This window comes from Mycobacterium paraffinicum (assembly GCF_001907675.1).
GTDB lineage: Bacteria > Actinomycetota > Actinomycetes > Mycobacteriales > Mycobacteriaceae > Mycobacterium > Mycobacterium paraffinicum_A.
Genome location: NZ_MPNT01000002.1, coordinates 1 through 56,288, shown reverse-complemented (window position 1 = coordinate 56,288; position 56,288 = coordinate 1). Strand labels below are relative to the sequence as shown.

Below are 56,288 nucleotides of genomic sequence, written 5' to 3'. Positions count from 1 at the left end.
GAACCCGAAGTCGCTCAGGCGTCGGGTGGGAAAGACATGCACGTGCAGGTGGGGCACCTCGAGCCCGGCGATGATCACCCCGGCGCGCTCGGTCTTGAAGGCCTTGCATACGGCCTTACCGATGAGCTGACTCACGGCCATGATCCGGCCGAAGGTCTCGCCGTCGACGTCCTGCCACTGATCGATTTCGGCCCGCGGCACCACCAGCGTGTGGCCCTGGGTCATGGGCTCGATCGTCAAGAACGCGACGACGTCGTCGTCCTCATAGACGAAGCGGCCGGGGAGTTCACGGTTGATGATCTTGGTGAAGATCGACGCCATGGCCCCAGCATAGGGCCGCCGAAATTGCCGCCACGGTTGCGGTCGGCTTCACATCACGACCGCCACGGCAGTCTGGGCGATTAGTTTCACGCAACTGGTCTTTGGGCGCCGCGAACCACGCGGCCCCTGCGTCACTCTTCCTGGCCGAACTCCATGACATCGAGGTTCCAGTACCCGCGCATGTTGGTGATCAGTCCCGCCTCATTGACCTTATAGGTGAACACGCCGCGCACCTTGCTGGTGATACCGCCCTCAAACTTGCTCTGCAGCACCAGAATATGGGCGATCTCGTCTGGTGAGCTCGACGGGAACGTCTCTTCGCACGTGATGGTCAGCTGGTTCTTGGCGATGTTGTTGTCGAAGAACTCGCCGACGGCTGCCTTGCCGCGCACGCCGGTGCCGTCGGGGTTGGTGACGGACTTGCCGATCGGGTCCTCGATGACGACGTCGTCGGTCATCAGCGCCAGCCAGCCGTCCCGGTCTTTGCCCTGCGCGCAGCGCCACGACGACTGCGACGCGGTTAATGCCGGGGATTGAGCGGTTTGGGTCATGGTTATCTCTCCTGTCACTAGATTGCACACGCGGCGCGTGCGCCTTCCTCGGTTGCCTTGCGGATCAGTCCCAGCCCGGTGCAGTCACCGGCGGCAAGCACCTGGGTGCCGGGCAGAGCGGTGACCAGCGCGTCGAACAGAGTGGTGTCGGCTTCCACCGTGCCGGCCAGCACAACGCTGTCGGCCTGCAGCCGCCGGTTGGTGCCCCCCGCGGGCGTGAACACCACAGCGTCGGTGGTGATCCGTTCCACGGTTGCCCGGACGTGCACGGTGACGCCGAGCCGGTCGAGGCGATCCATGTGTTCGGTCTTGCGCTTATTGCCCACTTCAGGCGCGATGTTCTTGCCGGGTTGGAGTACCGATACCAGCCGACCCCGGCTCGCCAGGAATTCGGCCAGCTCAAGGGCGACCAGGTCGCCGCCGATGATGGCGACTCGGCGCCCGACCGGCATCCAGGCGCGGCTGGCCAACCGAACCGCGGCGGGTCGCAGGAGCCGTTGCCGCCAGCCGCCGAGCGCGGCAGCCGCGAGCCGCTGCCAGCTCGGTGCACCGAATTGGGCTTGGCCGCCAAGCAATTCGCGCAATGCGGCTCCGGTGTACACGTGCGGCAGGTCGGACCCCGGAATTGCCGGCACTTCAACACGGCCCCCGGTGGCCACGACCACGGCATCGGGGCCGGCATCGACGACGTCCTGAGCCGAAACCGCCCGGCCCAGGCGGACTTCCGCGTCGCTGAGGCTGACCTCCTCGCGCAGGTAGTGTAGGAACGGCTGGTTCTCCGGATGTAGGACCGCGGCCCAACGCAGCGCCCCGCCCAGCACGGCGCCGCGTTCGAAAAGGGTGACGCGGTGGCCGCGTTGGGCGGCAACCCGCGCGGCCTCCAGACCGGCCGGTCCGCCGCCGATGACCACCACGCGCTTGGCCCGCGCGGCGCGAGCCGCGGCCAATTCGCGTTCTTTGCCGGTACGCGGATTGACGGCACAGTCCACCGAGAAACGCTGTTCCATTGCGTCGATGCAGTTTTCACAAGAGATGCACTTGCGAACCCGGTGCGCCTGCCCCTCGCGCACCTTGCGCGGCAGGTCGGGGTCGGCCAACAGGGGACGTCCCATGGCGATGAAGTCGGCACGCCCGTCGGCCAGGATCCGTTCAGCACGGGCGGGGTCGTGGATGCGGCCGACGGCGATTACCGGCACGTCGACCACCTGCTTGACCGCGGCCGCGGCACCGACGTTGAGCTCGTCGCCGTCGTCGGCGCCGTTGACCATCCCGGTCACCAACCGGTCGATGACTCCGCCGCTGACGTGGAACGCGTCGACGCCGGCCGCCACGAATTCGGGTGCCAGCTGCGCCGTCTCGAAGATGGGCCGCCCACCCGCGACGCGTTCATAGCCCGAGATGCGCAACGTGATCGGCAGGGCGTCACCGATCTCCGAGCGGATCGCGGCCAGCGCCTCGATTACTACCCGCGCCCGGCCGCGCGCCGAATCCCCGCGATAGTCGTCGGTGCGCCGGTTGCGTTGCGGGGCAAGGAAGGAGCCCAACAGCATGTAGCCGTGCGCGGCGTGCAGCTCGATGCCGTCGTAGCCGGCCTCGACGGCCCTCCGCGCCGCGGCCTTGAACAGATCGAACACGCCGCACAGCTGTTGCTTGCTGATCTCGACCGACGGGCGCCCGGTGAGGTAGGACGGAATCACCGACGGTCCCCACGACGTGACCCCGAAGATTTCGGGTCCCAGGCCGTCGGGGCCGGCATGCACGATCTGCGGCTGGATCTTGGCGCCGTGCTCGTGCACGACGTCCACCAGGGCCCGATGCGCGTCGACCGCCTCGTCGGTGGCCAGGTGCAGGCCGCCGGGCGTCTCGGGGTGTTGATGGTCAATTCCGGTGGCGCCCAGCGTGATCAGGCCCACGCCGCCCATGGCGCGGGCGGCGAAGTAGTCGCGGGTGCGCTCCGACGGTAGCCCGTCAGGCGTGCCGTACATGGTCTCCATCGGAGACATGACGACGCGGTTGCGCACCGTCATGGCGCCGATTCGGCCCGGCGCCATCAGGTGACCGAACCCGGTCACTCGCGACTCAGAGGGTGGGAATTTACCGGTCGGCGTCCGTGTACCGGATGACGCCACGAATGTTCTTGCCGTCCAGCATGTCCTGGTAGCCCTCGTTGATCTGCTCGAGGCGGTACTGGGTGGTCACCATGTCGTCCAGGTTCAGCTTGCCGGCCTGGTACATCGACAGCAGCTGCGGGATGTCGTACTGCGGGTTGCCGCCGCCGAAGATGGTGCCCTGCAGGTTCTTCTGCATTAGCGTCAGCATCGCCAGGTTCAGGTTGACGTTGGTGTCCAGCAGGCTGCCGATGGCGGTCAGCACGCAGGTGCCGCCCTTTTGGGTGATGTTGAGGTAGTTGTCGATATCGGCGCCGTGCAGTTCACCGACCGTGACCACGACCTTGTGGGCCATCAGGCCGTAGGTGACCTCCATGATGCCCATCAGCGCCGCGTTGATGTCGGGATAGACGTGGGTGGCACCGAATTTCAGCGCCTGGTCGCGCTTCCATTCGACCGGATCGATCGCGAAGATGTAGCGCGCACCGGCGTTGACGGCGCCCTGCAGGGCGGCCATGCCGACCCCGCCGACGCCGACGATGGCGACGTCCTGGCCCGGCCGGATGTCGGCGGTGCGGACCGCCGAACCGTAACCGGTGGTGACGCCGCAGCCGACCAGTGCGGCCACCTCAAACGGCACGGACTTGTCGATCTTCACCACGGAGCTGCGGTGCACCACCATGTACGGCGAGAAGGTGCCCAGCAGCGTCATGGGGAAGACGTTCTGGCCACGCGCCTGGATGCGGAACGTGCCGTCCGAGACGGCGGCACCGCCGAGTAGACCGGCACCCAGGTCGCACAGGTTGCGCATGCCGGCCTGACAGGTCGCGCATTGCCCGCAGGACGGGATGAACGACAGCACCACGTGGTCACCCGGGGCGATGTCCTCGACGCCCGGGCCGACCTCGGTGACGATGCCCGCACCCTCGTGCCCGCCGAGCACCGGGAAGCCGGCCATCGGAATTCCGCCGGTGACGAGGTGATGGTCGGAGTGGCACATGCCCGCCGCTTCCATCTGGATTTTGACCTCGTGCGCCTGCGGGTCGCCGATCTCGATCTCCTCGATGGACCAGGGCTGGTTGAACTCCCAGATCAGTGCGCCTTTTGTCTTCACGATGGTCCTGACCCCATTTCGCCTTTGAATCGATCAGCGCTGCCCGGCCCATTCTTGCCGGACAACTTGGTGACGGGCGCCACAAGGCACCCTTGTCGCGTCAGCATAGCGCGTGCAACAAATCAAATGCTTGGTTGGTCCGTCCTCGGTCCGCGGTCACCAGATGGGGACCGGTGCCTGGCCAAGCGGGTAGTAGCCGGGCAGCTTTTCGCCGGCGATGCTGCGCTCGATCCGCTTCTGCATGCCGGTGCTGAGGTCGCCCGACTCGATCAGGGTCGCGAACATCTTCGCGACGTGACCGAAGTCGAAGAAGTCGCGCTGCCACTCGATGAGGTTGTCGGCGTTCAGGCGAAACCAGCTGCCGCCGATGCCGTAGATCTCGTCCTGGGTGCCGTCCGACTTGTTGACGATCTGCTTCCAGAAGCCGACGATCTCGCCCTGCTTCTCGTCGATGAGCACCTTCTGGTACTCGTACACCCAGTTCTCCAGGCCCTCCATCTCCAGCCCGAGGGCGATGTCGCGGATCTCGTCGACGCCGACGCACATCACGTCTTCCTTGGGGCCGATGTTCCAGCCGTAGGTGGCGTCCTTGGCGTAGAAGTCGGCCAACGGCCGCCAGTCACCGGCCTTTTCGCAGTCCTTGTTGGCCTGCAGCCAGCGATCGACCCATGTCTCGAGTTCCTCACGTGACGCCTTAGACATTTTGAGTCAGTCTCCCTTATCTTCTTTGATGAACAGTGCATGCGTTGGGCACATCTCGACCGCGCGTTCGACTTCGTCGCGGGCGTCCTCGGGCGGTTCGGGATCAAGGATTTCGACCTTGCCCCGCTTGGGCACCCGGAAGTAGTCCGGCGCCTCCAGTTCGCACATCGCATGCCCCTGGCAGAGATCCAGATCCGCTTCGATTCGAAAACCCATGAGCGGTCAGGCTTTCCGCTTGCGGTAGTGCACCTTCGCCGGACGGGCGAGCTGGACCACCATCTTCGAGTGGTCGTTGTGGTAGCTGTCGGCCGGCTGTGCCATCTCGAACTCATACTCGCGCAACAGGACCGAGAAGATCGCCTTGATCTGCATCTGGGCGAAGGCGGCGCCGACGCAGCGGTGTCGCCCGGCGCCGAACGGGATCCAGGTCCATCGGTTGACGATGTCGGCCTGCTCGGGCTTGTTGTAGCGGTCGGGCTTGAACGCGTCCGGGTCGGGGAAGTCCTCGGGGATCCGGTTCGATATGGCCGGGGACGCCGCGACGAAGTCGCCCTTGTGAATCGGATAGCCCTGCACCTCGAACTCGCCCTGCGCGACGCGCATCAAGATGATCAGCGGCGGGTGCAGCCGCAGCGTCTCCTTGACCACGTTGTCCAGCTTCGGGATCGACCGCAGCGCATGGAAACTCACCTCTTGCCCGTCGGCGTACAGCTCCTCGAGCTCGGCGAGCACCTCGGCGTAGACTTCCGCGTGGCGGATCAGCTCGATCAGCGTCCACGCGGACGTTCCGGAACTGGTGTGGTGCCCGGCGAACATCAGCGAGATGAACATGCCGGTGACCTCATCGGCCGAGAAACGCGGTTTGCCCTCCTCGTCCTTGATCGAGACCAGCACGTCGAGCATGTCGCGGTCGGACTTGTCCTTCGGCGGATTGGCCAGCCGCTGGTCCATGATCTCCTGCACCAGCGCGACGAGCTTGACGCGCGCCTCGTCGCGGAGCTTGAAACTCTCGATCGGCAGGTACGGATCGACGTAGCACAGCGGATCGGTGCCGCGCTCCAGCATGTGGTAGTACTCCGCGAACCGGTGGTCGAGCTGCTCGCGGAACTTCAGCCCGATCAGGCAGGCCGTCGAGGTGTAGATGGTCAGCTCGGCGAAGAAGTCGAGCAGCTCGATCTCGCCCTCCTCGCCCCAGCCGGCGATCATCTTCTTGACTTCGCCCTCGATGGTGGCGGCGTGGCCCTTCATCTGCTCGCCGCGCAGCGCCGAGTTGTGCAGCATCTCCTTGCGCCGCTCGGGGCTGGCATCGAACACCACGCCCTTGCCGAAGATGGGGGTCATGAACGGGTAGGCCTCGGCCTGGTCCAGGTCCTCGTCGGCGGAGCGGAAGAAGAATTCGTTGGCCTCCGCGCCGGACAACAGGATGACGTGTTTGTCGACCAGCTGGAACCAGCCGACGTCGCCGCATTCCTCCCGGACCCGCTTCATCAAACCGATTGGGTCCGTGCGGAATTCCTCGAGGTGACCGTGTTCCTCCTCGCCGCCGGAAACCCGCGGCACGACGGCGGTGTTCGCCGTAGTTGCGTCAGCCATGTCCTGGCATCCCTTCTTCGCCGAGCGCGAGCTTCTGGCGATCCGTCTTGTCGGCCAGCGGGGCTTCGGGCTGAAGCTCCATGTTGGCGATGAAGCCACCGCGCGGGGTCTCGGCGACGAATGTGATGGCACGCGCCAGGTCCGCCGGCCGCAGGAAGTAGTCGTGGCGGGCCTGGCCCCACTTGGCCCAGTCCTCCAGGGCGGGTCCGATCTTTTCGGCCGGCAGGCTCCAGCCCATCGACGTCTTCGTCGGTCCCGGGTGCACGATCGAAGCCCGCACCCCGGTGCCCTCGAGCTCCATCTGGAAGTTGGTGACCATGGCCACGAGCGCGGCCTTGGCCGCGCCGTAGGCGCCCATGTGCGGCCGCTGGCGCAGGGCCACGTCGGAGCCGACGAAGATCAAATCCCCGCGCTGCCGCTCCAGCATGCCTGGCAGCACCGCGGCGGCCAGCCGGTTGGCGCCGACGAGGTGGATCTGCAGTTGTGACTCGAACTCGTCTGTGGTGATCTCGGCGAGCTTGCCGAAGTAGGTGTCGCCCGCGCCGGCCACCAACACCTCGATGTCGCCGAGCGCATCGACGGCCTGCGCGACAAAGGATTTCACCGAGTTGGGGTCGGTGACGTCCAGATGGAATCCGACCGCCTCGCCGCCGTCGGCGTTGATCTTGCCGACGATGTCGTTGAGCTTCTCCACCCGGCGGGCGCCGAGGGCGACCGGGAAGCCGTGCGCCGCGAGCTCGATGGCGGTGGCCTCACCGATGCCGGAAGAGGCGCCGGCCACGATCGCCGGCCGTCGTTCGGGCAAGGGGTCAAAGCGGGGCATTCAGCAGACCTCCACGGTCATCGGTAGGTGAGCGAATCCGCGGACATTGCTGGAGTGGACGCGGACGGCGTTGGCCTCGTCCACCTCATATCCGCGGATTCGCTTGAACAACTCGGTGAGCGCGACCCGCGCCTCCATCCGTGCCAGATGGGCGCCGAGGCAGAAGTGTGCGCCGCTGCCGAAACTCAAGAGCTTGGGCCCGATTTCGCGTCCGACCAGATAGTCGTCGGGGTTGTCGAAGACCCGCTCGTCGCGATGCCCAGAACCGGGCAACAGCAGCAGGACGTCGCCTTCGGGGATGGTGGTGTCGTAGAGGGTGAGCTCCCCGGACACGGTGCGGGCCAGGATTTGGCTGGAGGTGTCGTAGCGCAGGGTCTCCTCGACCCACTGCGGCACCAGCGAAAGGTCGGCATAGACCGGGCTCAGTTGGTCCGGATTCCTGTGCCCCCAAAAGGCCGCATTGGCAAGCAGTTTGGTGGTGGTCTCGTTTCCCGCGATGACCATCAGAAACATGAAGCCGAGCACTTCGTCGTCGGTGAGGCGGTCGCCGTCGATCTCGGCCTCCAGCAGTGCCGAGGTCAGGTCGTCCGTCAGCTTCTTGCGCCGCTCGGCCACCATGCCCTGGTAGTAGACGATCAGGTTGATGGAGGCCTCGACCGCCTCTGGCGGCACGTCGGTGACGCCCTCGTCGCGGTGCATCACGCCGTCGGCCCAGGCGCGAACCTGAACTCGATCCGGTTCGGGGACGCCCATCAGCTCCGAGATGACGTCCATCGGCAGCTTCCCGGCGAACTCGTCGACGTAGTCGACCGTGCCGCCCTTCGCCCTTTCCAGCATGGCGTCGAGGTGCTGTGTGGCGATCTCGGTGACGCGCGGCTCGAGTTCCCGAATCCTCCTGGGCGTGAAGCCTTTTGACACCAGGGTCCGCAGCCGCAGATGCGCGGGGTCGTCCATCGCCAGGAACGACATCGTCTTGGACGCGTGTGGGCCGCGGGATGCCGGATCCAACGAGACACCGTACTTGTTGGACAGCGTCGTGCTGTTGCGGAATCCGTGCAGCACGTCTTGGTGCCGCGACAGCGCCCAGAACTTCAGGTCCTCGTTGCGATACAGCGGGGCCTCATCGCGAAGCCGCTTGTAGTACGGGTACGGATCTTCGTGGAAGTCGTAGTCGTAGGGATCGAGGACCAGCTCGTGGTCGCCAACATGAACGGTCATTCGGTGCTCGTCTCCTGGCTCGTCTCTCCGGCGCCGGTGAGGATCAGCCGCACCACGTAGGCCAGCCGGTCGGCGATCTCGCGATAGGTGAATTCGCCGCTGCCGGCTTGCACGAGCGCCCCGAAGAAGGACATCTCCAGGGCCGAAACGGCGGTGGGGTCGGCGTCGGGACCCATCGCGGACGTGATGCGGCGGTGGATCTCCGCACCGATCCGGTCGCGAGCGGCGGCCACCGCCGGCTCGGCGCCGCCGCTGAGCAACGCCGTCGTGCACGCGGCGCTCACCTCGGGTTCGTCGGCGACCACCAGGGCCAGGTGGCGCAACACCTGTTCGACGCGGTTGGGCATCGGGTCGTTGACGTCGGTGAAGTAGGGGACCTGCCGCACCAGATCCAGGTAGACCTCGGCGATCAGGTGGTTCTTCGACGAGAAGTACGTGTACGCGGTGGCGGGGGCCACTTTGGCGCGGGCGGCGACCGCGCGCACCGTGAGGTCCGCGTACGACTTCTCCCGCAGCGTCTCGATGCCGGCCGCGAGCACCTTGCGGAACGTCTCCTCCTGGCGGCGGTTGCGCGCGGGTGGACCGCTCTGGTGCTCGGCCTGAGACGTGATCGTCACCAGTGCATCGCTGGACACATGTCCAAGCTATCGGACCGACGAGACCGGAGGCAAGCCCGATTGGCAAAGATGCTCGTTAATGTGCAATTTTCCGCCACGCGGCGCCCCGGAGCGAGATCGGCTCTTGCACCGCAGATGGCCCGGCGGCTATGGTTCGATCGGACGATATCGGACAACTGTCCATTCGATTCGCGTGCGCGATTGGCCGCACAGACGGGAGCGGGAGATGGCCTTGCTGGCCGACGGCGTGAGTGCACTTTTCATCGACGGCAAGATGGCGCCCGGCAGCGCCGGCACTTTCCCGACGATCAATCCGGCGACCGAGGAAGTTCTGGGAGCGGCCGCTGACGCCGACGCCGACGACATGGGCCGCGCCATTGATGCCGCCCGGCACGCGTTCGACGAGACGGACTGGTCGCGCGACACCGAACTGCGCGTGCGGTGCGTGCGGCAGCTGCGCGAGGCGATGCAGCAGCACCTCGAAGAGCTGCGCGAACTGACCATCGCCGAAGTCGGCGCGCCCCGGATGCTCACCTCGATCGCCCAGCTCGAAGTCCCGGTCAACGACCTGGCATTCGCGGCCGACACCGCCGAATCCTACGAGTACAACCAGGATCTCGGCGAGGCGTCACCGATGGGTATCCGCACCCGACGCACGATCGCCCGAGAGGCCGTCGGCGTCGTCGGCGCCATCACCCCGTGGAACTTCCCCCACCAGATCAACCTCGCCAAGATCGGCCCCGCGCTGGCGGCTGGAAACACCGTCGTCCTGAAGCCGGCGCCCGACACCCCGTGGTGTGCCGCCGTGCTCGGTGAACTCATCGCCGAGCACACCGACTTCCCACCCGGTGTGATCAACATCGTGACGTCCAGCGACCACGGCGTTGGCGCTCTGCTGGCCAAAGACCCTCGGGTGGACATGGTTTCGTTCACCGGGTCGACCGCCACGGGCCGCAGCGTGATGGCCGACGGCGCCGCGACCATCAAGAAGGTGTTCCTCGAGCTCGGCGGCAAGTCGGCGTTCATCGTGCTGGACGACGCCGACTTGAGCGGTGCGGTGGGTGTGGCCGGTTTCTCGGTGTGCATGCACGCCGGGCAGGGGTGCGCCATCACCACCCGGTTGGTGGTGCCGCGCGCGAAGTATGACGAGGCCGTCGCCATCGCGGCCGCCACGATGGGCGGCATCAAGGCGGGCGACCCCACCGATCCCGGAACAATCTGCGGCCCAGTGATTTCGGCGCGCCAGCGGGACCGGATACAGGGTTACCTCGACTCCGCTATCGCCGAGGGCGGGACGTTTGCCTGCGGTGGCGGCCGGCCGGCCGACCGCGAAGTCGGTTTCTTCATCGAGCCGACGGTGATCGCCGGACTGGGCAATGACGCCCGCTGCGCGCGCGAGGAGATCTTCGGTCCCGTCCTGACGGTGATCCCGCACGACGGCGACGACGACGCCGTGCGCATTGCCAACGACTCGCCATACGGGTTGTCGGGCACCGTGTTCGGCGCCGACCCGGATCGGGCGGCGCGGGTGGCCGCGCGGGTCCGCGCTGGCACGATCAATGTCAATGGCGGTGTGTGGTATTCGGCCGACGCACCCTTTGGCGGTTACAAGCAGTCCGGAAACGGTCGCGAGATGGGCTTGGCCGGCTTCGAGGAATACCTGGAAATCAAGACCATCGCGACGGCGATCTGACAAGAGGAGCTAAAGAGCATGCGGTTTGAGAACAAGGTCGGCATCGTCACCGGGTCCGGCGGCGGCATCGGCCAGGCCTACGCCGAGGCGCTCGCCCGCGAAGGTGCGGCCGTGGTCGTAGCCGACATCAACCTGCAGGGCGCCGAGAAGGTGGCCGACGGGATCAAGGGCGAGGGCGGTACGGCGCTGGCCCTACCCGTCGACGTGTCGGATCCGGCGTCGGCCAAGGCGATGGCCGACCGCACCCTGGCCGAGTTCGGCGGTATCGATTACCTGGTGAACAACGCGGCGATATTCGGGGGCATGAAGCTGGATTTCCTGCTGACCGTCGACCCCGAGTACTACAAGAAATTCATGAGCGTGAACCTCGACGGCGCGCTGTGGTGCACCCGCGCGGTGTACAAGAAGATGGCCAAGCGTGGCGGCGGGGCGATCGTCAACCAGTCCTCCACGGCTGCGTGGCTGTACGCGAACTTCTACGGCCTGGCCAAGGTCGGCGTGAACGGTCTGACGCAACAGCTTTCGCGCGAGCTCGGCGGCCAGAACATCCGCATCAACGCGATCGCGCCCGGCCCCATCGACACCGAGGCCAACCGGACCACCACCCCGCAGGAGATGGTCGCCGACATCGTCAAGGGCCTTCCCTTATCGCGGATGGGGACTCCCGAGGACCTGGTCGGGATTTGCCTGTTCCTGCTCTCCGACGAGGCCTCGTGGATCACGGGGCAGATCTTCAACGTCGACGGCGGCCAGATCATCCGGTCATGAACCAACACGTGAAACTGGGGTATATCGGGCTGGGCAACATAGGCACGCCAATGGCCAAGAAAATGGCCGAATGGCCCGGCGGTGTAATGGTTTACGATATCCGCACCGAGGCCATGACGCCGTTGGCCGAAAAGGGTGCGTTGCTGGCGGACAGCGTCGCCGATGTGGCAAGTGCCGACATTGTTCACGTCACCGTGCTGAACGACGCGCAGGTGCGCGAGGTCGCCGCAGAGCTCGCGTTACACGCCAAGGCGGGCACCGTCATCGCGATTCACTCGACCATCAGCGATACCACCGCCGAAGAGCTTGCGCGCGAATACAAACCGCGTGACATCCATGTCATCGACGCACCGGTGAGTGGCGGAACAGGGGCCGCGCGCAAGGGCCTGCTCGCCACCATGGTGGGAGCCGAGGACGATGTTTTCTTGCGGATCAAGGAGCCGTTCTCGCATTGGGCGGAGCTGGTCGTGCATGCTGGTCCGCCGGGAGCGGGCACCCGCATGAAGCTGGCCCGCAACATGCTGACTTTCACGGAGTTCGCCGCCGTCGGCGAGGTCTGGAAGCTGGCTGATGCTGCGGGATTGAACCTGCAGGACCTTGGCAATGTCGTGCGCCACACCGACAAGCTGACCGGCGGCGCTGGGTCGATCATGTTCCGTGACGACGCCAAAGACCTTGAGCCGGGGCACTTCCTGCACGACCCATTCATTCATACCCGCACTCTCGGGGAGAAGGACCTAAGCTTAGCGCTGGCGCTGGCCGAGGCGTTGGGGGTCGATTTGCCCATGGCTAAGCTAGCACTCGAGCGGCTGGCCCCCGGTCTCGGGGTGCCGCACGAACAGGAAGAGGCGTGATGGACGAACTGCGCCGCAATGGCCTCGAAAAGATGAACGAGGTGTACGGCTGGGAGATGCCCAACATCGAGGGCGACGCGTATTTCGACCTGACCGTCGACCACCTCTTCGGCAGCATCTGGACCCGGCCCGGGTTGTCGATGCGGGACAAGCGCATCATGACGCTGACGGCGGTCACCGCGGTCGGCAATCGCGACCTCGCCGAGATCCAGATCAACGCCGCTTTGCTCAACGGCGAGCTCACCGAGACCGAGCTGAAGGAGATGGCGGTATTCCTCACCCACTATCTCGGGTTCCCGCTGGGTTCGGCGCTCAACGGCGCCGTCGACGCCGTCGTCGGCAAGCGCAAGAGGGCCGCGGCCAAGGGGTCCGGGGAGGACAAGAAGGCCAACGTGGATGCCGCGTTGAAGATGCACTCCGGCGACAAGGACTGATCAGGTCAGTAAGGCCGCACGCCCTCGGGCATCACGTACTCGGAGATCGGCCCGGAGACGCCGTTGACCGACGTCCCGCCGTTGAGAATGCCCGGCGCCATCTCCAGCATGTTGTTCGGAAACCCGAACGTCGGCTTGGTCAGCGCGTCGAGCCGAGCCAGTTCGTCGGCGCTGAGGCCCACGTCGACGGCGCGGACGTTGTCGTTAAGTTGCGAGAGCCTGCGCGCCCCGATGATGACGGACGAGACGCCCGGCTGCGCGCGCACCCAGGCCAGCGCCACGCTGGCGACGTTCGTCCCGTGGGCCTTGGCGATGAGCTCGAGTTCGTCGACAACCGCGTAAGTCTTGTCGTCGAGGAAGGCGTCAACCATCGCTCCCCGACCGGAGTCCTGCCGGCCGGCATTGGCCCGGGTGTACTTGCCGCTGAGCGCGCCGCCCTTGAGCGGTGACCACGGTGTGATGCCGAGGCCGAATTCGGCCGCCATCGGAACCAGTTCCTGTTCGATGGAGCGCTCCAGCAGCGAGTACTCGACCTGCAGGCCGACGAAACTCGACCAGCCGCGGAATCGGGCGATGAGGTTGGCCTGGGCGATCTTCCAGGCCGGGGTGTCCGAGACGCCGATGTAGCGGACCTTGCCGGCGCGGACGAGATCGTCGAGCGCAGCCATGGTCTCGTCGATGGGTGTGTTGGCATCCCAGATGTGCAGCCAATACAGGTCGATGTAGTCGGTTTGCAGACGCCGCAACGAATTTTCGCAGGCGTTGATCAGCGACTTGCGGCCCGAGCCGCCGCCGTTGGGATCACCCGGATAGAGGTTGCCGCTGAACTTGGTGGCGATCACCAGGCGATCCCGGCGGACGGCGTCGCGCCCGATGTGGTCGCCGATGATCTTCTCGGAGTGGCTTCGGGTGTAGAAGTTGGCGGTATCGATGAAATTGCCACCGAGGTCGGTGTATCGATCGATGATCTGTTGGGACTCTTCGACGCTGGTGCCCCAGCCGAGGTCCTCACCGAACGTCATGGCCCCCAGGCACAGGGGGCTGACGCGCAAGCCGGAGCGTCCGAGTGTCACGTATTGGTCCAGAGGCATGGTGGCCGCTTTCTGGTAGATTGTTCGAGTATGTGTTTGTTCCGTTCTAAACTAGTTCATGGCTGAACGATCTGGCAAGTCGGTCCCGGCGGTCGACGCGGCCAAGATCTGGTCGTTGAACTACCGGGTGCTGGTGTCGGTCATCTCGTGCGCCGAGGCCGACATCTGCGCGCTAGGGCTCGAATCCAAGGAGCTGTTCCTGCTCGCGGAGATCGATGAGAACCCGTACCCGGCCGAACTGGCGGCGGCGTTGAGCATGCCCAAGGCGACGGTCACGGTCTACCTCAAACGGCTAGAGGCCGCGGGCTTCGTGCGGCGCGAGATCGACGCCACCGATCTGCGGCGCCATCGGCTTCTGCTCACCCCGGCCGGGCGCAAGGCCGCCGCGGACGGGCTGGCGCTGCTGTCCGCCGAGTTCGACAAGCGCCTCGGACGCCTCTCCGTCGCGCAGCGAAAAGACCTCAAGAATCTGCTCGAAAAGATCCTGTGAACGCGGGTGCCGTAGGCGTGTGGCGTTTGCCCCGGCTAGTCTGACGTGTCGTGCGAGTCCTGGTGATCGGTTCGGGTGCCCGAGAACATGCGCTGCTGCTGGCGCTTCGGAAAGACCCGCAGGTCACGGCGCTGTTTGTCGCGCCCGGCAACGCAGGCACCGCCCGGGTCGCCGAGCAGCACGACGTGGACGTCACCTCGGGTTCCGACGTCGTCGCTTTGGCGCGCGAGGTGCGGGCCGACCTGGTGGTCATCGGTCCGGAGGTCCCGCTGGTGTTGGGCGTGGCCGACGCCCTGCGAACCGCCGGCATCGTCTGCTTCGGGCCCAGTAAGGACGCCGCCCGCATCGAAGGGTCCAAGGCGTTCGCCAAGGAGGTCATGGCCGCAGCCGGCGTGCGCACCGCGGTCAGCGAAACCGTTGACAGCCCCGCCCATTTGGACACCGCCCTGGACCGGTTCGGGCCTCCGGCGGGCGACCCGGCCTGGGTGGTGAAGGACGACCGGCTGGCCGCGGGCAAGGGCGTGGTGGTGACCGCGGATCGCGGTGTCGCCCGGGCGCACGCCGCCGGGCTGCTCGAGGCGGGTCACCCGGTGCTGCTCGAGTCGTTCCTGGACGGGCCCGAGGTGTCGCTGTTCTGCGTCGTCGACGGTGAAACGGTGGTGCCGCTGTTGCCCGCGCAGGACTTCAAGCGTGTCGGCGACGGAGATACCGGCCCCAACACCGGCGGTATGGGCGCCTACGCACCGGTTCCGTGGCTTCCCGACGAGGTGTACCGCGACATCGTCGGCAACATCGTCGAACCCGTTGCGGCTGAGATGGTTCGGCGCGGCAGCCCGTTCTGCGGTTTGTTGTACGTCGGGTTGGCGATCACCGGCAAGGGACCGGCGGTGGTCGAATTCAACTGCCGCTTCGGCGACCCCGAAACCCAGGCCGTGCTGGCGTTGCTGGACTCACCGCTGGGCCAGCTGCTGTACGCCGCCGGTACCGGCAAGCTGGCCGACTTCGGCGAGTTGCGCTGGCACCAGGGTGCGGCCGTCACGGTGGTGCTGGCCGCGGAGAACTATCCCGGCCGTCCCCGCGTCGGGGACGTGATCGCCGGCGCCGAGGCCGAGGGAGTGTTGCACGCGGGCACGGCGCGCCGCGACGACGGGGAGGTCGTGTCGTCGGGAGGTCGGGTGCTGTCGGTGGTGGGTACCGGCGCCGACCTCGCCGCCGCGCGGGCGCAGGCATACCAATTGATCGGGTCGATCCGGTTGCCCGGCAGCCACTTTCGAAGTGACATCGCGCTACTGGCCGCCGAAGGCAAGATCAGCGTTCAGTAACCCGCGGCTTGGCCGTCGCGGCGGGGATCGCTGACCGCCAAATATCCGTCGTCGAGCCGCCAGATCGCCTGGCAGCTGCCAAACTGGTTGTAGTCGTCCACCGCCAGCAGGTCGTGCCCGCGGCGACGCAATTCGTCCAGCGTCGACGCGGGAAACCCCGGCTCAAAGCTGACCTGCATGCCCTGCACCCAACGAAACCGGGGACCATCGCAAGCCGCTTGCGGGTTTTGGCCGTAGTCGGCGATGCGGACCACGACCTGCACATGCCCCTGGGGCTGCATCGGGCCGCCCATCACTCCGAAGCTCATCACCGGTGCACCGTTCTTGGTGACGAAGCCCGGGATGATCGTTTGGAATGGCCGCTTGTTCGGCCCGACCCGATTCGGATGACCTTGGTCGGCAACGAAACCCGCTCCGCGGTTTTGTAGCGAAATGCCGGTTCCCGGCACCACCACCCCGGACCCGAAACCCATGTAATTCGACTGGATCATCGACACCATCATCCCCGATGCATCGGCAGCGGTGAGATATACGGTGCCGCCCCGGGGAGTGCCCGCCGACGCCGGCTTCGCCTGATCGCGGTCAATCAGGCCGGCCCGCCGCCTCAGATACTCCGCATCCAACAGGCCCTCCGGACGGACCCTCATGTGGTCGATGTCGCAAACGTATGCCTGCGCGTCGGCGAAGGCCAGCTTGAGCGCTTCGATCTGCAGGTGCAAACTCTCGGCCGAATCGACTGGGAGCGAAGACATGTCGAAATGCTGGAGGATCCCGAGCGCGATCAGCGCCACGATGCCCTGGCCATTGGGCGGAATCTCGTGAACTGTGAGCCCGCGGTAGGTTCCGCTGATGGTGCCTACCCAGTCGGCGCGGTGAGCCGCTAGGTCGCTGGTCCGCATCACGCCGTCGTTGGCCAGGGCGTGTGCCTCCAGCCGCTCCGCCAGCTCCCCGCGGTAGAACACCTCGCCGTTGGTCGCGGCGATTTTCTCCAGCGTGGCCGCCTGCTCGGTAAACCTGAACACCTCACCGGGTTTTGGTGCCCGCCCGCCGGGCATGAACGCTGCGGCGAAGCCGGGCTGCTCTGCAAAGAGTGGCACCTGCGCCGCCCACTGGTCCGCGACCGTGGGCGAGACCAGGAAACCCTTGTGGGCGTAGCCGATTGCCGGCGCGAAGAGTCTTTCGAACGCAAGCCTGCCGAACTTGGCATGCAGTTCCGTCCACGCCGAGACCGCCCCCGGCACGGTCACCGCGTTCCAGCCGAGCGTCGGAACGGCGTTGCCGCCGAAGTATTCCGGGGTCCAGGCCGCGGGCGAGCGACCCGACGCATTCAGCCCGTGCAATTGCCGGCCGTCCCACACGATGGCGAAGGCGTCCGACCCGATGCCGTTGGATACCGGCTCCACCACCGTCAGGGCGATGGCGGTGGCGACCGCCGCATCCACGGCGCTTCCGCCCTCGGCGAGCATCCGAAGGCCCGCTTGGGCGGCGAGCGGTTGTGACGTGCACACGACGTTTTCCGCCAGGATGGGCTTTCGCGGCCAGGCGTACGGGAAGTCCCAGTCGAATGGTGCGGTCACCCTCGCGAGCGTAACGCCGGCGTGACGCGCGGTGACCAGCGCCGCGCTGGCGTGACGCGGGCCCACTCGGCCATCAGGCCGTCAATAGCGGGGCCATCCAGGTGAGCTCGGCCGGCAGTTGCGAACTCCAGAACTCCGCGTTATGCCCACCGGGTGAGAAACCGCCCGCGGGCGGGTTGGGCAGTTGCGCGATGAATTGCTTGGTGGCGCCGTAGAACGGATCGCTGTCGCCGCAATCGATCCGAATGGGAATCGACGCCAGCGCCGGCATGCCGAACACCGAGTTCGCCGCGAAGTCGTCGGGCCCGTCGAACGCGCCGGGCGCCGCGGCGCCGGAGGACAGCCACAGCGCGGGGCTGACCGCGCAGATGGCCGCGGTGCGTGCCGGGCCCAGCCGACCGCCGAGCAGCAACGCGCCGTAGCCGCCCATCGACCAGCCGAGGAACGCCACCCGCGAGGTGTCCAGACCCTGGTTCCCCAGCATGGGTATGAGCTCGTCGAGCACCATGGCCCCGCTGTCCTCGCCGGATGCCCTCTTGTGCCAGTAACTGCCCCCGCCGTCCACGGCGACCACGGCAAAGGGCGGCAGCCCCGCGTTGACGGCCTGCGCCAGACCCTGCTCGACGCCGCCGGCCATCACCGTCGACGCATCACTGCCCTTGCCGTGCAGCGCGATCACCGGTCGCAGCGCCTTGGTCTGACCGGGCGGGCGCGCGATGGCCCAGTTGGTGTTGATGCCGCCGCGCGCCGCCGAGACGAAGGAACCGGTCACCATGGTGGGCGCCGGCTGACCCGGGGGGGCCGGCTCGAGGGGCGGTGGCGGCGCCAGCGGCGCCTGGGTGCCGGCCCGCGATAACGGCATCGCCTGGGACGGCCGCGGCTTGAACAGGATGTCGAGGGCATAGGTGCCGACTGCGCCCGCCGCCGCGCTGGCACCGAGGCCCAGCAGGGCACGGCGGCTCAAGTCGGGCATGCGGGCCATCATGCCAGGCCGTTTGGCGGAAATGGCAATGCAGTACCACTTTGGCTGGCACGATGGCTACTCGTGACGGCAGCAGTCACTCCCAAGGGAGAACGTCGACGGTATGCGCTCGTCAGCGCCGCCGCCGAGCTGCTCGCCGAAGGCGGTTTCGAGGCGGTGGGGCACCGCGCGGTAGCGCGGCGGGCCGGACTGCCGTTGGCTTCGACGACGTATTACTTCTCGTCCCTTGACGATTTGATCGCGCGCGCCGTCGAACACATCGCGATGATCGAGGTGGCGCAGCTGCGGTCGCGGGTTGCCGCGCTGTCCCGCCGGCGTCGCGGCCCCGAGACCATCGCCGAGGTGTTGGTCGACCTGCTCGTGGGAGACGTGTCCAGCCCGGGACTCAGCGACCAATTGATCTCGCGCTACGAGCGGCACATCGCGTGCACCCGGCTGCCCGCGTTGCGCGAGACGATGCGGCGCAGCCTGCGCCAGCGCGCGGAGGCCGTGGCCGAGGCCATCGAGCGATCGGGCCGGACGGTGCACATCGAGCTGGTGTGCACGCTGATCTGCGCGGTCGACGGTTGCGTGGTGTCCGCCTTGGTGGAGGGCCGCGATCCCCGCGCGGCGGCGCTGGGGACGGTGGTCGATCTCATCGACGTCCTCGCGCCGATCGATCAGCGGCCCGTGCGGTCGGCGGGCAGCGATGGCGTCACGATGTACCCGGTGGCGAAGTCGCCGTAGATCGTCACGTCGGCCGGGCAGCGTTGTGCGTACAACGCCACGTAGGCGCATACGACGGCATCGATCGGATCCTCGGCGCGGCGCAGCTCGCTCTTGCGCCGGGCGGTGGTTACGCAGGTGCGCAGCCGTCCCCAATCGTCATGGCCTGTCACGTGTAACGGCACTGCGGTGTGCGCCAGCCTCTCGATTCCGTCCATCAGCACGAGAAGCTCGGATTGCAGCTGTTCGACGCCGCGGCCGGGCTTGGCCTTGTATTTGAGCGTCCGCGCAAGGCGGAACAGCACCACGGTCGCCGGATGCGGGTAGACCTCGATGGCGCGCCGCGCCGCCGGGGAGCGCGGGTCCGTGTCGAGGCCCAGCGCGTGGGCCAATCGCGCCGCGCGTGGACCGTGGGCGAACTCGGGTTTCCCGGTGTTGGCCGGATGGGCGCCGGCTTCGAACCTGCGGAAGTCGCGGTTGAGCGCCGCTTCGGCGGGCCGCTGGCCGGTCGGATTGGTCACCACCAGCGGCGCGTCGAAGGCGACGACGCAACTTCCCCGCACGTACGGCGACAACGCGGCGAGCACCGTGGCGTCGTCGCGTGCCGCGCCGATGTGCACGAGGTGGCCGTCGGCGTCGACGGCCGCCACCCCCGTGGGGTTGCGCCCGGCCCAGGCCAGATCGACGCCGGCGAAATACACCCTGCCCAGGGTAGGGGCCTCTGAAAGTCACGTTGGCCACACAGGTACCAGCGCGAAAAGGGCGCGATGTGACCGCAAACCGGTCGGCGGGGCGGGCCGATCGTAAGCTCTATGTCTGTGAGCATTCCGAACGTCCTGGCCACCCGGTACGCCAGTGCGGAGATGGTCGCGATCTGGTCGCCGGAGGCCAAGGTCGTTGCGGAGCGCCGGCTGTGGCTGGCGGTGCTGCAGGCCCAGGCGGAGCTGGGTGTGGACGTTCCGCAGGACGCCATCGCCGACTACGAGCGGGTGCTCGAGGACGTCGACCTGGCCTCGATCGCGGACCGCGAGCGAGTCCTGCGCCACGACGTCAAGGCGCGCATCGAAGAATTCAACGCACTGGCCGGCCACGAGCACGTGCACAAGGGGATGACCAGCCGCGACCTCACCGAGAACGTCGAGCAGCTGCAGATCCGGCGGTCGCTGGAACTGGTGTTCTCCCACGGTGTCGCGGTCGCGGCGCGGCTCGCCGAGCGGGCGGTGGCCTACCGCGACCTGGTGATGGCCGGACGCAGCCACAACGTCGCCGCGCAGGCGACCACGCTGGGCAAGCGGTTCGCCTCGGCCGCGCAAGAGACGCTGATCGCGCTGACCCGACTGCGCGAGTTGATCGACCGCTACCCGCTGCGCGGAATCAAGGGCCCGATGGGCACCGCCCAGGACATGCTGGACCTGCTGGACGGCGACGCGGTCAAACTGGCCGAGCTGGAGCGGCGGGTGGCCGAATTCCTCGGCTTCGCAAGCGTTTTGACCAGCGTCGGGCAGGTGTATCCACGCTCGCTGGACCACGACGTGCTTTCGGCTCTGGTCCAGCTGGGCGCCGGACCGTCGTCGATGGCCCACACCATCCGGCTGATGGCCGGGCACGAGCTCGTCACCGAGGGTTTCGCGCCCGGCCAGGTCGGGTCCTCGGCAATGCCACACAAGATGAACACCCGCAGTTGTGAGCGGGTCAACGGGCTGCAGGTGGTGTTGCGCGGCTATGCCTCGATGGCCGCCGAGCTGGCGGGCGCGCAGTGGAACGAGGGCGACGTGTTCTGCTCGGTGGTGCGCCGAGTCGCGTTGCCGGACAGCTTCTTTGCCATTGACGGGCAGATCGAGACGTTCCTGACGGTGCTCGAAGAGTTCGGTGCCTACCCGGCGGTGATCGCCCGCGAGCTGGACCGCTACCTGCCGTTCCTGGCCACCACCAAGGTGCTCATCGCCGCCGTCCGCGCCGGCATGGGTCGCGAGGCCGCGCATCATGTGATCCGCGAACATGCGGTCGCGACGGCTCTGGCGATGCGGGAACGCGGCGCGGAGCCCGACCTGCTGGACCGGTTGGCCGCCGACGAGCGGCTGCCGCTGGACCGGGCCGCGCTGGACGCCGCGCTGGCCGACAAGAAGGCGTTCATCGGCGCCGCCGGTGATCAGGTGGACGAGGTCGCCGCGCTGGTGGACGCGTTGGTGAGCCGCTATCCGGACGCCGCCAAATACGCTCCGGGCGCGATCCTGTGACCCTCGCCGGCGCGCTCGCGGGGATCGACTTCACCGATCTGGACAACTTCGCCAACGGATTTCCGCACGACCTGTTCGCCATGCACCGCCGCGAGGCGCCGGTGTACTGGCATGAGCCGACCGACAACACGCCCGACGGCGAGGGCTTCTGGTCCGTCGCCACGTACGCGGAAACCCTTGAGGTGTTGAAGGATCCGGGGACATACTCCTCGGTCACCGGCGGGGGGCGCCCGTACGGCGGCACGCTGCTGCAGGACCTGGCGATCGCCGGCCAGGTGCTCAACATGATGGACGACCCCCGCCACTCGCAGATCCGGCGACTCGTCAGCTCCGGGCTCACACCGCGAATGATCCGGTTGGTCGAGGACGACCTGCGGGTGCGGGCGCGCCGGTTGCTCGACGCGGTGGTGCCGGGTGAACCGTTCGACTTCTTGGTCGACATCGCCGCCGAGCTGCCGATGCAGATGATCTGCATCCTGCTGGGAGTGCCTGAGTCCGAACGACATTGGCTGTTCGAGGCCATCGAGCCGCAGTTCGATTTCGGCGGTTCGCGCAAGGCCTCTCTGTCCCAGCTGTCGGTCGAGGAGGCCGGGTCGCGGATGTACGACTACGGCCAGCAGTTGATCGCCTCGAAGCGAGCGGAGCCGACCGACGACATGCTGTCGGTCGTCGCAAACGCGACGGTCGACGACTTGGACGCGCCGTCGCTGTCGGATCTCGAGCTCTACCTGTTCTTCAGCCTGCTCTTCAGTGCCGGCGCCGAGACGACGCGCAACGCGGTCGCCGGCGGGCTGCTGGCGCTGGCCAGTCACCCGGAGCAATTGCGCGCCCTGCGTGCGGATCTCGACGCCCTGCCGACCGCCGTGGAGGAGATCGTGCGGTGGACCTCGCCGTCGCCGTCCAAACGGCGCACCGCCACGCGCGACGTCACGCTCGGTGCGCAATCGATCCAAGCAGGAGAAAAAGTCCAGGTGTGGGAGGGCTCGGCGAATCGCGACCCCGGCGCATTCGAGCGCGCCGACGAATTCGACATCACCCGAAAGCCCAATCCGCACTTGGGGTTCGGTCAGGGTGTGCACTACTGCCTGGGTGCCAATCTGGCCCGGCTGGAACTGCGCGTGCTCTTCGAGGAGCTGTTCTCGCGGTTCGGTGCGGTGCGCGTTGTCCGGCCGGTCGAATGGGCCCGCAGTAATCGGCACACCGGCATCCGGCACCTGATCGTGGAGCTCATCGAGGAGCGGTGACCATCCGCTCCGAGCCGGACAGCTGGACCCCGATGGTCCGCGCGTCGATTACGAGCCTGGCCATCCGATCGCTGGCCAGGGCGTGGCCGGCGGGTCCCTGCGGGCGGCCAGCCTCTGGCTAGTGCCGCTGATCCACGTCGGCCTGCGCCGCATCAACTGTCGGCCGGGTTCGCTAGCGTTCGCCCGTTGTGGGGTAGGCGTTGGTGTTCCCGCTGGGCATGTACTCCGCCGCCAGCTACGCTGCGGCCGCCGAAGTCGGTCGGCGTTGTCTGACCACGGTTTCGCTGGTCATCTTCTGGGTCGCGTTGGGGGCGTGGCTGATTGTGGTCGTCGCGGGATTGCTGTGCGGGTGGCGACCTGCGGGTAGGCGCGCGTATGCGCAAATTTGCGCTTCGGGCTGAACTGTTGCGCACGAACCTGCATAATCTCCCGGTGACCAAGACCTCCCGTGTTCGCTCGTTCGTCGTTGCCCTGCTGACTGCGCTGCCGATGCTGGCGATTCCGGTCGCCGCCGCGGACCCGCCGCAGGGTGCGCACATCACCGACATCCAGCACGTCAACGACCGTTGGGACAAGGTTTCCGTCTATTCGCCGTCGATGAACACGGTCATCGTCAACGATGTTTACCGGGCCCCCAACGCGGGTGCGCCCACCTTCTACCTGCTGCCGGGCATCGATGGCGGCGACAGCAGCGCTTGGTTCGGCATGACCGACATCCAGGGGTTCTTCGCCAACAAGAACGTCAACGTCGTCTCCCCGCTCGGCGGTGCCTTCAGCTGGTGGACCAACTGGGTCAACGACCCCGGCAAGCAGTTTCAGACTTACATGACCCGGGAGCTGCCCCCGCTGATCAACGCGCAGTACCACGCCAACGGCAAGAACGCGGTCGGCGGGTTGTCGAGCACCGGCGGCACCGCCATCGACTACGCCGTTCAGGCGCCGGGAGTCTTCAGGGCAGTCGCCTCCTACAGCGGTTTCCCGTCCGTTTCCGACCCGGATGAGGCCCAACAGGTCGCGCTGACACTGGGGGCAGGCGGCCAGAGCGCCGAGAACATGTGGGGGCCCCTGGGTGGCCCCGAATGGGTGGTCCACGACCCGTCGAAGAACGCCGGAAAGTTGAGGGGCGTCGCGGTTTACGCCGCCGCCTCCGGCAGCGGCGGCGTGGGCGACGTCGACCGGCTGCCCGCGGGCTTCGGGCCGAACATCGCCGGCGGGCTCATCGAGCGCATAACCGCGGACAGCACCAAGCGGTTCGCGGATGCGGCCAACGCCGCAGGCGTACCGATCACCTACATTGTTCGTCCCGAGGGATCGCACACCTGGGGCCTCTTCGAGTCGGAGATGCAGGAGTCCTGGAACACCACCGTGCGAGCGGCGCTCGGCGCATAACCCAGTTAACTGGCGCGGTTGTGGTGCACCCGGATCTCCGCGGTCGTTAGCCTTCCCAACCGGGGCCAAAGGTCCCTGTGTGGTTCAGCTGGATTTCAGTATCGTGAGCTCACGCGCTTGCTGAATCACTGGTGGCGCGATGACCGTATCGTTGGTGACAAGGATGAAGAGTGCGGACGGAGTAGCTGCGCCGCGGCGCGCGGCGCCGGCGCTGCGCGAGTTGCACGAGCTCTTCGTCGGGGGTCAAGTCGGTTCGACCTATCTCGATTCCACTCCGGTGCGACGTCTCGTCGCGGACAGCTGGAGGCGCAGCCTGGCGACGGGTGTCGACCCGGACCGCGGTGGTGGACAGACCTCGTCGGCGCCGGTCACGGTAGAGCGGTTGCGCAGTGCCCACCCGCTCGCACCCGCCCTGCCCGTCATCCGTCGCCTGCTGATCGACGATGCCGCCGAGTCGGGTGTCGTCGTCGCGGTGACCGGAGCCGACGGGACGCTGTTATGGGTGGACGGCGACCGTGAGGCATGCCGGAAAGCCGAGTTGATGGATTTCGTGCCCGGCGCCGATTGGAGTGAGCGTGGTGCGGGGACCAACGCGCCCGGTACCGCGCTGGCGCTGGATCGTGAACTGCAGATCCGTGGTTCGGAACACTTTTGTCGCCTTGTGCAGCCATGGAACTGCACCGCGGTGCCCCTGCATGATCCGACGACCGGTGCTCTGATCGGCGCCATCGACATCACCGGCGGCGCGAGTGTCGCCTCACCGCAGACGCTGGGGCTGATGCGTGCGACGGGCGTCGCCGTGGAGAACCACCTGGCGCTGTTGCGCGCGAGCGCCCGGGGGCCGGTGGTATCCGGCGAGGCGCGGCTGACGGTGCTTGGCGCGGCACGCCCCACCTGCCGCCTGGAGCGGGGCGCGCCCGCGGTCTTGACCGGCCGCCACGCCGATATCTTGGTCCTCCTCGACCGGCACCCCGAGGGCCTCAGCGCGGACCACCTCGCAGTGCTGCTCGACGACAGGGATCTCGATGTGGTGACCATCCGCGCCGAGATGTCGCGGCTGCGACGCGTGGTGGGGGAGCGCCTGATCAGCTCGCGCCCTTACCGGCTCACCGAACCCATCGCCAGCGATATGGGTGATGTTTTCGACGCGCTGCGCCGCGGCGACGTCGCACAAGCGCTCCGCTGCTACGCCGGCGCGTTGCTGCCGCAATCGGTGTCGCCGGGTGTGGCGAGGGTGCGCGCCGAACTCTCAAGTACCCTCCGCGCGGCTGTCATCGCGTCGAACAATATTGTCCTCCTCGCGGATTGGCTGAAATTGCCCGAGGCGCGCGACGACCGGCACGGGTGGCAGATGCTGCATGACCGCTCACCCATCGGCTCGCCGGAGCGAGCGCAAGCGAAGGGCCATCTAGCCGGTCTTGACTTCGACCTCACCTAACCCGCCTCGGCGTTGGAACGCGTGCAACCGTGCTGCAACCCCCGCTTACTTACCTTGTGTGACAACCGACACAACTAGTCGAAAAGGCAGGTGGCCGAATGACCGTATTCGCACGTCCGGGCGAACCCGGTTCACTGATGGCGTTCGAGTCCCGCTACGGCAACTTCGTCGGAGGCGAATGGGTGCCGCCGGCGGGTGGCCGGTATTTCGAGAATCCGACGCCGGTGACCGGTGCGGCATTCTGTGAGGTACCGCGCTCGACCGACGCCGACATCGACGCGGCGCTCGACGCCGCCCATGCGGCGGCGCGCGCCTGGGGCAAGACGACCGCGGCCGAACGGGCGGCGATCCTGAACACGATCGCCGACCGGATGGAAGCGAATGTCGAATCGCTTGCGTTGGCCGAATCCTGGGACAACGGCAAGCCGATCCGCGAGACGCTGGCCGCCGACATCCCGCTGGCAATCGACCACTTCCGGTATTTCGCCGGCGCCATCCGTGCCCAGGAGGGGTCGCTGAGCCAACTCGACGACGACACCGTGGCCTATCACTTCCACGAACCGCTGGGTGTGGTCGCTCAGATCATCCCCTGGAACTTCCCGATCCTGATGGCGACCTGGAAGCTGGCCCCGGCGCTGGCCGCCGGCAACGCCGTCGTGCTCAAGCCCGCCGAGCAGACGCCCGCGTCGATCCTGTACTTGATGAATCTGATCGGTGATCTGCTGCCACCCGGTGTGGTCAACGTGGTCAACGGATTCGGCGTCGAGGCCGGCAAGCCGCTGGCGTCGAGCGACCGGATCGCCAAGATCGCGTTCACCGGCGAGACCACGACCGGGCGGCTGATCATGCAATACGCCAGCCAGAACCTGATCCCGGTGACGCTGGAGCTGGGCGGCAAGAGCCCGAACATCTTCTTCTCCGACGTGCTGGCCGCCCACGACGATTACCAGGACAAGGCGTTGGAGGGCTTCACCATGTTCGCCCTCAACCAGGGCGAGGTGTGCACGTGCCCATCAAGAGGCTTGGTTCAGGCCGACATTTACGCCGAGTTCCTGGAACTGGCGGCGATCCGGACTAAGGCGGTGCGGCAGGGCGATCCTCTGAACACCGAAACGATGATCGGAGCGCAGGCCTCCAACGACCAGCTCGAGAAGATCCTGTCCTACATCGAGATCGGTAGGGACGAGGGCGCGCGAGTGGTCACCGGTGGTGAACGTGCCGAACTGGGCGGCGACCTCAACGGCGGTTACTACGTGCAGCCCACGATCTTCGAGGGCACGAACGCCATGCGCATCTTCCAGGAGGAGATCTTCGGCCCGGTCGTCGCGGTCACGTCGTTCACCGATTACGACGACGCGATCAGGATCGCCAACGACACCCCGTACGGGCTGGGCGCCGGGGTGTGGTCCCGCGACGGCAACACCGCTTACCGCGCTGGCCGCGACATCAAGGCCGGCCGCGTGTGGACGAATTGCTACCACGTCTACCCGGCCCATGCGGCGTTCGGCGGCTACAAACAGTCGGGCATCGGCCGCGAAAACCACAAGATGATGCTCGACCACTACCAGCAGACGAAGAACCTCTTAGTGTCTTACGGCACCAAGGCCCAGGGCTTCTTCTGACCGAGATCCCTCCAACGATTGGAACCGTCATGACCCAAACCCTCGCTGCCTCAAGCACATCCCAAGCGACCGGAACCATGCGCGCGGCGGTCGTCACCGAATTCCGCCAACCCTTGCGCATCGAGGAACTCGCCCTGCCGACCCCCGGCTACGGCGAGGTGCTGGTCAAACTTGAGACCTCCGGTGTGTGCCACACGGATCTTCATGCCGCACATGGCGATTGGCCGGTCAAGCCAACGCCACCCTTCGTCCCCGGCCACGAGGGTTGCGGGATCGTGGTCGCGCTCGGCGACGGCGTCGCCGATCTTGAGGTCGGCGACAAAGTCGGCAACGCCTGGCTGTGGTCGGCGTGCGGCAGCTGCGAACACTGCCGCACCGGCTGGGAGACATTGTGCGAAAACCAACGCAACGGGGGCTACACCGTCAACGGGAGTTTCGGCACCTACATGCTCGTCAATGCCGCCTACGCCGCCCGCATCCCCGAGGGAGCCGATCCGCTGGAGGTTGCCCCCATCCTGTGCGCCGGCGTAACGGTCTACAAGGGCCTGAAGGTGACCGACACCCGGCCCGGCCAGTGGGTCGCCATCTCCGGAATAGGCGGCCTGGGGCACGTCGCCGTCCAGTACGCCCGCGCCATGGGCTTGCGCGTGGTGGCCATCGATATCGACGATGACAAGCTCGCCCTGGCCACCCGACTCGGCGCCGAAGTCGCCGTCAACGCCCGCACCCACGATGTGGTCGAGGAGGTACAGAAGGCCACCGGCGGCGCGCACGGCGTGCTGGTCACCGCCGTGCATCCGCAGGCATTCGGCCAGGCCATCGGGCTGGCGCGCCGCGGCGGCACAATCGTTTTCAACGGGCTGCCACCGGGCGACTTCCCCGCGCCGATCTTCGACATCGTGTTGAAAGGCCTGACGATCCGCGGTTCGATCGTCGGTACCCGCCAGGACATGATCGAAGCGCTGGACTTCTACGCCCGCGGACTGATCCATCCCACGGTGGAAAGCGCCGCGCTCGACGACATCAATGGCGTCTTCGAGCGTATGGAGCGCGGCCAGATCGACGGTCGTATCGTGATCGACTACCGGTGATCACCGCAAACGAATGACAAGACAATTGGACGCCATCACCGAATATTGTGCTCCACGAATCGGTTTCGCCGCCCACCGAATTCGCTGAGCAGGCCAACGCCACCGCTGTGCTGTATGCGCGGGCGGAAGCGGGGACCGGCTGGCGTTTTGGGCCGTCACGCGGCGGTTGCTGCGGGACGTGGTCGAGGAGCCGCGAGCTGGGCGACACGTCGACGTTGGTCGATCCCGGTGTATTCGAGGCGATTCGGGTCAGTAGGTCCGAGCAGTAGGCCGTCAGCGCGCGCGCAGCGCGATGCCGGCCGACCGTAGTTCCAGCGCGGCCAGGGCCCTAATGGTGAGCGGATCCTCCCGTCGCCAGCCGCCGACCGGATCCGCGCTCACCGCGGCGAGCTTCCCCGGTGGCCGGTTCGTCAAGGCCCGCAGGGCAAGGAGCTGCTCTCCGGCCGGGGTTGCGGCCAGGGCGGTCACCGTCAATTTTCGTCGAAAGAACCGCAACCGCAGCAGAAGCCACGGCACGTCTGCGACAAGGATCGGGACGGCGGCGATGGCCATCGCCAGCAGGACCGCCAGCCAGCTGGCCGTCGAGTCCAGGTCGTGGCCCGCGCCGGCCAGATCGAGCGCGGCCTGACTGGCGGAATTCAGCGGCTGGCTGACCGCGTCGCCCACCAAGGGGATGTGCTGGGCACCGTGGCCGGCCGATGCCAGATTGCCGGCGATGCCGTGCGCGCCGCTCTCGACCTGCCGTCCGGCCTCGGCGATGGTGGACACGGCGTCGTAAACCGCCACGCCGACGAACAGCCAGATAGCGGTCCAGAGGACCACGGCGAAGTCGCTGAGCAGCTGGGCCATCAGCCGGCCCGGTCGGGTGGAATAGGGCAAGAACCGCGGGGTCATACTCTCGATCCCAGCACAGCTCCCGACACGCAACCCCTCTTCGGGTGCCCGTTAGGCTGACCCGATGCGCCCCGCACTGTCCGAGTACCAGCATCTGGCCAGCGGAAAGGTCCGCGAGATCTTTTCCGTCGACGACGAACATCTGCTGCTGGTCGCGACCGACCGGATCTCGGCGTACGACTACGTCCTCGACAGCACGATCCCGGACAAAGGCCGCATCCTGACAGCGATGAGCGTCTTCTTCTTCGGCCTCGTCGACGCACCCAATCACCTGGCCGGTCCACCGGATGACCCACGCATCCCCGAGGAGGTCCTAGGCCGTGCGCTGGTGGTGCGGCGGCTGGAGATGGTGCCGGTGGAGTGTGTGGCGCGTGGTTACCTCACCGGGTCCGGCCTGCTGGACTATCAGGCGACCGGGAAGGTCTGCGGCATCACGCTGCCGCCCGGGCTGGTGGAGGCCAGCAAGTTCTCCGAGCCACTGTTCACCCCGGCCACGAAAGCCGCGCTGGGTGACCACGACGAGAACATCTCGTTCGACAGGGTGATCGAGTTAGTGGGCGGGGTCCGCGCCAACCAACTGCGCGACCGCACGCTGCAGATCTATGTGCAGGCCGCCGACCACGCCCTGACAAGGGGAATCATCATCGCCGACACCAAGTTTGAATTCGGCACCGACCGCGACGGCAACCTGCTGCTGGCCGACGAGATTTTCACGCCGGACTCTTCGCGCTACTGGCCGGCCGAGGACTACCGGGCTGGGGTGGTGCAGACGAGCTTCGACAAGCAGTTCGTCCGCAACTGGCTGACCAGCCCTGAGTCGGGCTGGGACCGCCACGGCTCGCAACCACCGCCACCGCTGCCCGACGACATCATCGACGCCACCCGCGGCCGCTATATCGAGGCCTACGAACGCATTTCCGGCTTGAATTTCGGCGACTGGATCGGCGCGTGACTTCCGCCGCCCCGGTACCACCCGTCGCAAAGCGGCAGGAGACCCGGCGTGAGCATCACGGCGACGTCTTTGTCGATCCCTATGAATGGCTGCGTGACAAGTCCGACCCCGAGGTCATCGCCTACCTCGAGGCAGAAAATGAGTACGTCGACAAGATGACGGCTGATCTCGAGCCGTTGCGACAGAAGATCTTTGCCGAGATCAAGGCGCGTACCAAGGAGACCGATCTGTCGGTCCCGACCCGCCAGGGCGACTGGTGGTACTACGCCCGCACCTTCGAGGGAAAGCAGTACCGGGTTCAATGCCGTTGCCCGGTCAGCAATCCCGACGACTGGGATCCGCCGCTCCTCGAAGAGGACACCGAAGTGCCCGGCGAGCAGATCCTGCTCGACTCGAACACCGAGGCACAGGGCCACGAATTCTTCGCGCTCGGCGCCGCCACGGTCAGCCTGGACGGGAATCTGCTGGCATACTCCGTCGACACCGTCGGCGACGAGCGTTATACATTGCGCTTCAAGGACTTGCGCACCGGCGATCTGTATCAGGACGAGATCGCCGACATCGGGGCGGGCGCCACCTGGGCGGCCGACAATCACACGGTGTACTACCTGACCCTGGACGCGGCCCACCGGCCCGACAAGGTCTGGCGCTATCGCGTGGGTTCCGGCGAACCGTCGGAGTTGGTGTATCACGAGTCCGACGAACGGTTTTGGCTTGGCGTCGGGCTCACTCGTAGCGAGGCCTACGTCTTCATCGCATCGGGTTCCTCGATCACCTCCGAGTATCGGTACGCGGACGCCGCGGATCCGAAGGCGGCGTTCACCGTCGTGTTGCCACGGCGCGAAGGCATCGAGTACGCGGTCGAACACGCGGTGGTCGGCGGGCAGGACCGGTTCCTGATCCTGCACAACGAGGACGCGGTCAACTTCACCCTGACCGAAGCGCCGGTCAGCGACCCGACGCAGCAGCGCACGCTCATCGCGCACCGCGACGACGTGCGGCTCGACGGCGTGGACGCCTTCGCCGGCCATCTGGTGGTGAGCTACCGGCGAGAGGCATTGCCCCGGTTGCAAGTGTGGGACATCGCCGCCGACGGAAAATACGGCGAGCCCGAGGAGATCTCCTTCGACTCCGAGCTCATGTCGGCCGGTCTTGCCGGCAACCCGAACTGGCATGCACCCAAGTTGCGGGTCAGGGCGGGGTCGCTGGTCGTCCCGGCTCGGGTATACGACATGGACTTCGCGACCGGCGAACGCACGTTGCTGCGCGAACAACCCGTGCTCGGCGGTTACCGCACGACCGACTACGTGGAGCGGCGCGACTGGGCGATCGCCGATGACGGTGCCCGCATTCCGGTGTCCGTCGTGCACCGCGTCGGTGTCGAGTTTCCCGCGCCGGCTCTGCTGTACGGCTACGGTGCCTACGAGATCTGCACCGACCCCAGCTTTTCCATCGCTCGGCTGTCGCTGCTGGATCGGGGCATGGTGTTTGCGATCGCCCACGTCCGCGGGGGCGGTGAAATGGGCCGGCCGTGGTACGAGCATGGCAAGCTGCTGGAGAAGAAGAACACCTTCACCGATTTCGTCGCGGTGGCAAAGCATTTGGTGGACGCGGGCGTCACCCGGCCGCGTCAGCTGGTGGCCCTGGGCGGCAGCGCGGGCGGCCTGCTGATGGGGGCCGTCGCTAACCTGGCGCCGGAACTCTTCGCCGGAATCCTCGCGCAGGTTCCGTTCGTCGACCCGCTCACCACCATCCTCGATCCATCCTTGCCGCTGACCGTCACCGAGTGGGACGAATGGGGAAATCCGCTGCAGGACGAGGACGTCTACTCGTACATGAAGTCATATTCGCCGTATGAAAACGTCGAAGCCAAGCGGTACCCCGCGATCCTGGCAATGACTTCACTCAACGACACCAGGGTCTACTACGTCGAGCCCGCCAAGTGGGTGGCGGCGTTGCGGCATGCCAACGACAACGGCAGTCCGATCCTGCTGAAGACGCAGATGAACGCCGGACACGGTGGAGTCAGCGGTCGCTACAGGGCGTGGGAGGAGACCGCTTTCCAATACGCCTGGCTGCTGGCCGCCGCCAACGCCGACCACAACGGCAACGACCAGAACGACGGTGCTGGGGTTAGCTGAGCCGCACCGAACTCGCCGGGATCGCGGCGAGACGCCAGCCATCGCGGGTCGCGACTGCTGGGGCCCAGACACGCCGGGGGGGCGTGTCACGCTGATGATGTTCGGCGGTTGCCGGCCTAGTCGTCGGTCGGTCGGACGGGCGCACTCTTCGGCAAGAAAGCCGCCGGGATGATGGTGAACGCCACCAGCGCGACGGCCAGCACGAAGACCGTCGTGTACGCGTGGGAAAGGTTGTTCAGCAGGGCGCTCGCGACGTCGGGTGGCAGCGCTTGCCGCGCGGCTCCCGCGGCACCAGCCGACGGTCCGTGCCCACCGGCGTTTGACGGCAAAGACGCCGCCCTGCCCGCGATGATGTCGTTGCGGTTGATCTGAGTTGTCACGATGACGGCCATCAGGGCGGCTCCGATGGAGCTACTGACCTCGAGGTTGACGCTCACCAGGGTGGTGCCCCGGGCGATCTGCTGCGGGGAAAGAGCCTGAACAACCGCCGCGCCGAGCGGCGCGGTGGTGCAGCCGATGCCCAGTCCCATGATCGCCAACCCGACCAGCAGCGTAGGCAGGTAGTCGGCATGCCTGGCCACCCCGAAGGCAAAAATGCCCAGGCCCACTGCGATCAGGGGAAGGCCGATCAACACAACCTTTCCCGGACCACGCTTGTCCGCGTATATCCCGGCGAGCGGCATGGTCAACGCGGCCCCGAGCGCCTGGGGGACCAGGCGCATCGCGGACTGCATCGGGGTTTCGTTCATTACCAGCTGGAAATAGCTCGGCAGCGTCAGTCCGGCTCCGACGTAGCCGACGGTGAACACCAGCAGGGTCAGGTTGGCCTGTGTGACCACCCGGTTCTTCAGCAACCTCAAGTCGATGAGCGGATGATCGGTGCGATGCCAGGCGTGCAGGACGAATGCGGTAATCAGGACGAGGCCGACGAATACCGGTATCAGAACGTAGCGGTCGGCCACCGTGTGGCGTCCGGGGATGGACGACACCCCACACAGGAAGATCGCCACGCCCGGCGATAACAACAGCGCGCCGGTGAAGTCGAGCGCTTCGCTCGGCTCGGGGCGGTCTCTCGGGAACAGGATCGCCGCAAGGACAATGGTGGTGATCCCGATCGGCAGGTTGATCAGGAAGATCCACTCCCAGCCGTAGGTGTCGATCACCCAGCCGCCCAGGATGGGCGCACCGATCGGCGCAAGCACCAGCGGAATGCCGCCTATCGCTATCAAGCGACCAAGTCGTTGCGGGCCGGCCTCGCGTGTCAGGATCATCGAACTCAGTGGCATGAGCATACCGCCACCGAGACCCTGTACTACGCGAAACATGATGAGCGCCAGGATGTTTGGCGCCAGCGCACAGAGCAGCGAGCCCAAAGTGAAAACAAAAACCGCGCCCATGAAGAGTCGTTTGGTGCCGAATCGATCGACTGCCCAACCGGTGACGGGGATCACGGTCGCCAACGCCAGCATGTAGCCCGCCATGGTCCACGACACAACTGCCAGGGTGGACCCGAACTGCGCGGCAAAGGTGCGTTGCGCCACGCTGACCACGGTGGTGTCGAGCAGCGCCATGATCGTGGCCATCCCACACACGGCCGCGACGCGGAAGAGTGCGGCGTCGAGCTTGTCGGGATACTGACGCTCGTCCGCGTTTGATTGCCCGGTGGCACTACTCGGCACAGGGGGGTCGGAAGTCACGGAATCGGCCTTCTGCATGGCGTTGCCGAGCATATCTGTACCGGTACCCTCACGCGGATCCTTTCAGACGTTTGCTTTCGGCCCCCGTCTTAATCTGCCGTTTGGGCTGGGTTCGATATCAGCTCACCACCATACCCAGGCCCGTGAACTGGATCGGCATGGCGTCGCACCACGCCCGCTGCCTATGTATTAACCCGCTTGCGACAGGTTCCGGGTGGCGCGCTCGTGCCTGCTATTGGCCCACCGTTTGGCTCGCCGGCCTTTTCGGCAGGAAAGACGCCGGAATGATCGTGAACACCACCAACACCACGGCTATCACGAATACCGCCGTATAGGCGTGGGAAAGGTCATGCACCACGTTGTCCCAAAAGCCGGGGCTCAGCGTCTGGCGCGGTATCGCGGACTGGTCGACGGGAACCCCGTGGACCGCGGCCTGCTGCTGTAACGCCGCGAGTTTGTTCGCGGCGACGATGTTCTCGCTGCGATTGAACTGATTGGTCAGAATCATCGACATCAGGGCCGTGCCGACCGACCCGCCCACCTGATGGCTGACGCTCATCAGCGTCGTGCCCCGGGCGATCTGATGCGGGGCCAGCGCCTGCACCGCGGCGACGGACAACGGCATCATGGTGCAGCCCATCCCGAGGCCCATGATGGCCAGGCCGATCAACAGCGTGGGCAAGTAGTCCGCCTGCCTCGCCACCCCGATGGCGAACGTGCCGAGACCGGCGGTGATCAGCGCGATACCGACCAGCACGATCTTGCCGGGCCCCTGTCGATCCACCAATGGCCCGGTCAGACGCATGGTCAGCATGGCGCCGAGTCCCTGGGGGATCATGCGCAGGCCCGCCTGCATCGGCGTCTGGTGGAGCACCTGCTGGAAGTAACTCGGCAGGAGTAGGCCGGCGCCGAAGAATGCGCCCGCGAAGACCAGCATCGTCACATTGGCGTGGGTGAGCACCGGGTTGCGAAACAATCGCAGATCGATGAGCGGGTGATCGGCGCGGTGCCACGCGTGCGCGACGAACCCGGCGATCAGCGCGAGGCCGATGGTGGCTGGGATGAGCACGTGGCGGTCGACGACCGTGCCGCATCGCGGGATCGATGACACCGCGAACAGGAACGCGGCCAAGCCGGGGGACAGCAGCAGCACGCCGACGAGGTCAAAGCTTTCCGACCGCAACGGGTGGTCCCGGGGAAAGATGATCGCACCGAGCGCGATGGTCACGACTCCGATCGGCAGGTTGATCAGGAAGATCCACCGCCAGCTCGACGTGTCGATGAGCCAGCCGCCCAGGATCGGGCCACCGATCGGCGCGAGCAGCATTGGGATGCTCAGGATCGACATCAGGCGACCCAGTCGCCGGGGGCCCGCTTCACGCGTCAAAATCATGAAACTCAGGGGCAACAGCATGCCGCCGCCGATCCCTTGGACCACCCGAAAGACAATGAGCTGCAGGATATTTGCGGCCAGCGCGCACAGCAGAGAGCCCAGCGTGAAGGCCAGCACGGAGCCGAGGAAAAGTCGTTTGGTGCCGAACCGGTCGGCCGCCCACCCGGTGATCGGTATGACCGTCGCCAAGGCTAGCGTGTAGCCGGTCATCGTCCACGCGACGACGGCCTGCGAAGACCCGAATTGATCGATGAAGGTGCGCTGCGCGACGCTGACGACGGTGACGTCCACGATCGCCATGACCGTGGCCAGGATGCACACACCGGAAATCCGCAATAAGCCGGCGTCCAGCTTGTCGGGATAGTCCGGCTCGCCCCCGCCCGACTGCGGGGCGGGGTCGTAAGGCAGCGGTGTGTCGGCCGCAACGTACGGGGCCTGATCCATGGCGTTGCTTAGCATATCGAATCGATTCCGCCACCGTGTGCCCGCGCGACCCTTTCCGGATGGCGCGCAGCCCGCCGACCTGCGGCCCAGTGGTGGCGATATACGCCTGCCGTCTGCGTGTCCTTCACCATTCCGCAACCTGAGATCGTCAAACTGCGGGTGTGGCTGGAAAATTGATCGTCTCGGTCTCGGGGATTGGCGAACGCACCCTCGCTGACGTCGAGGCGTTCTGCGCTCAAATGGATGCCCGCAATGTCCCGGTGTCGCTGTTGGTTGCCCCCCGGCTCAGCGGTGACTATCGACTCGACCGCGACCCGCACACCGTCGCGTGGCTGACCGACCGGCGGTCCGGCGGCGATGCGATCGTGCTGCATGGCTACGACGATGCGGCCACCAAGAAGCGCCGCGGTGAATTCGCCATCCTGCGGGCCCATGAGGCCAACCTGCGGCTGATGGCCGCCGACCGGGTGCTCGAGCATCTCGGCCTGCGCACCCGGCTGTTCGCGGCGCCCGGCTGGGTGGTGTCCCCGGGTGTTGTCAAGGCCTTGCCGGACAACGGCTTTCGGCTGCTCGCGGACCTGCACGGCATCACCGACCTGGTCCGGCACACCACCGTGCGGTCACGCGTATTGGGCATCGGCGAAGGCTTTCTCACCGAACCGTGGTGGTGCCGGATGGTGGTGCTGTCCGCCGAGCGGATCGCCCGCCGCGGCGGCGTCGTGCGGGTCGCCGTGGCCGCCCGCCACTTGCGCAAGCCCGGGCCCCTGCAGGCCATGGTCGACGCCGTCGACCTGTCGCTGATGCACGGCTGCACACCGACGGTGTACCGCTGGCAGCGCGACAAGGCCATTCTCGACGCGGCCTGACGAAGCGTCTCCTCAACCCGCCTGCCGCGGGCACTACCCTGGTCGGACATGAGCGATTCTTCGGCCTCCCGGTTCGGCGCCGACGCCATCATCGTCGGGGCGGGACTCGCGGGCTTGGTGGCGGCCTGCGAACTGGTGGACCGGGGCCTGCGGGTGCTGATCCTCGACCAGGAGAGCAGCGCCAATCTCGGTGGTCAGGCCTTCTGGTCGTTCGGCGGCCTGTTCTTCGTCGACAGCCCCGAGCAACGCCGGCTGGGGATTCGCGACAGCCACGAACTAGCCCTGCAAGACTGGCTCGGTACCGCGGCGTTCGATCGGCCCGAGGACTACTGGCCACGCCAATGGGCGCACGCCTACGTCGATTTCGCCGCGCGGGAGAAGCGCCGTTGGCTGCGTGACCGGGGGCTGAAGATCTTCCCGCTGGTGGGCTGGGCCGAACGTGGCGGCTATGACGCACAGGGACACGGCAATTCGGTGCCCCGCTTCCACATCACCTGGGGCACCGGGCCCGCCTTGGTCGAAATCTTCGCCCGACAGCTGCGGGACCGCACAACTGTGCGCTTCGCACACCGCCACCGGGTCGACGAGTTGATCGTCGAGGGTGGCGCGGTGACCGGCGTCCGGGGTACGGTGCTCGAGCCCTCGGCCGTACCCAGAGGTGTGGCGTCGTCACGAACACCCGTGGGGCAGTTCGAGTTCCGCGCGGCCACGGTCATCGTCACCAGTGGCGGCATCGGCGGCAACCACGAGCTAGTGCGCAAGAATTGGCCTGAGCGCATGGGTCGCATACCCGAGCAGCTACTCAGCGGGGTGCCCGCCCACGTCGACGGCAGGATGATCGGCATCTCCCAACAGGCCGGTGCTCGGGTGATCAACCCGGACCGGATGTGGCACTACACCGAGGGCATCACCAACTATGACCCCATCTGGCCGCTGCACGGCATCCGCATCATCCCCGGACCGTCGTCGCTATGGCTGGACGCGACCGGCAAGCGGTTGCCGGTGCCGCTGTATCCCGGCTTCGACACCCTGGGCACATTGGAATACATCACCAGATCCGGGTATGACTACACCTGGTTCGTGTTGAACGCCAAGATTATTGAGAAAGAATTCGCGCTGTCCGGGCAGGAGCAGAATCCCGACCTGACCGGGCAAAGCGTGCGCGAGCTGCTGCGCAACCGGGCGCGCTCCGGGCCACCCGGGCCGGTGCAGGCGTTCGTCGACCGGGGAGTGGACTTCGTCAGCGCGAACTCGTTGCGGGCGTTGGTTACCGCGATGAACAAACTGCCCGACGTGGCGCCGCTGGACTATGCCACCGTGGAGGCCGAGGTGACCGCCCGCGACCGCGAGGTGGCCAACAAGTTCAGCAAGGACGGACAAATCACCGCCATCCGGGCCGCCCGTGGTTATCTAGGCGACCGTCTGGGCCGGGTGGTGGCACCGCACCGGCTGACCGATCCCAAAGCGGGGCCGATGATCGCGGTCAAATTGCACATCCTCACCCGAAAGACGTTGGGCGGCATAGAGACCGACCTGGCCGGACGTGTGCTGAAGGCCGACGGAACGCCGCTGACGGGGTTGTACGCCGCGGGCGAGGTGGCCGGGTTCGGAGGGGGCGGCGTGCACGGCTATCGCGCCCTGGAGGGCACCTTCCTGGGCGGGTGCATCTTCTCCGGGCGGGCCGCCGGCCGCGGTGTCGGCGACGATATCGCCTAGCGGCTCCGGGCGAGCAGACGCAAAATCGCACTGAGCGGGCAGGAGACTGTGCGATTTTGCGTCTGCTCGCGCTAGAAGGTGACGGCGTCTTCTTCGGGAAGCACCTGGAAGTCGGTGGTGGTCATCTCGGTGAGCCGACCGTAATAGATGCCCCGCGCGTCGGGGGCGATGATCCCTTGGTGGATGGGCACAGCCCGCGCGGGCGCGACCGCGCGCAGGTAGTCGACAGCCTCGGAGATCTTCATCCACGGGGCGGCCGCCGGGGTGGCCAACACGTCCACCGGCTCGTCGGGCACGAACAAGGCATCACCGGGATGCATCAGCCTGGCCCGATGGCCGCCGTCGCCCACCAAGAACGAAATGTTCTCTATCACAGGGATTTCCGGGTGGATGACGGCGTGCTTGCCGCCCACGGCGCGCACCGTCAGTTCACCGATGCGCAGTTCGTCGCCGACGTGCACCGCCTGACACGGCGCCCCGAGCTGGGCGGTGGTTTGCGGGTCCGCGTACAGCGCCGCGCCCGGGTTGCCGTCGAGCAGCGCCGGCAGGCGGGCACCGTCCACGTGGTCGGGGTGCTGATGGGTGATCAGGATGGCCGACAACCCCGTTATGCCCTCAAAACCGTGCGCGAAGGTTCCCGGATCGAAGAGCACGCGGGTGTGGTCGAATTCGGCAAGTAGACAGGAGTGGCCGAAATGCGTCAGTTGCATGTCTACGATTGTGCCCTGACGGGAGAGTGATGCCGATGCGGGTGATCCTGGCGACCATGGTGGTGGTCGGCGGCTTCGCGGTGGCGTTCATCGTCGCGGTGCCCGCACATACCGAGCCGCAGGCCTGCCCGCCGGTATGCGACCAAATCCCCGATTCGGCCTGGATCCAGCGACGGGCAGTGCCCTTGGACCCCGTTTACGGCTGGCCCGCGCTGGCAGGGCTGGCGGCGCAGGTGACCGGCGCGGCGCCCGGTCCCCGATTCCGGTTCGAGGAGCTGTGCGCCACTGCGGCCGTGCCGCGGGACCCCCGCGATTCGGCTGTCGTGGCGCGCGCCACCGTCGCCCATCCGGACGGGCAGTGGCAGCTGCAGGCGCAGATCCTGCACTGGCGCGGCGATACGGCCACCGGCGGCGCCATCGCATCTTCGGCGTTCAGCGCTGCCGTCGGCGCGCTGCGCTCCTGCCAGCAGCGGGCGCCACTGCAATCCCCATCGATCACCACCGACGAAACGAACCGGATGTCCGCGGTGATCAGCGGTCCCGTCGTGATGCACACGTACCTGGTCGCCCACCCGTCGAGCAGCACGATCACCGAGCTCACGCTCTGGTCGTCATCGCCGCCGCAGGTTGCGTGGCCCGCCATGGCCGACGACCCGGTGCTGACCGCGATGACCGCGCCCCTGTGCGAGGCCTACATTGCCTCGTGCCCGTAGCGGTCGAGCTGCGCTTTCGCCGGTAGAGTTGGCGCGGAAACTGATCTGAGGAGGAGCGCCGGTGGGCCGGGTAGTCGTTCATGTGATGCCCAAAGCGGAGATTCTCGACCCGCAGGGTCAGGCGATCGTTGGCGCGCTGGGCCGCCTCGGTCATCCGGGAATCTCAGAAGTCAGACAAGGCAAAAGGTTCGAACTCGAAGTGGACGAAACCGTCGACGACTCGGTGCTCGCCGACATCGCGGAGACGCTCTTGGCGAATACGGTGATCGAGGACTGGACCATCAGCCGGGAGACCCAGTGACCGCGCGGATCGGCATCATCACATTCCCCGGGACGCTCGACGACGTCGACGCCGCCCGGGCGGCGCGGCGTGTCGGTGCCGAGGCCGTCAGCCTGTGGCACGCCGACGCCGACCTTAAGGGCGTCGACGCGGTGGTGGTGCCCGGCGGTTTCTCCTACGGCGACTACCTGCGGGCGGGTGCGATCGCCAGGTTCGCCCCCGTTATGGGCGAAGTGGTGGCCGCCGCGAACCGCGGCATGCCAGTGTTGGGCATCTGCAACGGGTTTCAGGTGCTCTGCGAGGCGGGGCTCTTGCCGGGGGCGCTGACCCGCAACGTCGGTTTGCACTTCATCTGCCGCGATGTGTGGTTGCGCGTGGCGTCGACGTCGACGGCCTGGACGTCGCGTTTCGAACCCGACGCGGACCTGCTGGTGCCGCTGAAGTCCGGCGAAGGCCGCTACGTGGCGCCCGCCGACGTCGTCGAGGAGCTCGAGGGCGAGGGCCGGGTGGTGTTCCGCTACCACGACAATCCCAACGGCTCGCTGCATGACATCGCGGGCGTCAGCTCCGCCAACGGTCGGGTGGTCGGACTGATGCCGCATCCCGAGCACGCCATCGAGGCGTTGACGGGCCCGTCCGACGACGGCTTGGGCCTGTTTTATTCGGTATTGGACGCGGCGCTTTCGGTCTAGGCCGAAACTCCCGGCAGGATCAGCCGGCGTCCCGCAACAACGGATGCGCCGTCGGCAGTTCGACGGCCGGGTTCAGGTCGGCGAACAGCTCGGTCGCGTCGGCGATGGTGCGGTCGACGAAGGCGGCAAACTCCTCGAACGAGACGCTCCGTCGGATCCAATGCGACCTGCGCGCGATCACGCCGATTCGCTGCGGATCGGACGACCCGTGCACTATCGCCGTCACCTCGCGGTCCTGACGGTTCCACGTATCCGAGAAGTGCACCAGCCAGGGCCGCTCGGTGGCGGGGAAAAAGCAGCCGGGAGTGACGCGAATGATCAGCACATCACCGTGCGCGGGCGAGATCTCGAGATGGACGTGCAGGCGCCGCGGGTGGGCGCTGGTGACGAAGAAGTATTCGCCATCGTGGTGGCCGCGGAAGTAGCGCCGCCCTCGGACGCGCAGGTACCGTTCGACCAAGTTCACGCACATGGGCTCGTTCGTCATGAAAATATGCTGCCGCCAGTGGCTTTGCGGACGCTGGGAGACGAGCCATGAGTCACCGAAGAATCTGTTGAGAATTGGCTGAGCGTTCGCGGCAGGTTCGGTCGCCCGCGGTCAGTCGGTCAGACGCCGCTCAATGATCCCGGCGCCGGGCTCGCGCATGCTGCTCGGCAGCGTCACGGAAAACCGGTATCGCTCGGGGCGGTAGTAGAACTCGACGACCTCGAGCGGCTTGTCGTCTTTGTCGTGACTGATGCGTTCGAGCACAAGCACGGGAGAGCCCAACGGCAGATTCAACGCGCCGGCAACCTCGACGGAGGCGCCGGCCGCGTGGATCTCATAAGTGGCGCGGGCGATGGGGATGCCCAGGCGCCGCTCCCACATCGTGTAGGTGCTTTCCATCGCCAGCGCGGGTTGCGCTTCCGACGCGCTCGACAGCAGCGGTTCGACGGCCTTTCCGAGTCCCGGCGGGAGGTAGGCGATCATCAGCGCCAGGGGCGCGTCCCCGTCGCGGAGGCGTCGGTGGATGCACAGCACTCTGGACAAGCCCAGCGTTTCGCCGACTCGTTGGGGCGGCTGCTCCACGCGATGGGACAGCACGTCGGCCTGGGGAGTGATGCCCGCGCTCGCCAGCACCTCGGGGATCGTGCGCACGGCGGAGCCCAGCTCCTGCCTCACCGGGTTGGCCACGAAGGTGCCCAGGCCCTGGCGTCGAACCAGCCAGCCCTGTCGCTCGAGCAGTCCGACCGCCGCCCGCACGGTCACCCGGCTCAGACCGGAGCGGTCGACCAGTTCTCGCTCGCTGGGCAGACGCCCGCCGCGCGGGAGGCGCTGCTTGATGATCGCGGCCTTGAGGGCCTCGGCGAGCTGGGTGCTCGCGGGCACGCTGCCACGGCGCACCCGCAGATCCGCGGCATCGAGGTCCAGCGGCCGGTCGGTCATTAGACGTATTGAAACGTCTGCTGGCGCACCGGAACAGACGCGCTGCCTGTCAGTTTTCGTACAGGTCGATGCGCACGGTCAGCAGGTCGGTGCCCAGCGCGCGCACCATCGAACTGTTGAACCGCGGCAGCGCCGCCAGGCGGGCATACGGGTCATCATGCGGCAACAGCACGGCCGTACCGGCACGCCAACGGCCCCGAATGCGGATTCGAACGCGACTGTCGGCCCTGATGTTTCGGATGTAATCGGACGTTCCCCCGTGATCGGACACCAGCCAGAAGGTGTCACCGTCGAGGCGTCCGCCGATCGGTGTGCGGCGCGCGAGGCCGCTGCGGCGTCCTCTGGTCTCGAGGAGAACCTGCGTGGGGAGTCGCCGGGTGACCGGATTGGCGACGTACCGGTGGAAGAAGCCGACGCGGCGGCGTTTGGGTTCGGTTGCGCGGACGTTGGTGGCCATGTCCCCAGCATTGTCGAGACCATCGGTCTCGTCAATAGGGCGCTAGTCTGCTGATTGTGATGCCGACCCGAAGGCCCCACACCGGTAGCCGCCGCAACGACGCCGCCGAACGAGCCATTCTGGATGCGGCCGCCGAGCTGCTCGCCGCCGACGACTCCGCCCCGATCACCGTCGGCACGATCGCAGAGCGCGCCGGCGTCGGCAAGCAGACGATCTATCGTTGGTGGCCCTCCAAGAGCGCGGTCCTTCTGGACGCCATGATTCACCGGGCGCGTCAGACCGCGCCCACGCCCGACAGCGGTGATCTGCGCGCCGACCTGCGTGCGTTTCTGCGGTCGACGTTTGCTGCCGTGGGTGACAGCCGTCGCCTGTTGTTGGGAGCGTTACGCGAAGCATTGGCCGATGCCGCGGCCATGGACCGTCTCGCGGCGTTCACCGGGGCCCGGCGCAACGAGCTGGCGATCATCCTTGACCGGGCGCTGGCTCGCGGCGAGATCGGGCATCCTGCGACCGTCATCGACCAGGCCTTCGGAATGATTTGGTATCGAATGATTTTCGCTCACGCACCGCTCGATGAGCAGGCCGCCGACGACTTGGCGACCGCTCTCACCGCGCAGTTGCGCACCAACCGGGAGGATTGACCGTGGAATTTGCGGTGGAACGGATCGACCACATCGTGCTGAATTGCAACGACGTCGAGGCCACCGCCGCATGGTATGAGCGCGTGCTGGGCATGCGGCGGGAAACGTTCGGGCCGACCAACCGGGTGGCGCTACGCTTCGGGGAGCAAAAGCTCAACCTGCGGCCCGTCGGGGCGCTGCGCGACGATCCCGAGTGGGTCACCGGCGCGGTCGAAGCGGCCGGGTCCGAGGACTTGTGCTTCATCACTCGTTGCAGCCCGGACGAGGTGCGCGCCCACCTGGTGGGCTCAGGAGCGGAGATCGTCGCGGGGCCCGTCACCAGGACGGGCGCCTTGGGTCCGATGACCTCGCACTACTGCCGCGACGTCGACGGGAACCTCGTCGAAATCGCCGTTTACTGAAGGGGATACAGCGCCGGCAGGTTCACCACGACCGCCTCTTGGGTGCTGCGCGCGATGACCACTTCCGCCGGTGTGTTCGGGTCCGGGTTTTCCTCTCGGTGCGGTAGATACGGGGGGATGAACACGTAGTCACCGGGTGACGTCGAGATGCGCACCTCTTGCGCCCCGTCGTGAAAGACGAATTCCGGGTGGCCGCTGCGCACGTAGATCGCCGTCTCCGAGTCGCCGTGATGGTGGTTGGACGAGACGGTCGAGGGCGACGCGTGCGTCTCGCCCATCCAGAGCTTTTCGGCACCGACCGACGTCCCGCTGAGCGCGGCGAAGCGGCGCAGCCCCTCGGATTGCGCGGTGTCGGAGCTGATGTCCGACGCCTTGATGTGGTGCACCCGGTTGTGACTCGGCTGCGGTGCCGTCTCGTCGAAGTCTGGGTGGAAGCCGTCTGCGGTGGCCATGCGTCAATTATCGTCCGACGCATCCCGGTACGCCTCGAGGAGCCGCAGCCACAGCTCGCTGACCGTGGGGAAGCAGGGCACGGCGTGCCACAACCGGTCGACGGGCACCTCGCCCGCGACGGCGACGGTGGCGGAATGGAGAATTTCGGTTACCCCCGGCCCAACCAGCGTGACCCCAAGCAAGCACCCGCGATCGAGGTCCACCACCATCCGTGCCTGACCGGCGTACCCGTCCGCATAAAGCTTCGCCCCCGTCACGACGTCGCCGATCTGCACATCGACGGTTCGCGCCCGACGCCCGGCGTGTTCGGCTTGCTGGGCCGTCAGGCCGACCGCGGCGGCTTCGGGGACGGTGAAGAAGGCCTGCGGCACGGCGTAATGATCGGCGGTCGTTGCGTGCCGGCCCCACGGTGCGGTGTCCACCGCCGCGCCCGCGGCCCGCGCCCCGATGGCTGCTCCGGCAATGCGGCCCTGGTACTTCCCCTGATGCGTCAGCAGGGCCCGGTGATTGACGTCGCCCGCCGCGTAGAGCCAACCGTCTTCGACGGCCCGCACTTGGCAGGTGTCGTCCACGTCGAGCCAGTCGCCGGGTGTCAGCCCGACGGTGTGCAGGCCGATGTCGTCGGTGAGTGGTGCGCGGCCCGTCGCGAAAAGCACTTCGTCGACCACCAATTCGGAGCCATCGTCCAATTCCAGGGTCACCGCTGCGCCGTCGGGCCGGCGCAACGCGCGCACCGAGACGCCGACGCGCACGTCCACGCCCGCGTCGGCGAGGCCACGGCCGATGAACTCACCGACGAAGGGCTCCATCCGCGGCAGTAGGCCCGAACCTCGTGCGAGGAGGGTCACCTGAGATCCCAATCCGCGCCATGCGGTTGCCATTTCGACGCCCACACCGCCGGCGCCCACCACCGCCAGCCGCTCGGGGACCGAGCTGCTGTCGGTGGCTTGGCGGTTGGTCCACGGCCTCGCTTCGTCGATGCCGGGCACCTCGGGCAGGACGGGCCGGCTTCCCGTGCAGATCACGACTGCGTGCCGCGCGGTCAGCACGGACGTGGCTCCATCGGACGCGGTGACCGCGACTCGCCGGGCGCCATCCAAGCGGCCATGGCCGCGTACCAGGGTGGCACCGATTCCGCCCACCCAGTCGGCCTGGTCGCTGTCGTCCCAGTTGGTGACGTAGCGGTTGCGGCGGCCGAAGACCCCCGCAACGCCGATGGACCCGCTGACCGCCTCCCGTGCGCCGTCGACTTGGCGGGCCTCCGAGACGGCAATCACCGGACGCAGCAAGGCTTTACTGGGCACGCAGGCCCAGTAAGAACATTCGCCTCCGACGAGTTCGCGCTCGACCAGCGCGACGCTCAGGCCCGCGGCCCGGGCGCGCTCTGCGGCGTTCTGCCCGATCGGACCGGCGCCGAGCACAATGACGTCATAACCCGATTCATCATTTGCTGCCATCGTCGGTGATCCTCCCCGTTGGCCCTCAGCTGTCGATCAACTCCGCGGCGAGTTGGCGCAGGTCACTTGCCACGAGATTCGGTTGGGGTAGCCCTGCGACTGGCAGTGGCGGATTGCCGGGCCGGGCGATGAGCGCCCCGCTGAAGCCGACATTCTGGGCGCCAAGGGTGTCCCACACGTGGGCCGCCACCATCATGCACTCGGTCGGGGCCACTTCGAGCGTCTCGCACGCGTATCGGTACACGGCGGGCGACGGCTTGAAGGCGTGGCAGGCGTCGACGCTCAATTGGTGTTCGAAGAATTCGGCCAGCCCGGAACTCTGCAGCGCCGTCGGCCCGTCGGGGTTGGGTGGTGAGTTGGTCAGCGTCACGAGACGAAAACCGTTGTCTTTCAACCTGGCGAGCCCCTCGGCCGCATCAGGGTGGGCCGGCATGGTGAGCAAGCCGGTCTTGAGGCGGTGCACGTGTTCGTCGGAGACGGCCACGCGGTGGATATCGCCAACCATGCGGAGCACACCTTGGGCCAGCGTGGAGAAGTCCACGTAGCTGTCCGCCAACGTCGCGGACATCGAATACATGACCAGCTGCGCGAACCACTCGCGAAGCACTCGCTCGTCGCCGAACAGCTCGGCGAACAGCGGTGACAACGAATCGATGTCGACCAACGTCTCATTGACGTCGAAAACCAGGACGGACGGCACGGGCATGATCAGGCCTCGACCTTCTTCGGGAGGGGGAAGTCCGGCCGGAGATACCCGATCAAACAAAGGCAAATCAATGTCATCCCGAGCAACGGCCACCAGAGGGCGGTCACCCCGGCCGCCGCGAAAACGCCGACCGTGATGAAGGACCTCATCCGCATCAGCCTGCGCATCCGGTCGGTGAGGTCTTCGTGGGCCGGCCGATCGATCACTTCGCGGCACAGCGCCAGATAGGTGACGTTGACGAGAACGAAGACGAACGCGTACAGGGCCACCGGCGCCGCGGCGAGCCTACTGTCGGCGATCCACTCGGTGGTGATCGGAATGAGCGATACCGAAAACAGGTGCGCGAAATTCGACCACACCAACCGCGGCGTCGCCAGCTCCGCGTAGCTGAGCAAGTGATGATGGTTGACCCACACGATCGCGATGAACAAGTAGCTGACCACATAACTCAATCCGGTAGGCCACAGTGGTAGCAATGCGCTGAAGCTGTGGGCGGCCGGCGGCTTGAGCTCGAGCACCAGGATCGTGATCAGCACCGCGAAAACCCCGTCGGAGAACGCTCCTACCCTGTCCGGATTGGTCTTCCGCCCGACCACTACGCCTCCTCAGTCCGAAGTCTTATTCGATCCCCGCGGTTGGTGTCTTCCCTAAGACCTCATCGGTGTCGAGCCCCCGGTCGACCCCGTGAGGGATGACGGTCTGGCCGGGCTCGAGCCGCAGTTGCTTGCCGTCGAGGTAGACGTCGATCTTGTCCGGTTCGAAGGACACCAAGTCGCTAACTCGTGCCACCTCGCGCCAGGCGTTCCGATACGACCACGCCGCGCGCTTGCGGTCGCCGATATCGTAGTAGGAGCAGATCCCCTTGTATGGGCAAAAAGTCTGCGTGTCAACAAGTTCGATGGCGGATTCGTCAATGTCCTCGCGTGGCACGTACCAGCGCGGCGCGAACCCGGATTCGTACAAGGCTAGCGGGCGCTCGGTATCGGCAATCACCCGATCGCCGTCACGAGCGACGAGATGCCTCGCAGTGGAGCGGATATCGATCCGATGATAGGCATCGGCAGCATGCCCGACGATGCGTTCCTCCTCTTCGTAGAAGGCGTCCATGGCGCGCCACGCGAATGCCAGGTGCCCCTCGAGGATCGATGCATACGGTGGCAGGGCCGTGTGCTGCCAGGCGGCGTGGCTGGTCGCCCGGTCCGCGACTTTGATGGTGAACCACTGCGTGTCGCCCAACTCCTGATGCCGCGTGAGCCTGTCTTCGGCCGCCAGGACTCCGGCCTCGATATCGCCGAGCGGGAAGTAGGCGACCGGATAACGTCCCGGCTCGTGTAACAGGATCACGTCTTGGCTGTCGGCTACCCATGTGTCAGCGAGGCGAACTCGCATGCGCCTCCTCAGCGGCTCGACGTACAACAGTCGCGCCGGCAATGGGTGTTCAGTCAGAAAGTGTCCCACCGATCCCGTAGCCAGCGGCCCCTGCTGCCATGCCAGCCCCATCCCCGTCCCCTCTCTTCAGCCACACCACTGCGCAACTAATCTCACTGCGCCACAAGGCCACCCGGCGGAAACCGTGATATCCCAACGACGTACTGGGCTAGCTAACCCATTTATTATGGGCCAGCCATCCCATTCTGTCCAGCGACGAGGTGACTTCACCTTGATCGGGACGCGTCGCGGCGCCGCTTCGAAGCGGCTCGGCTCCTCGGATTCTGCGTTCTGAAGGAGCGGACGTAGTCGACGGCGGCGTTGACGGCCGCCCGCAGGGGTTCCGCGTCCCCGGTGGCGTACGTCAGCATCGCGCCGCCCTGGTGCGCGACGACCAGCGACACCGCCAGGTGCCGTGGATCGGCCTCGGGACGCAGGTCGCCGCGCCGGCGCATCGCCGTAAGACCGGTCTCGAACAAACCGATCCACAGGTCATAACCGGCGGCGAGATCGTCGTGAATTTCGTCGTCGGCGTCGATCAGCTCGCCCGCCAAGGAGCCGTAGACGCAACCGCCGACCCGGTACACGGTGTCGACGGCGGCGACGCAGGCGTCGGCCCAGGCCTGCAGCGCGGCGAAGCTGTCGAGGGCGCCAAACGGTGGCTGAGTGTGGAAAGCCCGCACGTCGTCGCGGCGGGTGGAAATGACCAGACGGATCAGATCGCGTTTGTCGCGGAAGTAGTGCGCGATCTGTGAACCGCCCACCCCCGCCGCGCGCCGTACCTGCTCGATGCTGGTGTTGGCGATGCCACGCTCGAACATTAGCCGCGCTGCGGCGTCGACGATGCGCGCGCGAGTCGCCAGGCCCTTGCGGGTGAATTGTGCTGGGCTGTCGTCGCTCACGTGGCGGTCCTCGCGCGTCGTCGCGGACGCCGCGCAGGTCTTGGTACCCGCTCGTCGGCGTCGGTGGCGAAGGTGCGCAGGTAGTTGATCGCGAAGCGAACTGCGTCGGCATGCGGCCATTCCGCCCGGTAGGTGAAGGCCAAGGTGCCACCGCCCTGATGGGCGGCGACGATGACCATCGCCAACCGTCGAGCGTCGGCGTCCGCGACCAAGACGCCGTCCTCCTTCATCCGCTGGATCGCAGCCTCGAGCAGGTCGACCCACTGCCAATAGCCGGTCGCCAGCGTTTCACGCGTCGGATCGTCGGACTTCGCCAGCTGGGCGGCAAGTGCATGGTAGGTGGGCGTGCCGAAAAATCCGATGCGCCTGAGGTACCGCATGTTGAGATCGCCCCAACGCTCGAAATCGTCGAACGACTCCAGGCCTCCTAGCTTGGGCTGCCGGTGAAAGTCGAGGACCACCCCGATCTGGCGCCGGAGAACCGCGCGTATCAGCGCGCCCTTATCGGCGAAATAATGGGCAAGCTGGGAACCGCTGACCGACGCCGCCCGGCGGACGTTCTCCATGTTCGCCGCGGACAGGCCCTCGGTGACGATCAGTTGGGCGGCCGCCTCCACGATGCGATCCCGAGTGGCGCGCCCCTTGGCGGTCAACCGTTGTTCGTCGTGAACATCGGGATGGGCCATCGCGTCAGGCTAACCCGCGGACGCTCCGAACTATGGGATATCCAGCCCATTCATTCCGGCGGGCCGGCCATGTCTACGTTGTCGAGGAAGTCGCGGATCAGCCCGGCGACCTCGTCCAGTGCGGACTCCAGCAGGAAATGCCCGCCGTCGAGCAAGCGGATCTCGGCATCAGGCAGGTCGTCGGCGAACGCCGTGGCGCCGGCCGGGCCGAAGATCTCGTCGCCGCGGCCCCACACAGCCAGCAGCGGGACCTGGCTGGCCCGGAAGAATTCGTGCAACCGCGGGTAGAGCGGCGCGTTGGTTGCATAGTCCCGCAACAGTTTCAGCTGCACCAGATCATTGCCCGGTCGCGATATGAGCGCGTAATCGTGGTGCCACGATTCGGGGTCGACGAGCGTCTCGTCGGGAACGCCGGTGACGTATTGCCATCGGGTGGCGTCCAGCGTGAGGAACTGCCGGACCGCGGCCTCGGTGTCGGGCGTCTGTTCGCTCTGGTAAGCGCGCACGATCTTCCAGAAGCTGTCGACGAATCCCGCGTCGTAGCCGTTGCCGTTCTGGGTGATGATCGCGGTGATCGACGACGGGTCCCGCAGCGCCAGCCGCCAGCCGATCGGCGCACCGTAGTCCTGGACGTACATCGCGTACCGGTCGACGTGGACCGCGCGCAGCAATGCGGCAGTGAGGTCGGTCAGCGCGTCGAAGGTGTAATCGAACTCGTGGACGGACGGTGCGTCGGAGAGCCCGAAGCCTAAGTGATCCGGTGCGATGACGTGGTAGCGGTCGGCGAGGACCGGGATCAGATGGCGGAACATGTAGGAGCTGGTGGGAAACCCGTGCAACAGCACCAGCGCGGGAGCGCTCGGGTCACCCGCTTCGCGGAAGAAGAGCCGGCGACCGTCGACGGTGGCATAGCGATGATGAACAGCCGCCATGGCTTTCCTCCCAAATTTCGCCCTCGAACGCCGAGCGGCTTCAACGAAGTTACCGCCACCGGAAGATTCTGGGTTATGTATCCCAGTATGCACCAGAATTCGCTGCGCGCAAGAGTCGCGCTGCCGTGTTCCGTCAGTTGTTGCCGTTGCCTTCCGGCTGACATAGTGTGAGCCAGCCCTGGAATTCGGGGCCTGCGGAGGTGGCGCGGTGGCCAAGCTGATCTCGGTAAACGTGGGGCTGCCCCAGAACGTGCAGTGGCGGGACAAGACCGTCTACACGGGGATCTGGAAAACTCCGGTCGAAGGTCCGGTCATGGTGCGCCGCCTGAACATCGACGGCGACGGCCAGGGTGATCTCGGCGGACACGGCGGCGAGCAGCGCGCCGTCATGGTGTATCAGACCGAGTCATATGACTTTTGGAAAAAATACCTGGGTCGCGACGACCTCGTGCCCGGACACTTCGGGGAGAACTTCACCATCACCGGATTGCCCGACGCCGACGTGTGCATCGGTGACCGCTATCGGATCGGTGAAGCCGAGTTCGAGGTCACCCAGCCCCGCGTCACCTGTTTTCGGGTCGGAATGCGCATGAACGAACTCAGGATGCCGAACCTGCTTGTCTCCCAACGCCGGCCGGGTTTTTACTTCCGAGTGATTTCCGAGGGACGGGTTTGCGCCGGCGATGACATCACGCGTACCCGCCGTGGTCGCCATGAGCTCAGCGTCGCCGACGTCGATGCGCTGTTGTACCTGCCCAACCGTGATCTCGAGCTACTCCGCAAGATCGTCGATGTCCCGGCACTCAGCCCGGGGTGGCAGCAGTCATTCCGGGACATGCTCGCAACGCCGCAGGGATCGGCGTCCGCATCTCCCAGCGCGGCACCGGCGTGGCAGGGTTTTCGGCCCTTGCGGGTCAGGGGAATACGCCGGGAAAGCCCACAGGTGATGTCCATCGAGCTGGAGGCCGAGGATCGTTCCGCCCTGCCGGCGCCGCTTCCCGGGCAATATCTGACGGTGCGCATCCCCGGCGCGGGCGCGCCGGCGCCGCTGCGGAGTTACTCCCTTTCGGGAGACCCCGCAGCAGGGTACTACCGCATCAGCGTCAAGCGGGAAGAGCACGGCCTGGTGAGCTCGTGGCTGCACGAGCACGTCGAGCCGGGCTCGATCGTCGAGGCCGCCGCCCCGCGCGGCGAGTTCTACCTCACCGACGGCGGCGGACCTGTGTTGCTGATGTCGGCGGGAATCGGCATCACACCCGTTCTGGCCATGCTGCACGCGCTCGCGGCGGCCAGCAGCGGCCGCGATATCTGGTGGCTGCACACCGCCCGCAATCGCGAAACCCAAGCGTTCGCAACGGAAGCGACGGGCTTGATCGAATCCCTGCCGAGCGCGCGGCAGTCGGTGTTCTACACCCAGACACAAGGACGTTTGGACCGCAAGACCATCGCGGCGCTAGGTATACCGGCCAATGCCACGGCATACCTGTGCGGCCCAACCCAGTTCATGAGCGACATGCGCGACGCGCTCGCCGCTGGCGGTCTGGACCCGCAGCGGATTCATAACGAGCTATTCGGTGCCCTGCCGCCGATCAACCCGGGGATCGTCGACGACACCCCACGTAATCCGCCCCACCCCCCGGCGGGGGTTGTGGGGACGGGTCCGCCAATCACCTTCGCGCGCAGCGGCCTGACGGCCGCCTGGTCGTCCGCATACGGCAGCATCCTCGATCTCGCGGAGGCCTGCGACGTTCCCACCCGGTTCTCCTGCCGAAGCGGCGTCTGTCACCTGTGCGTCACCGGCGTCGTCGCCGGCAGAGCCGTCTACGTCCAGCAGCCTCTGGAGCCGCCCGAGCCGGGGACGGTGCTCATCTGCTCGGCGGCTCCCGAAACCGATCTGGTTCTGGACCTGTAACGAGAATCGTTGTGTCAGGCCGCGATCGCGCGCAGGCCGCCGGTTGCGGGCAGGTCTAGGAGCTCAGCGGGACCGACGCCTCCGCGGTGTAGCACAGGAACGTCAGCGTTTCCTGCAGGTATAGCTGCACGGTCTCCGCATCATGGCTGGTATACCCGATCGACACATCGGTCCCGAGCTGCAGATCGAAGTCGCCGCCGCGGGTGGTCAGCACGAAAGCACCGTCGATGGCCGGCGCCCAGATGATGTCCCCGGGGACCAGCCGGTCGATGTGCTCGAGGATCGGGTAGCCGTGTTCGGTGGTTTCGCTGACCTTCGTATAGACGTCGGCGGACAGCAGCACCGAATAGGGACCGTCGACACCGGCCAGCCGCAGTTCGGAGATCGCCTGGGTGATGACGTCCGGGATCTCGCGGGGATCGGCCGGCAAGGTCAGCGGCTTGTTCGAGCTGCAGGTGCGAATGCCGTCGATCGACGCCGCGGGGTAGCCCTCGAAGATGGCGCGGTCCTCGACGAACGCCAGCTTCTTGGCGGCGGCCTTGACCGGGTCCCAGTCCGAGTCCTGCGCGCCGCGCTCCACGTTGTCGATTTCATAACGGGACAGGGTGAACGGAACACGCAGTCGGACAAGGGGTTTACTTGCCCGTAGGTGAGCCTCGACGCCGTCGGATGGTGACGCCACGTCGACCAGGCGGCCGGTGCTGACCGCCGCGGTGACCGGGCCACCCGGCTCGCTGACGTCGACGACCCGGCGTCCGGCGATATGGCGTTTGAACGTCCGAGACGCCTCGGTTTCGATTTCCTTCCAAGCCGCTTCGGTGACCGGTGCCAACTCGCGGTAGAGGTTGTTCATCAAGTGGTTCCTTTCAGGCTGCCGATCGAAAGTGAGCCGTCTGGTACGGCAGGGGTTTCGGCCACCGGCACTGCGGGCATTGGCGGTGGATCGTCGAGGAGGTCGACAGTGGGCGAGAAGAACAGGCCACCGGTGACCGCGGTGGAGAATTCGAGGATGCGGTCGGTGTTGCCGGGTGGATCGCCGAGAAACATGTTGCGCAGCATCTGCTCGGTCACCCGTGGCGTGCGGGAATACCCGATGAAGTAGGTGCCGTACTCGCCCTTCCCGAGCTGACCGAACGGCATGTTGTGACGCACGATCTTCAGTTCGGTGCCATCCGCGTCAGTGATCACGTTCAGGGCGATGTGGGAGTTGGGCGGCTTTTCCTCGTCATCCAGCTCGAGGTTTTCCAGCTTCGTGCGGCCGATCACCAGCTCCTGCTCGGTGACCGAGAGCGCGTTCCACGACGACATCTCGTGCAGGTACTTCTGCACGTGCACGTAGCACGAGCCTTCGAAGTCGGGATCCTCGGCGCCGATGGTGGTGGCGCTGACGGCGAGCGGGCCGTCCGGGTTTTCGGTGCCGTCGACGAAGCCCAGCAGGTCACGGTTGTCGAAGTAGCGGAACCCGTGCACTTCGTCGACGACGGTGACCGCACCGGCCATCGACCGCAGGATGCGGTCGGCCAATTCGAAACAGACGTCCAGGCTCTCCGCCCGAATGTGGAACAGCAAGTCCCCGGGCGTGGCCGGGGCGGTGTGCCGCGGGCCGTTCAGCTCGACGAAGGGGTGCAACTCCGCGGGGCGGGGGCCAGAGAACAACCGATCCCAGGCCTGCGAGCCGATGGAGGTGATGGCCGACAACCGTTTCGGCGGCTCGCGAAACCCGATTGCCCGCACCAGCCCGGAAATGTCGGGCAGCGCGTCGTGCACCGTCGCCTCGCCGCCGTCGTCGATGGTCACCACCAGAAAGACCGCCGCAGGCGTCAACGGCTCGAGGATGGGCTGTGGCTGGACGGGAGGCACTCTGCTGACCCTAGCGTGGCGACGGTGAGCGCAGGAAGTTGTGCGGCTGGGGGTCCCCCCGCTTGCGGGGGAGAGCCGCGCAATCGGGCCCAGCGTGGCGACGGTGAGTAGCGACAGCCATGATGATCAACATGTCGGCCAGCGCCGCAGGCCTCTGCGATTTCATCGACGCTTCTCCGTCGCCATTTCATGTCTGCGCCACGGTGGCCGCGCGGCTGACCGCTGCCGGTTTCACCGAACTGAGCGAGGCGAACCGGTGGCCGGATGAACCGGGCCGCTACTTCATAGTGCGGGCAGGCTCGCTGGTCGCCTGGAATTCCGACGGGGCCGACGGGCCGTTCCGGATCGTCGGCGCGCACACCGACAGCCCGAACCTACGGGTCAAGCAGCATCCCGACCGGGTGGTCGCGGGGTGGCGCGTGGTCGCGCTGGAGCCGTACGGCGGGGCGTGGCTCAACTCCTGGCTGGATCGCGACCTGGGCATCAGTGGACGGTTGTCGGTGCATGACGGCGCCGGGGTCGAGCACCTGTTGGTCCGGATCGACGACCCGATCCTGCGGGTACCCCAACTGGCCATCCACCTCGCCGAGGACCGCAAATCGCTGACGCTCGATCCGCAACGCCACGTCAACGCGGTCTGGGGAGCCGGTGCGGACCTGAAGCCGTTCATCGACTTTGTCGCCGAGCGCGCCGGGGTGACGCCGACCAGCGTGCTGGCCGCCGACCTGATGACCCATGACCTGACCCCGTCGGCGGTGGTCGGCGCCGCCGGCGACCTGCTCAGCGCGCCGCGCCTGGACAACCAGGCCAGCTGCTACGCGGGGACGGAGGCGTTGGTCGCCGCCGAACCGCGGGGATTCCTACCCGTGCTGGTGGTCTTCGACCACGAGGAGGTCGGGTCGTCCTCCGACCACGGCGCCCAGTCCGACCTGCTCGGCACCGTCCTGGAGCGCATCGTGCTCGCGGCCGGCGGAACCCGCGAAGACTTCCTGCGCCGGCTGCCGACGTCGCTGCTGGCCTCGGCGGACATGGCCCATGCCACCCACCCCAATTACCCGGAGCGGCACGAGCCCAGCCACTTGATCGAGGTCAACGGCGGGCCGGTGCTCAAGGTGCACCCCAACCTGCGCTATGCCACCGACGGGCGCACGGCCGCGGCCTTCGAGCTGGCCTGCCGGCAGGCCGGGGTCGGCCTGCAGCGCTACGAGCACCGGGCCGACCTGCCGTGCGGATCGACGATCGGGCCGTTGGCCTCGGCTCGGACCGGCATCCCGACCGTCGACGTCGGCGCCCCGCAGCTCGCGATGCACTCCGCGCGGGAGTTGATGGGCGCGCGCGACGTGGCCGCGTACTCGGCGGCGATGGAAGCGTTCCTCTCACCGAAGCGTTAGTGAGGCCTGATGAGGGGCCGCACTAGAGGACGACCGGGTGCGCGACCACGGTCAGCGTGAAGGTCGCGACGTTGAAGGCAAGCAAGAACCCGGCCAGTGCGAACTGGCCGGAGATGTCGCGGGCGAGGACATGGGTGTACATCGCGCAAATAAAGAAGATGGTCAGTCCCGCTGCTGCCGCGGCGCCGATTCCCGGCACCCACAGGCCGACGAGCAGCCCAAGGGCGCCAAGGGTTTTCAGGGTGCCGATCGGAAAGGTCAGCCAGGACACCGGGACGCCGGCCCGTTCCATGGGCGGAATGATGGGTGCGAAGTGCACCAGTGCGCTCACGCCGGAAAATCCGTTGAGCGCGATGGCGGATATCGTCACGACGAGGTATGCGCTGTGCATGTTGCGGCTTCCATAGCTGGTCGGTCAGTGGGGAATCGTTCGGTGTCAGTTCGTCGGGATCGGGTCTAGCCGGAACACGGCAATCCGGCCGGCAAGCGCCTCGACTTCTTCGGGATCGCCTTGGCGCACCAGTCCGGAGCGCTTCAAAAAGCCAACGCCGATCGGCACTTCCACCGGGTATCGGCGCAACACCGGTCGAGCTTGCTCGGCCGTCAGCTCAGTTATCTTGACGCGTCGCGTCTTTCGGCCCTTGCCGAGCGTTCCTGTGCCGGCTGCGCGGGCGTTGCGCGCCCAATCGGCACCGGGGAAGCCGGCCACGGCATAGAGCCGTCCGTCCAGCGTGAACGGTGTCATCGGCGTGCTGCGGGGCCGGCCCGTTTTGCGGCCCGGCACCGTCAAGACCATGGGTGGTCCGGTTGGTATGCCAAGTCTTTGCAGCGTGATCATGAACTTGTTCATCGGCTTCAGCCAACGAGGCGGCGTCGGGTGAGACATTTCTTCTCCTGTCGCGTATTTCGTCGTTGAACGGCTAGTCCGCCGGCGTGGCCGGACCGGCAACCCGTAACCAAGGACGGATCCGTGGCGCGAAAAGTTACGCGCGCGTGTGTAACTTTTCGGCGCGCCGCCTCGTCGTCAGGTCACGTCCCGTGGAGTGGTGTAAGAGCATTCGCGTGTTCGCGTGAGGCTCTGCGGTTGTTCACTATGCCGTGAGAGCTGCTGTGGGGGCAATCGTTTCGGCGTTCTTGTCGCTGGCGTTGAGGAG

General features: G+C 66.7%; 56 protein-coding genes and 2 pseudogenes (1 of these 58 running past the window's edge). 25 read left to right on the top strand and 33 right to left on the bottom strand.

Annotation, left to right across the window (positions count from 1 at the left end):
* The 10 genes from BRW65_RS02890 to BRW65_RS02845 all read right to left on the bottom strand — a co-directional run.
* Positions 1-321 carry the 5' portion of an HIT family protein gene (locus BRW65_RS02890; RefSeq protein WP_073871133.1) on the bottom strand. Its footprint begins 84 nt before the window's first position, so only the first 321 of its 405 coding nucleotides appear in the window; its start codon is at positions 319-321; its stop codon lies off the left edge, out of view.
* A gap of 131 nt (positions 322-452) precedes the next feature.
* Complete coding sequence (locus BRW65_RS02885; RefSeq protein ID WP_073871131.1) at positions 453-872, bottom strand: ketosteroid isomerase family protein; 420 nt, start codon at positions 870-872, stop codon at positions 453-455.
* 17 nt (positions 873-889) lie between these two features.
* Positions 890-2,944: an FAD-dependent oxidoreductase gene (locus tag BRW65_RS02880; RefSeq protein WP_073871129.1), complete on the bottom strand. Its 2,055-nt coding sequence runs from the start codon at positions 2,942-2,944 to the stop codon at positions 890-892.
* Between the two features lie 22 nt (positions 2,945-2,966).
* Positions 2,967-4,094: an NDMA-dependent alcohol dehydrogenase gene (locus tag BRW65_RS02875; RefSeq protein WP_073871127.1), complete on the bottom strand. Its 1,128-nt coding sequence runs from the start codon at positions 4,092-4,094 to the stop codon at positions 2,967-2,969.
* Between the two features lie 156 nt (positions 4,095-4,250).
* Positions 4,251-4,796, bottom strand: coding sequence for a hypothetical protein (locus BRW65_RS02870; protein WP_073871125.1), 546 nt, complete (start codon positions 4,794-4,796; stop codon positions 4,251-4,253).
* A 6-nt stretch (positions 4,797-4,802) separates the two neighbouring features.
* Positions 4,803-5,012 carry a ferredoxin gene (locus tag BRW65_RS02865; RefSeq protein ID WP_067761444.1) on the bottom strand — a complete coding sequence of 70 codons (210 nt, stop codon included), beginning with the start codon at positions 5,010-5,012 and terminating at the stop codon, positions 4,803-4,805.
* 6 nt (positions 5,013-5,018) lie between these two features.
* A complete protein-coding gene (locus BRW65_RS02860; protein ID WP_073871123.1) occupies positions 5,019-6,389 on the bottom strand; it encodes a cytochrome P450 in 1,371 nt (456 codons plus the stop codon).
* A complete protein-coding gene (locus BRW65_RS02855; protein WP_073871121.1) occupies positions 6,382-7,212 on the bottom strand; it encodes an SDR family oxidoreductase in 831 nt (276 codons plus the stop codon). The genes BRW65_RS02860 and BRW65_RS02855 overlap by 8 nt, the downstream gene beginning before the upstream one ends.
* The gene (locus BRW65_RS02850) at positions 7,213-8,430 is read right to left on the bottom strand and encodes a cytochrome P450 (protein ID WP_073871119.1); all 1,218 of its coding nucleotides are present in this window, start codon (positions 8,428-8,430) and stop codon (positions 7,213-7,215) included. It lies immediately after the preceding gene.
* On the bottom strand, positions 8,427-9,065 hold the full coding sequence (locus BRW65_RS02845; protein WP_073871117.1) for a TetR/AcrR family transcriptional regulator: 639 nt from the start codon (positions 9,063-9,065) through the stop codon (positions 8,427-8,429). The genes BRW65_RS02850 and BRW65_RS02845 overlap by 4 nt, the downstream gene beginning before the upstream one ends.
* Positions 9,066-9,273: 208 nt before the next feature.
* On the opposite strand from BRW65_RS02845, the gene BRW65_RS02840 reads away from it, so the two are divergent.
* From BRW65_RS02840 to BRW65_RS02825, 4 genes are read left to right on the top strand one after another with little or no spacing between them, the layout of a single operon-like run.
* Complete coding sequence (locus BRW65_RS02840; RefSeq protein ID WP_073871115.1) at positions 9,274-10,740, top strand: aldehyde dehydrogenase; 1,467 nt, start codon at positions 9,274-9,276, stop codon at positions 10,738-10,740.
* Between the two features lie 18 nt (positions 10,741-10,758).
* Positions 10,759-11,508: an SDR family oxidoreductase gene (locus tag BRW65_RS02835; RefSeq protein WP_073871113.1), complete on the top strand. Its 750-nt coding sequence runs from the start codon at positions 10,759-10,761 to the stop codon at positions 11,506-11,508.
* On the top strand, positions 11,505-12,362 hold the full coding sequence (locus tag BRW65_RS02830; protein ID WP_073871111.1) for an NAD(P)-dependent oxidoreductase: 858 nt from the start codon (positions 11,505-11,507) through the stop codon (positions 12,360-12,362). Before BRW65_RS02835 ends, BRW65_RS02830 begins: the two co-directional genes overlap by 4 nt.
* Positions 12,362-12,796 carry a carboxymuconolactone decarboxylase family protein gene (locus BRW65_RS02825; protein ID WP_073871109.1) on the top strand — a complete coding sequence of 145 codons (435 nt, stop codon included), beginning with the start codon at positions 12,362-12,364 and terminating at the stop codon, positions 12,794-12,796. Before BRW65_RS02830 ends, BRW65_RS02825 begins: the two co-directional genes overlap by 1 nt.
* A 5-nt stretch (positions 12,797-12,801) precedes the next feature.
* On the opposite strand, the gene BRW65_RS02820 is transcribed toward BRW65_RS02825, so the two are convergent.
* On the bottom strand, positions 12,802-13,887 hold the full coding sequence (locus tag BRW65_RS02820) for an aldo/keto reductase (RefSeq protein WP_073871107.1): 1,086 nt from the start codon (positions 13,885-13,887) through the stop codon (positions 12,802-12,804).
* A 58-nt stretch (positions 13,888-13,945) separates the two neighbouring features.
* Here BRW65_RS02820 and BRW65_RS02815 point away from each other — a divergent pair, with 58 nt between their 5' ends.
* Positions 13,946-14,377, top strand: coding sequence for a MarR family winged helix-turn-helix transcriptional regulator (locus tag BRW65_RS02815; protein ID WP_073871105.1), 432 nt, complete (start codon positions 13,946-13,948; stop codon positions 14,375-14,377).
* A 50-nt stretch (positions 14,378-14,427) separates the two neighbouring features.
* Positions 14,428-15,699 (top strand): phosphoribosylamine--glycine ligase, encoded by a 1,272-nt coding sequence (purD, locus tag BRW65_RS02810; RefSeq protein WP_073871103.1) that lies wholly within the window; start codon positions 14,428-14,430, stop codon positions 15,697-15,699.
* Here purD and BRW65_RS02805 read toward each other — a convergent pair.
* Positions 15,693-17,276 (bottom strand): gamma-glutamyltransferase family protein, encoded by a 1,584-nt coding sequence (locus BRW65_RS02805; protein ID WP_073871707.1) that lies wholly within the window; start codon positions 17,274-17,276, stop codon positions 15,693-15,695. The two genes, purD and BRW65_RS02805, sit on opposite strands and share 7 nt — an antisense overlap.
* Before the next feature lie 73 nt (positions 17,277-17,349).
* Complete coding sequence (locus BRW65_RS02800) at positions 17,350-18,261, bottom strand: alpha/beta hydrolase-fold protein (protein ID WP_073871101.1); 912 nt, start codon at positions 18,259-18,261, stop codon at positions 17,350-17,352.
* Between the two features lie 60 nt (positions 18,262-18,321).
* Here BRW65_RS02800 and BRW65_RS02795 point away from each other — a divergent pair, with 60 nt between their 5' ends.
* Positions 18,322-18,984 carry a TetR/AcrR family transcriptional regulator gene (locus tag BRW65_RS02795; RefSeq protein WP_073871099.1) on the top strand — a complete coding sequence of 221 codons (663 nt, stop codon included), beginning with the start codon at positions 18,322-18,324 and terminating at the stop codon, positions 18,982-18,984.
* Here the strand turns inward: BRW65_RS02795 and BRW65_RS02790 are convergent.
* Positions 18,918-19,664 carry a DUF429 domain-containing protein gene (locus tag BRW65_RS02790; RefSeq protein WP_073871097.1) on the bottom strand — a complete coding sequence of 249 codons (747 nt, stop codon included), beginning with the start codon at positions 19,662-19,664 and terminating at the stop codon, positions 18,918-18,920. The two genes, BRW65_RS02795 and BRW65_RS02790, sit on opposite strands and share 67 nt — an antisense overlap.
* Before the next feature lie 117 nt (positions 19,665-19,781).
* Here BRW65_RS02790 and purB point away from each other — a divergent pair, with 117 nt between their 5' ends.
* The 7 genes and pseudogenes from purB to BRW65_RS32855 all read left to right on the top strand — a co-directional run.
* Entirely contained in the window at positions 19,782-21,200 is a 1,419-nt protein-coding gene (gene purB, locus BRW65_RS02785; RefSeq protein ID WP_073871095.1) for an adenylosuccinate lyase, read from the top strand.
* On the top strand, positions 21,197-22,444 hold the full coding sequence (locus BRW65_RS02780; RefSeq protein ID WP_073871093.1) for a cytochrome P450: 1,248 nt from the start codon (positions 21,197-21,199) through the stop codon (positions 22,442-22,444). The genes purB and BRW65_RS02780 overlap by 4 nt, the downstream gene beginning before the upstream one ends.
* Positions 22,445-22,876: 432 nt before the next feature.
* Positions 22,877-23,833 carry an alpha/beta hydrolase gene (locus BRW65_RS02775; protein ID WP_167373989.1) on the top strand — a complete coding sequence of 319 codons (957 nt, stop codon included), beginning with the start codon at positions 22,877-22,879 and terminating at the stop codon, positions 23,831-23,833.
* A gap of 163 nt (positions 23,834-23,996) precedes the next feature.
* The gene (locus BRW65_RS02770) at positions 23,997-25,271 is read left to right on the top strand and encodes a GAF domain-containing protein (protein WP_073871091.1); all 1,275 of its coding nucleotides are present in this window, start codon (positions 23,997-23,999) and stop codon (positions 25,269-25,271) included.
* A gap of 98 nt (positions 25,272-25,369) precedes the next feature.
* Positions 25,370-26,893 (top strand): aldehyde dehydrogenase, encoded by a 1,524-nt coding sequence (gene adh / locus BRW65_RS02765; protein ID WP_073871089.1) that lies wholly within the window; start codon positions 25,370-25,372, stop codon positions 26,891-26,893.
* 29 nt (positions 26,894-26,922) lie between these two features.
* Entirely contained in the window at positions 26,923-27,984 is a 1,062-nt protein-coding gene (gene adhP / locus BRW65_RS02760; protein ID WP_073871087.1) for an alcohol dehydrogenase AdhP, read from the top strand.
* A gap of 154 nt (positions 27,985-28,138) precedes the next feature.
* Positions 28,139-28,253, top strand: a pseudogene (locus tag BRW65_RS32855) (hypothetical protein); the annotation flags it as partial.
* A 4-nt stretch (positions 28,254-28,257) separates the two neighbouring features.
* Here BRW65_RS32855 and BRW65_RS02750 read toward each other — a convergent pair.
* A complete protein-coding gene (locus BRW65_RS02750) occupies positions 28,258-28,878 on the bottom strand; it encodes a hypothetical protein (RefSeq protein WP_073871083.1) in 621 nt (206 codons plus the stop codon).
* Between the two features lie 64 nt (positions 28,879-28,942).
* Here BRW65_RS02750 and BRW65_RS02745 point away from each other — a divergent pair, with 64 nt between their 5' ends.
* Positions 28,943-29,830: a phosphoribosylaminoimidazolesuccinocarboxamide synthase gene (locus tag BRW65_RS02745; protein WP_073871080.1), complete on the top strand. Its 888-nt coding sequence runs from the start codon at positions 28,943-28,945 to the stop codon at positions 29,828-29,830.
* A complete protein-coding gene (locus tag BRW65_RS02740; protein WP_073871078.1) occupies positions 29,827-31,971 on the top strand; it encodes a S9 family peptidase in 2,145 nt (714 codons plus the stop codon). Before BRW65_RS02745 ends, BRW65_RS02740 begins: the two co-directional genes overlap by 4 nt.
* Positions 31,972-32,087: 116 nt before the next feature.
* On the opposite strand, the gene BRW65_RS02735 is transcribed toward BRW65_RS02740, so the two are convergent.
* Both BRW65_RS02735 and BRW65_RS02730 read right to left on the bottom strand, forming a co-directional pair.
* On the bottom strand, positions 32,088-33,701 hold the full coding sequence (locus BRW65_RS02735) for a DHA2 family efflux MFS transporter permease subunit (protein WP_073871076.1): 1,614 nt from the start codon (positions 33,699-33,701) through the stop codon (positions 32,088-32,090).
* 199 nt (positions 33,702-33,900) lie between these two features.
* Complete coding sequence (locus BRW65_RS02730; protein WP_244167970.1) at positions 33,901-35,520, bottom strand: DHA2 family efflux MFS transporter permease subunit; 1,620 nt, start codon at positions 35,518-35,520, stop codon at positions 33,901-33,903.
* A 146-nt stretch (positions 35,521-35,666) separates the two neighbouring features.
* Here BRW65_RS02730 and BRW65_RS02725 point away from each other — a divergent pair, with 146 nt between their 5' ends.
* Both BRW65_RS02725 and BRW65_RS02720 read left to right on the top strand, forming a co-directional pair.
* Complete coding sequence (locus BRW65_RS02725) at positions 35,667-36,371, top strand: DUF2334 domain-containing protein (protein ID WP_073871072.1); 705 nt, start codon at positions 35,667-35,669, stop codon at positions 36,369-36,371.
* Between the two features lie 48 nt (positions 36,372-36,419).
* Positions 36,420-38,087: an FAD-binding dehydrogenase gene (locus tag BRW65_RS02720; protein ID WP_073871070.1), complete on the top strand. Its 1,668-nt coding sequence runs from the start codon at positions 36,420-36,422 to the stop codon at positions 38,085-38,087.
* A 71-nt stretch (positions 38,088-38,158) separates the two neighbouring features.
* Here BRW65_RS02720 and BRW65_RS02715 read toward each other — a convergent pair whose 3' ends face one another.
* A complete protein-coding gene (locus BRW65_RS02715) occupies positions 38,159-38,797 on the bottom strand; it encodes an MBL fold metallo-hydrolase (protein WP_073871068.1) in 639 nt (212 codons plus the stop codon).
* Between BRW65_RS02715 and BRW65_RS02710 the strand changes: the two are divergent.
* The 3 genes and pseudogenes from BRW65_RS02710 to purQ all read left to right on the top strand — a co-directional run bounded on the left by BRW65_RS02710 (position 38,774) and on the right by purQ (position 40,482).
* Positions 38,774-39,510, top strand: a pseudogene (locus BRW65_RS02710) (ATPase). The gene BRW65_RS02715 and the pseudogene BRW65_RS02710 overlap by 24 nt on opposite strands.
* A 61-nt stretch (positions 39,511-39,571) precedes the next feature.
* Positions 39,572-39,811, top strand: a complete 240-nt coding sequence (purS, locus tag BRW65_RS02705) for a phosphoribosylformylglycinamidine synthase subunit PurS (protein WP_067269430.1) — start codon at positions 39,572-39,574, stop codon at positions 39,809-39,811.
* Complete coding sequence (gene purQ, locus BRW65_RS02700; protein ID WP_073871064.1) at positions 39,808-40,482, top strand: phosphoribosylformylglycinamidine synthase subunit PurQ; 675 nt, start codon at positions 39,808-39,810, stop codon at positions 40,480-40,482. Before purS ends, purQ begins: the two co-directional genes overlap by 4 nt.
* A gap of 19 nt (positions 40,483-40,501) precedes the next feature.
* On the opposite strand, the gene BRW65_RS02695 is transcribed toward purQ, so the two are convergent.
* The 3 genes from BRW65_RS02695 to BRW65_RS02685 all read right to left on the bottom strand — a co-directional run bounded on the left by BRW65_RS02695 (position 40,502) and on the right by BRW65_RS02685 (position 42,365).
* Entirely contained in the window at positions 40,502-40,969 is a 468-nt protein-coding gene (locus tag BRW65_RS02695; RefSeq protein WP_073871061.1) for a hypothetical protein, read from the bottom strand.
* Between the two features lie 111 nt (positions 40,970-41,080).
* Entirely contained in the window at positions 41,081-41,908 is an 828-nt protein-coding gene (locus BRW65_RS02690; protein ID WP_073871059.1) for a GntR family transcriptional regulator, read from the bottom strand.
* A gap of 49 nt (positions 41,909-41,957) precedes the next feature.
* A complete protein-coding gene (locus tag BRW65_RS02685; RefSeq protein ID WP_073871057.1) occupies positions 41,958-42,365 on the bottom strand; it encodes a nitroreductase/quinone reductase family protein in 408 nt (135 codons plus the stop codon).
* 59 nt (positions 42,366-42,424) lie between these two features.
* Between BRW65_RS02685 and BRW65_RS02680 the strand changes: the two genes are divergently transcribed.
* The gene (locus tag BRW65_RS02680; RefSeq protein WP_073871055.1) at positions 42,425-43,006 is read left to right on the top strand and encodes a TetR/AcrR family transcriptional regulator; all 582 of its coding nucleotides are present in this window, start codon (positions 42,425-42,427) and stop codon (positions 43,004-43,006) included.
* A gap of 2 nt (positions 43,007-43,008) precedes the next feature.
* Positions 43,009-43,407: a VOC family protein gene (locus BRW65_RS02675; RefSeq protein WP_073871053.1), complete on the top strand. Its 399-nt coding sequence runs from the start codon at positions 43,009-43,011 to the stop codon at positions 43,405-43,407.
* Here BRW65_RS02675 and BRW65_RS02670 read toward each other — a convergent pair.
* The 8 genes from BRW65_RS02670 to BRW65_RS02635 all read right to left on the bottom strand — a co-directional run bounded on the left by BRW65_RS02670 (position 43,401) and on the right by BRW65_RS02635 (position 49,971).
* Complete coding sequence (locus BRW65_RS02670) at positions 43,401-43,859, bottom strand: cupin domain-containing protein (RefSeq protein ID WP_073871051.1); 459 nt, start codon at positions 43,857-43,859, stop codon at positions 43,401-43,403. The two genes, BRW65_RS02675 and BRW65_RS02670, sit on opposite strands and share 7 nt — an antisense overlap.
* Positions 43,860-43,862: 3 nt before the next feature.
* Positions 43,863-45,317 carry a dihydrolipoyl dehydrogenase family protein gene (locus BRW65_RS02665; protein ID WP_073871050.1) on the bottom strand — a complete coding sequence of 485 codons (1,455 nt, stop codon included), beginning with the start codon at positions 45,315-45,317 and terminating at the stop codon, positions 43,863-43,865.
* Positions 45,318-45,342: 25 nt separating this feature from the next.
* A complete protein-coding gene (locus BRW65_RS02660; RefSeq protein ID WP_073871047.1) occupies positions 45,343-46,023 on the bottom strand; it encodes a haloacid dehalogenase type II in 681 nt (226 codons plus the stop codon).
* Between the two features lie 2 nt (positions 46,024-46,025).
* The gene (locus BRW65_RS02655; protein WP_073871044.1) at positions 46,026-46,619 is read right to left on the bottom strand and encodes a TMEM175 family protein; all 594 of its coding nucleotides are present in this window, start codon (positions 46,617-46,619) and stop codon (positions 46,026-46,028) included.
* A gap of 22 nt (positions 46,620-46,641) precedes the next feature.
* A complete protein-coding gene (locus tag BRW65_RS02650) occupies positions 46,642-47,523 on the bottom strand; it encodes a DUF427 domain-containing protein (protein WP_073871042.1) in 882 nt (293 codons plus the stop codon).
* A gap of 155 nt (positions 47,524-47,678) precedes the next feature.
* Positions 47,679-48,353: a TetR/AcrR family transcriptional regulator gene (locus tag BRW65_RS02645; RefSeq protein ID WP_073871040.1), complete on the bottom strand. Its 675-nt coding sequence runs from the start codon at positions 48,351-48,353 to the stop codon at positions 47,679-47,681.
* Positions 48,350-49,039, bottom strand: coding sequence for a TetR/AcrR family transcriptional regulator (locus tag BRW65_RS02640; protein WP_073871038.1), 690 nt, complete (start codon positions 49,037-49,039; stop codon positions 48,350-48,352). The genes BRW65_RS02645 and BRW65_RS02640 overlap by 4 nt, the downstream gene beginning before the upstream one ends.
* 50 nt (positions 49,040-49,089) lie before the next feature.
* Complete coding sequence (locus tag BRW65_RS02635; protein ID WP_073871036.1) at positions 49,090-49,971, bottom strand: alpha/beta fold hydrolase; 882 nt, start codon at positions 49,969-49,971, stop codon at positions 49,090-49,092.
* A gap of 208 nt (positions 49,972-50,179) precedes the next feature.
* Between BRW65_RS02635 and BRW65_RS02630 the strand changes: the two genes are divergently transcribed.
* Positions 50,180-51,883, top strand: a complete 1,704-nt coding sequence (locus BRW65_RS02630; protein ID WP_073871034.1) for an MOSC and FAD-binding oxidoreductase domain-containing protein — start codon at positions 50,180-50,182, stop codon at positions 51,881-51,883.
* Positions 51,884-51,938: 55 nt separating this feature from the next.
* On the opposite strand, the gene BRW65_RS02625 is transcribed toward BRW65_RS02630, so the two are convergent.
* Together BRW65_RS02625 and BRW65_RS02620 are read right to left on the bottom strand one after the other, a co-directional pair.
* The gene (locus BRW65_RS02625; RefSeq protein WP_073871032.1) at positions 51,939-52,736 is read right to left on the bottom strand and encodes a family 1 encapsulin nanocompartment shell protein; all 798 of its coding nucleotides are present in this window, start codon (positions 52,734-52,736) and stop codon (positions 51,939-51,941) included.
* The gene (locus BRW65_RS02620) at positions 52,736-53,743 is read right to left on the bottom strand and encodes a Dyp-type peroxidase (protein WP_073871030.1); all 1,008 of its coding nucleotides are present in this window, start codon (positions 53,741-53,743) and stop codon (positions 52,736-52,738) included. Before BRW65_RS02620 ends, BRW65_RS02625 begins: the two co-directional genes overlap by 1 nt.
* Before the next feature lie 131 nt (positions 53,744-53,874).
* Here BRW65_RS02620 and BRW65_RS02615 point away from each other — a divergent pair, with 131 nt between their 5' ends.
* On the top strand, positions 53,875-55,134 hold the full coding sequence (locus BRW65_RS02615; protein WP_073871703.1) for a M18 family aminopeptidase: 1,260 nt from the start codon (positions 53,875-53,877) through the stop codon (positions 55,132-55,134).
* Between the two features lie 22 nt (positions 55,135-55,156).
* On the opposite strand, the gene BRW65_RS02610 is transcribed toward BRW65_RS02615, so the two are convergent.
* A complete protein-coding gene (locus tag BRW65_RS02610) occupies positions 55,157-55,525 on the bottom strand; it encodes a DoxX family protein (RefSeq protein WP_073871028.1) in 369 nt (122 codons plus the stop codon).
* Positions 55,526-55,570: 45 nt separating this feature from the next.
* The gene (locus BRW65_RS02605; protein WP_073871026.1) at positions 55,571-56,020 is read right to left on the bottom strand and encodes a nitroreductase family deazaflavin-dependent oxidoreductase; all 450 of its coding nucleotides are present in this window, start codon (positions 56,018-56,020) and stop codon (positions 55,571-55,573) included.
* Positions 56,021-56,288 lie beyond the last annotated feature (268 nt).

Bases quoted from the DNA above. Each gene is read 5' to 3' on its own strand.
- BRW65_RS02885 (WP_073871131.1), bottom strand. From the start codon at position 872: ATGACCCAAACCGCTCAATCCCCGGCATTAACCGCGTCGCAGTCGTCG.
- BRW65_RS02870 (WP_073871125.1), bottom strand. From the start codon at position 4,796: ATGTCTAAGGCGTCACGTGAGGAACTCGAGACATGGGTCGATCGCTGG.
- BRW65_RS02865 (WP_067761444.1), bottom strand. From the start codon at position 5,012: ATGGGTTTTCGAATCGAAGCGGATCTGGATCTCTGCCAGGGGCATGCG.
- BRW65_RS02860 (WP_073871123.1), bottom strand. From the start codon at position 6,389: ATGGCTGACGCAACTACGGCGAACACCGCCGTCGTGCCGCGGGTTTCC.
- BRW65_RS02855 (WP_073871121.1), bottom strand. From the start codon at position 7,212: ATGCCCCGCTTTGACCCCTTGCCCGAACGACGGCCGGCGATCGTGGCC.
- BRW65_RS02850 (WP_073871119.1), bottom strand. From the start codon at position 8,430: ATGACCGTTCATGTTGGCGACCACGAGCTGGTCCTCGATCCCTACGAC.
- BRW65_RS02840 (WP_073871115.1), top strand. From the start codon at position 9,274: ATGGCCTTGCTGGCCGACGGCGTGAGTGCACTTTTCATCGACGGCAAG.
- BRW65_RS02835 (WP_073871113.1), top strand. From the start codon at position 10,759: ATGCGGTTTGAGAACAAGGTCGGCATCGTCACCGGGTCCGGCGGCGGC.
- BRW65_RS02830 (WP_073871111.1), top strand. From the start codon at position 11,505: ATGAACCAACACGTGAAACTGGGGTATATCGGGCTGGGCAACATAGGC.
- BRW65_RS02825 (WP_073871109.1), top strand. From the start codon at position 12,362: ATGGACGAACTGCGCCGCAATGGCCTCGAAAAGATGAACGAGGTGTAC.
- BRW65_RS02820 (WP_073871107.1), bottom strand. From the start codon at position 13,887: ATGCCTCTGGACCAATACGTGACACTCGGACGCTCCGGCTTGCGCGTC.
- BRW65_RS02815 (WP_073871105.1), top strand. From the start codon at position 13,946: ATGGCTGAACGATCTGGCAAGTCGGTCCCGGCGGTCGACGCGGCCAAG.
- BRW65_RS02800 (WP_073871101.1), bottom strand. From the start codon at position 18,261: ATGATGGCCCGCATGCCCGACTTGAGCCGCCGTGCCCTGCTGGGCCTC.
- BRW65_RS02770 (WP_073871091.1), top strand. From the start codon at position 23,997: ATGAAGAGTGCGGACGGAGTAGCTGCGCCGCGGCGCGCGGCGCCGGCG.
- adh (WP_073871089.1), top strand. From the start codon at position 25,370: ATGACCGTATTCGCACGTCCGGGCGAACCCGGTTCACTGATGGCGTTC.
- adhP (WP_073871087.1), top strand. From the start codon at position 26,923: ATGACCCAAACCCTCGCTGCCTCAAGCACATCCCAAGCGACCGGAACC.
- BRW65_RS02750 (WP_073871083.1), bottom strand. From the start codon at position 28,878: ATGACCCCGCGGTTCTTGCCCTATTCCACCCGACCGGGCCGGCTGATG.
- BRW65_RS02745 (WP_073871080.1), top strand. From the start codon at position 28,943: ATGCGCCCCGCACTGTCCGAGTACCAGCATCTGGCCAGCGGAAAGGTC.
- BRW65_RS02735 (WP_073871076.1), bottom strand. From the start codon at position 33,701: ATGCTCGGCAACGCCATGCAGAAGGCCGATTCCGTGACTTCCGACCCC.
- BRW65_RS02730 (WP_244167970.1), bottom strand. From the start codon at position 35,520: ATGCTAAGCAACGCCATGGATCAGGCCCCGTACGTTGCGGCCGACACA.
- BRW65_RS02720 (WP_073871070.1), top strand. From the start codon at position 36,420: ATGAGCGATTCTTCGGCCTCCCGGTTCGGCGCCGACGCCATCATCGTC.
- BRW65_RS02715 (WP_073871068.1), bottom strand. From the start codon at position 38,797: ATGCAACTGACGCATTTCGGCCACTCCTGTCTACTTGCCGAATTCGAC.
- BRW65_RS02695 (WP_073871061.1), bottom strand. From the start codon at position 40,969: ATGACGAACGAGCCCATGTGCGTGAACTTGGTCGAACGGTACCTGCGC.
- BRW65_RS02690 (WP_073871059.1), bottom strand. From the start codon at position 41,908: ATGACCGACCGGCCGCTGGACCTCGATGCCGCGGATCTGCGGGTGCGC.
- BRW65_RS02685 (WP_073871057.1), bottom strand. From the start codon at position 42,365: ATGGCCACCAACGTCCGCGCAACCGAACCCAAACGCCGCCGCGTCGGC.
- BRW65_RS02680 (WP_073871055.1), top strand. From the start codon at position 42,425: ATGCCGACCCGAAGGCCCCACACCGGTAGCCGCCGCAACGACGCCGCC.
- BRW65_RS02670 (WP_073871051.1), bottom strand. From the start codon at position 43,859: ATGGCCACCGCAGACGGCTTCCACCCAGACTTCGACGAGACGGCACCG.
- BRW65_RS02665 (WP_073871050.1), bottom strand. From the start codon at position 45,317: ATGGCAGCAAATGATGAATCGGGTTATGACGTCATTGTGCTCGGCGCC.
- BRW65_RS02660 (WP_073871047.1), bottom strand. From the start codon at position 46,023: ATGCCCGTGCCGTCCGTCCTGGTTTTCGACGTCAATGAGACGTTGGTC.
- BRW65_RS02650 (WP_073871042.1), bottom strand. From the start codon at position 47,523: ATGGGGCTGGCATGGCAGCAGGGGCCGCTGGCTACGGGATCGGTGGGA.
- BRW65_RS02640 (WP_073871038.1), bottom strand. From the start codon at position 49,039: ATGGCCCATCCCGATGTTCACGACGAACAACGGTTGACCGCCAAGGGG.
- BRW65_RS02635 (WP_073871036.1), bottom strand. From the start codon at position 49,971: ATGGCGGCTGTTCATCATCGCTATGCCACCGTCGACGGTCGCCGGCTC.
- BRW65_RS02625 (WP_073871032.1), bottom strand. From the start codon at position 52,736: ATGAACAACCTCTACCGCGAGTTGGCACCGGTCACCGAAGCGGCTTGG.
- BRW65_RS02615 (WP_073871703.1), top strand. From the start codon at position 53,875: ATGTCGGCCAGCGCCGCAGGCCTCTGCGATTTCATCGACGCTTCTCCG.
- BRW65_RS02610 (WP_073871028.1), bottom strand. From the start codon at position 55,525: ATGCACAGCGCATACCTCGTCGTGACGATATCCGCCATCGCGCTCAAC.
- BRW65_RS02605 (WP_073871026.1), bottom strand. From the start codon at position 56,020: ATGTCTCACCCGACGCCGCCTCGTTGGCTGAAGCCGATGAACAAGTTC.